General features: G+C 44.7%; 39 protein-coding genes. 13 read left to right on the top strand and 26 right to left on the bottom strand.

Features of this window, described 5'->3' with window-relative positions:
• Positions 1 to 321 precede the first annotated feature (321 nt).
• The 17 genes from MHN00_RS13500 to MHN00_RS13580 all read right to left on the bottom strand — a co-directional run bounded on the left by MHN00_RS13500 (position 322) and on the right by MHN00_RS13580 (position 21824).
• Entirely contained in the window at positions 322 to 1026 is a 705-nt protein-coding gene (locus MHN00_RS13500) for a YIP1 family protein (RefSeq protein WP_202940920.1), read from the bottom strand.
• Between the two features lie 275 nt (positions 1027 to 1301).
• Positions 1302 to 3026 carry an SLC13 family permease gene (locus MHN00_RS13505; RefSeq protein ID WP_239301451.1) on the bottom strand — a complete coding sequence of 575 codons (1725 nt, stop codon included), beginning with the start codon at positions 3024 to 3026 and terminating at the stop codon, positions 1302 to 1304.
• Between the two features lie 16 nt (positions 3027 to 3042).
• A complete protein-coding gene (cysN, locus tag MHN00_RS13510; protein WP_239301452.1) occupies positions 3043 to 4458 on the bottom strand; it encodes a sulfate adenylyltransferase subunit CysN in 1416 nt (471 codons plus the stop codon).
• A 1-nt stretch (position 4459) separates the two neighbouring features.
• The gene (gene cysQ / locus MHN00_RS13515) at positions 4460 to 5251 is read right to left on the bottom strand and encodes a 3'(2'),5'-bisphosphate nucleotidase CysQ (protein ID WP_239301453.1); all 792 of its coding nucleotides are present in this window, start codon (positions 5249 to 5251) and stop codon (positions 4460 to 4462) included.
• On the bottom strand, positions 5251 to 5847 hold the full coding sequence (gene cysC / locus MHN00_RS13520) for an adenylyl-sulfate kinase (protein WP_014948796.1): 597 nt from the start codon (positions 5845 to 5847) through the stop codon (positions 5251 to 5253). Before cysC ends, cysQ begins: the two co-directional genes overlap by 1 nt.
• A complete protein-coding gene (cysD, locus tag MHN00_RS13525) occupies positions 5847 to 6761 on the bottom strand; it encodes a sulfate adenylyltransferase subunit CysD (RefSeq protein ID WP_014948797.1) in 915 nt (304 codons plus the stop codon). The genes cysC and cysD overlap by 1 nt, the downstream gene beginning before the upstream one ends.
• A 265-nt stretch (positions 6762 to 7026) precedes the next feature.
• Positions 7027 to 8532, bottom strand: a complete 1506-nt coding sequence (gene putP / locus MHN00_RS13530; protein WP_239301454.1) for a sodium/proline symporter PutP — start codon at positions 8530 to 8532, stop codon at positions 7027 to 7029.
• A 116-nt stretch (positions 8533 to 8648) separates the two neighbouring features.
• Positions 8649 to 10397, bottom strand: coding sequence for a GGDEF domain-containing protein (locus MHN00_RS13535; RefSeq protein ID WP_239301455.1), 1749 nt, complete (start codon positions 10395 to 10397; stop codon positions 8649 to 8651).
• Positions 10398 to 10826: 429 nt separating this feature from the next.
• The gene (locus MHN00_RS13540; RefSeq protein ID WP_014948800.1) at positions 10827 to 11531 is read right to left on the bottom strand and encodes a DUF3379 family protein; all 705 of its coding nucleotides are present in this window, start codon (positions 11529 to 11531) and stop codon (positions 10827 to 10829) included.
• Positions 11524 to 12081, bottom strand: coding sequence for a sigma-70 family RNA polymerase sigma factor (locus MHN00_RS13545; protein WP_014976004.1), 558 nt, complete (start codon positions 12079 to 12081; stop codon positions 11524 to 11526). The genes MHN00_RS13540 and MHN00_RS13545 overlap by 8 nt, the downstream gene beginning before the upstream one ends.
• Positions 12082 to 12197: 116 nt before the next feature.
• On the bottom strand, positions 12198 to 14051 hold the full coding sequence (locus MHN00_RS13550; protein WP_239301456.1) for a DUF885 domain-containing protein: 1854 nt from the start codon (positions 14049 to 14051) through the stop codon (positions 12198 to 12200).
• 205 nt (positions 14052 to 14256) lie between these two features.
• Positions 14257 to 16077, bottom strand: a complete 1821-nt coding sequence (locus tag MHN00_RS13555) for a BatD family protein (protein WP_239301457.1) — start codon at positions 16075 to 16077, stop codon at positions 14257 to 14259.
• Positions 16078 to 18159: a VWA domain-containing protein gene (locus MHN00_RS13560; protein ID WP_239301458.1), complete on the bottom strand. Its 2082-nt coding sequence runs from the start codon at positions 18157 to 18159 to the stop codon at positions 16078 to 16080.
• Entirely contained in the window at positions 18159 to 19235 is a 1077-nt protein-coding gene (locus tag MHN00_RS13565; RefSeq protein ID WP_239301459.1) for a VWA domain-containing protein, read from the bottom strand. Before MHN00_RS13565 ends, MHN00_RS13560 begins: the two co-directional genes overlap by 1 nt.
• Positions 19228 to 19890 (bottom strand): DUF4381 domain-containing protein, encoded by a 663-nt coding sequence (locus MHN00_RS13570; protein ID WP_239301461.1) that lies wholly within the window; start codon positions 19888 to 19890, stop codon positions 19228 to 19230. Before MHN00_RS13570 ends, MHN00_RS13565 begins: the two co-directional genes overlap by 8 nt.
• A complete protein-coding gene (locus MHN00_RS13575) occupies positions 19890 to 20864 on the bottom strand; it encodes a DUF58 domain-containing protein (RefSeq protein WP_239301462.1) in 975 nt (324 codons plus the stop codon). The genes MHN00_RS13570 and MHN00_RS13575 overlap by 1 nt, the downstream gene beginning before the upstream one ends.
• A gap of 3 nt (positions 20865 to 20867) precedes the next feature.
• Entirely contained in the window at positions 20868 to 21824 is a 957-nt protein-coding gene (locus tag MHN00_RS13580; RefSeq protein ID WP_014948808.1) for a MoxR family ATPase, read from the bottom strand.
• A 429-nt stretch (positions 21825 to 22253) separates the two neighbouring features.
• On the opposite strand from MHN00_RS13580, the gene fadI reads away from it, so the two are divergent.
• From fadI to MHN00_RS13595, 3 genes are all read left to right on the top strand, one after another.
• Positions 22254 to 23564 (top strand): acetyl-CoA C-acyltransferase FadI, encoded by a 1311-nt coding sequence (fadI, locus tag MHN00_RS13585; RefSeq protein ID WP_014948809.1) that lies wholly within the window; start codon positions 22254 to 22256, stop codon positions 23562 to 23564.
• A 19-nt stretch (positions 23565 to 23583) separates the two neighbouring features.
• Complete coding sequence (gene fadJ, locus MHN00_RS13590; protein ID WP_239301463.1) at positions 23584 to 25725, top strand: fatty acid oxidation complex subunit alpha FadJ; 2142 nt, start codon at positions 23584 to 23586, stop codon at positions 25723 to 25725.
• Positions 25726 to 25932: 207 nt separating this feature from the next.
• Complete coding sequence (locus MHN00_RS13595) at positions 25933 to 26130, top strand: hypothetical protein (protein WP_014948811.1); 198 nt, start codon at positions 25933 to 25935, stop codon at positions 26128 to 26130.
• A 101-nt stretch (positions 26131 to 26231) separates the two neighbouring features.
• Here MHN00_RS13595 and MHN00_RS13600 read toward each other — a convergent pair whose 3' ends face one another.
• From MHN00_RS13600 to MHN00_RS13610, 3 genes are all read right to left on the bottom strand, one after another.
• Entirely contained in the window at positions 26232 to 26399 is a 168-nt protein-coding gene (locus tag MHN00_RS13600; protein WP_239245616.1) for a hypothetical protein, read from the bottom strand.
• 300 nt (positions 26400 to 26699) lie between these two features.
• Positions 26700 to 31253 (bottom strand): EAL domain-containing protein, encoded by a 4554-nt coding sequence (locus MHN00_RS13605; protein ID WP_239301464.1) that lies wholly within the window; start codon positions 31251 to 31253, stop codon positions 26700 to 26702.
• Positions 31254 to 31478: 225 nt separating this feature from the next.
• A complete protein-coding gene (locus MHN00_RS13610) occupies positions 31479 to 34226 on the bottom strand; it encodes an insulinase family protein (RefSeq protein WP_156078090.1) in 2748 nt (915 codons plus the stop codon).
• Between the two features lie 171 nt (positions 34227 to 34397).
• Here MHN00_RS13610 and sixA point away from each other — a divergent pair, with 171 nt between their 5' ends.
• Both sixA and MHN00_RS13620 read left to right on the top strand, forming a co-directional pair.
• Entirely contained in the window at positions 34398 to 34913 is a 516-nt protein-coding gene (sixA, locus tag MHN00_RS13615) for a phosphohistidine phosphatase SixA (RefSeq protein ID WP_014976012.1), read from the top strand.
• Between the two features lie 121 nt (positions 34914 to 35034).
• Positions 35035 to 35229 (top strand): hypothetical protein, encoded by a 195-nt coding sequence (locus MHN00_RS13620; RefSeq protein WP_014978722.1) that lies wholly within the window; start codon positions 35035 to 35037, stop codon positions 35227 to 35229.
• A gap of 37 nt (positions 35230 to 35266) precedes the next feature.
• Here the strand turns inward: MHN00_RS13620 and MHN00_RS13625 are convergent, their stop codons facing one another.
• Both MHN00_RS13625 and ccsA read right to left on the bottom strand, forming a co-directional pair.
• On the bottom strand, positions 35267 to 36562 hold the full coding sequence (locus tag MHN00_RS13625) for an HlyC/CorC family transporter (RefSeq protein WP_014948817.1): 1296 nt from the start codon (positions 36560 to 36562) through the stop codon (positions 35267 to 35269).
• 175 nt (positions 36563 to 36737) lie between these two features.
• Positions 36738 to 37529: a cytochrome c biogenesis protein CcsA gene (gene ccsA, locus MHN00_RS13630; protein WP_014948818.1), complete on the bottom strand. Its 792-nt coding sequence runs from the start codon at positions 37527 to 37529 to the stop codon at positions 36738 to 36740.
• Positions 37530 to 37827: 298 nt separating this feature from the next.
• On the opposite strand from ccsA, the gene ffh reads away from it, so the two are divergent.
• From ffh to MHN00_RS13665, 7 genes are all read left to right on the top strand, one after another.
• Positions 37828 to 39267, top strand: a complete 1440-nt coding sequence (gene ffh / locus MHN00_RS13635) for a signal recognition particle protein (protein WP_014948819.1) — start codon at positions 37828 to 37830, stop codon at positions 39265 to 39267.
• A 188-nt stretch (positions 39268 to 39455) separates the two neighbouring features.
• Positions 39456 to 41522: a hypothetical protein gene (locus MHN00_RS13640; RefSeq protein ID WP_239301465.1), complete on the top strand. Its 2067-nt coding sequence runs from the start codon at positions 39456 to 39458 to the stop codon at positions 41520 to 41522.
• Between the two features lie 351 nt (positions 41523 to 41873).
• The gene (locus MHN00_RS13645) at positions 41874 to 45596 is read left to right on the top strand and encodes an ATP-binding protein (protein ID WP_239301466.1); all 3723 of its coding nucleotides are present in this window, start codon (positions 41874 to 41876) and stop codon (positions 45594 to 45596) included.
• The gene (locus tag MHN00_RS13650) at positions 45593 to 46228 is read left to right on the top strand and encodes a hypothetical protein (protein ID WP_239301467.1); all 636 of its coding nucleotides are present in this window, start codon (positions 45593 to 45595) and stop codon (positions 46226 to 46228) included. Before MHN00_RS13645 ends, MHN00_RS13650 begins: the two co-directional genes overlap by 4 nt.
• Complete coding sequence (locus MHN00_RS13655; RefSeq protein WP_110287768.1) at positions 46225 to 47442, top strand: phosphoenolpyruvate carboxylase; 1218 nt, start codon at positions 46225 to 46227, stop codon at positions 47440 to 47442. Before MHN00_RS13650 ends, MHN00_RS13655 begins: the two co-directional genes overlap by 4 nt.
• A gap of 468 nt (positions 47443 to 47910) precedes the next feature.
• On the top strand, positions 47911 to 48303 hold the full coding sequence (locus MHN00_RS13660) for a TerB family tellurite resistance protein (RefSeq protein WP_156078094.1): 393 nt from the start codon (positions 47911 to 47913) through the stop codon (positions 48301 to 48303).
• A 34-nt stretch (positions 48304 to 48337) separates the two neighbouring features.
• Positions 48338 to 49594 (top strand): alpha/beta fold hydrolase, encoded by a 1257-nt coding sequence (locus tag MHN00_RS13665; protein ID WP_239301468.1) that lies wholly within the window; start codon positions 48338 to 48340, stop codon positions 49592 to 49594.
• 206 nt (positions 49595 to 49800) lie between these two features.
• Here MHN00_RS13665 and MHN00_RS13670 read toward each other — a convergent pair whose 3' ends face one another.
• The 3 genes from MHN00_RS13670 to MHN00_RS13680 form a co-directional block, all read right to left on the bottom strand.
• Positions 49801 to 52917 (bottom strand): efflux RND transporter permease subunit, encoded by a 3117-nt coding sequence (locus tag MHN00_RS13670; RefSeq protein ID WP_049585860.1) that lies wholly within the window; start codon positions 52915 to 52917, stop codon positions 49801 to 49803.
• Complete coding sequence (locus MHN00_RS13675; protein ID WP_014948828.1) at positions 52910 to 53968, bottom strand: efflux RND transporter periplasmic adaptor subunit; 1059 nt, start codon at positions 53966 to 53968, stop codon at positions 52910 to 52912. Before MHN00_RS13675 ends, MHN00_RS13670 begins: the two co-directional genes overlap by 8 nt.
• 131 nt (positions 53969 to 54099) lie before the next feature.
• On the bottom strand, positions 54100 to 55908 hold the full coding sequence (locus MHN00_RS13680; protein WP_239301469.1) for an ABC transporter transmembrane domain-containing protein: 1809 nt from the start codon (positions 55906 to 55908) through the stop codon (positions 54100 to 54102).
• A gap of 191 nt (positions 55909 to 56099) precedes the next feature.
• Here MHN00_RS13680 and MHN00_RS13685 point away from each other — a divergent pair, with 191 nt between their 5' ends.
• Positions 56100 to 56774, top strand: coding sequence for a DsbA family protein (locus MHN00_RS13685; protein WP_239301470.1), 675 nt, complete (start codon positions 56100 to 56102; stop codon positions 56772 to 56774).
• A 25-nt stretch (positions 56775 to 56799) separates the two neighbouring features.
• Here MHN00_RS13685 and MHN00_RS13690 read toward each other — a convergent pair whose 3' ends face one another.
• Complete coding sequence (locus MHN00_RS13690) at positions 56800 to 57294, bottom strand: hypothetical protein (RefSeq protein ID WP_014948831.1); 495 nt, start codon at positions 57292 to 57294, stop codon at positions 56800 to 56802.
• Positions 57295 to 57671 lie beyond the last annotated feature (377 nt).

The following is a 57671-nucleotide window of genomic DNA, read 5'->3' on the forward strand; positions in this document are numbered from 1 at the left end:
CCCGAAGGGCGAGTTTAAAATGTCCGTACTCTTTGTTGTGTCACCTTGATGTAGAACCACTATACCTGCGGTAACACGCCGCGATTACGAACATTTTAACTCTCGCTGAGTGGGTAATGATCTATGCGGATTGGTATAATGATACTTCGTGTGACGACAAAAGCGGCAATGATGCTATTCATGGGTAGTGAAAGAAATGAAAGGGGGCGTCTTTTTAAAGTGAGGCTGCGCGGCCAGATTATAGAAGCGCTGTACTAAAATACTGTATTAATAGCACAGCGCACTTTTCGTATAGTGGGCGCGTTACATTCGCAAGGTTAATTAGAACAAGGCGAGGGCAATCAACCAGATGCCGTAGATAACAATATAAGGTGCACTTGCAATTAATGCCGCCTTTTTAAGAGAAAAGGCGGTCCATTGAGTAATACCTACGGTGGCTAAATAAATGCCCCAGAATAGCTCTACCCTTAACGCCTGGCCGAAAGCGTACCAAGGCGAGTCCATCGGGATATTCGCAATATACCCAAGGGACGCTGGCGATAAAATTGATGGCGCGACTTGATGGTCGCCTGCGAACAACAGCAAAGCAACACCCACTAAACCAGTAAGCACATAAGGCATTGAAAGCCACCAAGCGAAACCATACCAGTCAGTAAAGCCATACACATGGCTGTCGTCAGAACGGGTCATTAAATTCACGTACACGGCGTAAATGGCGTTTACGATAATAGGAACAAAAAAGGCACCTATAACCGATGACCAAAGCAAAGCATCCCTGGTGAAGAAGGCCTTCATTTGCTCTTCTTCTGCCGGACTCATATCCCCTTGCGCGGCAATATTCATCTGAGCGAACCATTCAATGTCAACGAAGTTTACATACAAGTACTGGGAAACAAGAGAAATAGCCATGAACAAAATAAATGGCATCCAGCTCCAATTGTTGTTTTCACCTACTGCTTTAAATACGCCATTAGGCTTGAAGAAAATATCGTTACACGCTTGAAAGGGGTTCGTTACATTGTGCATCCCTTGCTCCTATTTCGTTTTCTTATTACTCTGTCTCTGGATAAAGCCATGAGTCATTGTTAGCTTGCCAACAGGCAGGCAATAAATTGAGTTATAGATTACTGTTGGCTACAGGTGTTGTACAGCACAACATCTTGATATTTGTAAGAGAAAATGAATGTATTGAAAGGTTATAAATCAAAAAGGGAAGCGCTTGCTTCCCTTTACGTAATGCTGCTGATTGCTGCTCTATCTTTGGTGATTTTCAGTGTACTCTCAAAACACGCCGCAAGACCTTACAAATAAGTAATATTAAGCAGTGTCAAAACTATGGTGCTGTACAACAGCGAAATAGGCAGTCCAATTTTCATAAAATGCGAAAACTTATAATTCGCCGCATTATAAACAAGCAAGTTGGTTTGATAGCCGAACGGTGAAATAAAACTGGCACTTGCTGCAAATGCTACCGCTAATGCAAATGGCACTAGCGGTGCGCCAATGATTTGCACTAACCCGTAGACAAACGGGAACATTAATGCCGCAGCAGCGTTGTTGGTAACGAACTCTGTTAAAACCAGTGTTAGCAAGTAGATGACTAACAATGCTATGAACCAGTCAGTACCCGACAACACCGGCATAAGTGCCTCGGTGGTTATATTTATAACTCCTGAATTTTCTAATGCGGTTGCCAGGCTTAGCGCGCCGACGATCACAACAATCAAATTCAACGGTAAGTTTCGTTTCATTTCGCCGTTTGACGTGACCCTAACGCCAATTAGCACAGCAGCTAAAAACAGCAGACCAATAGCCAGTGAAATGACATTAGTTGCAGCTAATAACACCGTGGAAAGGAAGCCGCCAAGGGTAATCCACTCTTGCTTGTTAGTTAGTGGTCGGGCAATTTTTTGCTCTGACAAAATAAAAAAGTTTTTATTTAAATTTTGACGAGTTGCAAAGTCTGGGCCTGTAGCTAAAAGTAAGAAGTCACCTGCTTGAAGCTTTATTTCTCCTAATTTGCCAGACAGCTGCTCTCCATCGCGGCGAATGGCTACAACGGCCGCATCAAACAGGGCTCTAAAGCCAAGTTTTTTAATGGTTTGCCCAATAACTTGAGCGCGATTGGCAACAACTACCTCGGTTAAGCTCTCACGCAATACCCCATCGGTCTCAGCAAACATGCTTAGTCCCTTTATGTGGCTAAGGTTGTCAAGCTTTTGAACGTTGCCAGAGAAGATCAGTTTGTCGTTTTCTAGAATGACCAGGTCAGGCCCAACAGGCGATATCAGGTTGCCATTGCGCACCACTTCTACCAAAAAGAGTTCTGGTAAGTTACGTAAATGGTTTTGTTCTACGGTTTTGCCTATGAGTTCTGAACCAGACTCCACTTCGGCTTCAACCATATACTCGTGATAGTTATTACTTTTATTGCCAATATGAGGTAGCAAAGGAAGTAATAAAAACATGAGTAGACCACAGCTTAAACCCGCTACGGTGCCATAAAGTGTGAAGTCAAAAAAGTTAAAGCCTGGATGCCCATGCTCTTGCAAAAAGCTGTCTACGATCAGGTTGGTAGACGTACCGATTAAGGTGACCGTACCGCCTAAAATAGCTGCGTATGAGAGCGGGATTAGCAATCGAGAAGCAGGATGATATTGGTTTTGCTTAATTGGACCAATAAGGCTTGCCACAATAGCCGTATTGTTCAAAAGCGCAGACGATATAAAGGTCAGTGAAAACAAGCGCCAATAGGATTGAGTAAAGTTAGCACTTACTAGTTTCCTACCTAGGCGTTTTATTAGCGCTGTTTTATCAATTGCACTGCTTACCAAAAGCAACAAAACAAGGGTAATAAGACCCTTGTTTGTTAAATTTAGCAAGATGTCATCAAGAGATAACTGCTGGGTAACCAGTAAAGCTAACACTGCACCAGAAAATACAGTGGAAGGGCGCTGATTGGTAAATATCAGCGCGCATATCGTACTGGCAAATACTGCCAGTACGATGAACTGGGTCACATCCATATTGCTCCAGTCCTGCTTAAAGTTTACTGATATCCACAGAGTTCCAATGCGGGAAGTGCTTGCGTACTAGTGCATTGAATTCAAGCTCGAACTCAGAGAAGTTTGGCGATGTATGCTGTGCGTCACCCGCAATTTCGTCAATGATCATACCAGCACCAACAGTGCCGTTGGTCAAGCGATCGATAACGATGAATGAACCGGTAGGGCGGTTGCGCTTGTACGGGTCACATGCAACGGGCTGAGTAAACTTAACGTCTACTACACCAATCTCGTTAAGATTTAAGTGCATAGCATCCGTTTCTTCCAACGTGTTCACATCAATTTGATTATCGATATGAGCAACTACCCCTGGCGTTGATTTAGTCGCGAACTTAAACAAGTATTGCTTGTTTGGCATTAGCGGCTCTTCAGACATCCACACAAGGTGAGTTTTAAATTGCGTGTTAAGCAGTGGCAAGTTGTCTGATTTTACAATCATATCGCCACGAGAGATGTCAATTTCATCTTCAAGCGTTAGCGTTACCGCTTGTGGTACATAAGCGCGCTCTTGGTCGCCTTCAAACGTAACGACTTGCTTCACCTTTGATTTCTTACCAGAAGGAAGTGCCGTTACTTCATCACCTGGTGCAACTTGGCCAGATACCACGGTACCCGCAAAGCCACGGAAATCTAGGTTAGGGCGGTTAACGTATTGTACCGGAAAGCGGAAATCTTCATGGTTGTCGTCTTCACCGATTTCAATGTTTTCCAGCATTTCCATAAGTGGCGTGCCGTCAAACCATGGTGTCTTTTCGCTCTTGCCTACTACGTTGTCGCCTTCAAGTGCTGAAATAGGTACGAACTGAATGTCAGGAATATCAAGCTGCTCAGCAAACTTCAGGTAGTCTTCCTGAATTTGCTTGTACACTTCTTCTGAATAGTCCATCAAGTCCATTTTGTTGATAGCAACAATAACGTGTTTTATACCTAGAAGAGAAACCAGGAACGAGTGACGTTTCGTTTGTACCTTAACGCCGCCGCGAGCATCAACAAGAATAATAGCAAGGTCGCACGTTGACGCACCGGTTACCATGTTACGGGTATACTGCTCGTGCCCAGGAGTATCTGCGATAATAAACTTACGCTTGTCAGTAGAGAAGTAGCGGTATGCTACGTCGATAGTAATCCCTTGCTCACGCTCAGACTGAAGACCGTCTACAAGAAGGGCAAGGTCAACTTTCTCGCCGGTAGTGCCCACTTTTTTACTGTCTTTAGTGATAGCTGCAAGTTGGTCTTCATAAATCATTTTAGAATCGTGAAGCAAGCGACCAATTAGGGTACTTTTACCGTCGTCTACGCTACCGCAGGTAAGGAAACGTAGCATGTCTTTCTTTTCGTGTTGTTCTAGGTAAGACAGAATGTCCTGTCTTAATAATTCGTTTTCATTGTTCATGTTATGCGCTCACAAGGAAAAAGGGGTTTAACACAGACTCTTTTTGGTTGTACGTAAGAGCGTCAGCGTTGTCATCTAATGGGTTTTCAGGGTCTAGTACGGTTACGTTTGCGCCTGCCGCTAGTGCGACTGCGTGCGCTGCACCTGTATCCCATTCAGATGTTGGGCCTAATCGAGGGTAAAGATGTGCTTCGCCCTCAGCCACCAAGCAAAGCTTCAGTGAGCTACCCATCGCCACAAGCTCGGTTTCACCTTTAAGCTGTGCCAATAAATTCTGAATTTCTGGGCTTTGGTGAGAACGACTACCTACCACTTTCCACACTTCGGCACCATCGTGCTTACGCGCAGAAATAGCGGTAAATTCGCCATTTACTTCAGTCCACGCACCTTCACCAACAATACCTACATAGCTTTTGTTTAGTGCTGGCGCGTAAACCACACCCATGGTCGGTTTACCGTTTTCGATAAGTGCAATATTTACCGTAAACTCACCGTTTTTCTTAATAAACTCTTTAGTGCCGTCTAGCGGGTCTACCAGCCAGTATGACGACCACGTTTTGCGCTCATCCCATGAAATATCTGCTGACTCTTCAGAAAGAATCGGCAGGTCAGATTCAGCTTCAAGGGCGTTTACGATTACGTTATGTGCGGCAAGGTCAGCTTCTGTTAGCGGGCTGGTATCCTGCTTTTCATAAATGGCGAAGTCTTTCTCGTAAATGGCCATTATCTTATCGCCAGCTTCTTTGGCGATAGCTAGCACTTTTTGTGCAAGACTATTTAAAGGCTGTGTCATTACACCAATCCCTTTTCTTGAAGCAAAGCATACAATCGCTCAGCGGTTTGCTCTGCTGGTTCATCCTGATAGGTTAAGTGTACTTCTGGCGCTTCAGGTGCTTCATAGGCTGAATCAATACCTGTGAAGTCCTTAATTTCACCGCTACGCGCTTTCTTGTATAGCCCTTTCGGGTCGCGTTTTTCACACACTTCAAGAGGTGTATCGATAAACACTTCTACAAACTCTCCGTCTTCCATTAAGCTGCGGCAATAATCGCGGTCGGCTTTGAAAGGCGAGATAAAAGCGGTAAGCACAATGGTACCGGCATCGACAAAAAGTTTAGCGACTTCGCTAATGCGGCGAATGTTTTCAACGCGATCTTTATCGCTGAAACCTAAATCGCCACACAGACCGTGGCGCACGTTGTCGCCGTCAAGCAGATAGGTGTGCTTATTCTGCTCGTGAAGCTTTTTCTCAAGCAGGTTGGCTAATGTCGATTTACCAGAGCCGCTTAAACCCGTTAGCCAGAATACACGAGGCGTTTGACCAAGCTTTTCAGAGCGGGTGGTCTTGTTTACTTCGTGTTTATGCCAAACAACGTTGTCGGTGGCCATTAGAAGTACCCTTCCATTTTCTTCTTCTCCATAGAGCCTGCGCTGTCATGGTCGATAACTCGGCCCTGACGTTCAGACGTCTTGGTAAGCAGCATTTCTTGGATAACTTCAGGTAGGGTAGCTGCTTCTGATTCTACCGCACCGGTAAGTGGGTAACAGCCAAGAGTACGGAAACGCACAGAGCGCATCTCTGGTACTTCACCTTCTTCTAGCGGCATACGGTCGTCGTCAACCATAATAAGAACGCCGTCGCGCTCAACGACAGGGCGAGGCTTAGATAGGTAAAGTTGCGGAATATCGATGTTTTCTAGGTAGATGTATTGCCAGATATCTAGCTCAGTCCAGTTAGACATTGGGAATACACGAATGCTTTCGCCTTTATTAACCTGAGAGTTATAAATATTCCAAAGCTCTGGACGCTGGTTTTTTGGGTCCCAGCGGTGGTTGCTGTCGCGGAATGAGTAAACACGTTCTTTGGCACGTGATTTTTCCTCGTCGCGTCGAGCGCCACCAAATGCAGCATCGAACTTATATTTGTTCAGTGCTTGTTTAAGTGCTTGGGTTTTCATGATGTCAGTATGTTTTGCTGAACCGTGGCTAAATGGGCCAACACCAGCTTCAACACCTTCTTCATTGATGTGAACAAGCAAATCAAAACCGTGCTTCTTAGCTTGTTCGTCACGGAACTTAATCATTTCACCAAACTTCCACGTGGTATCTACGTGTAATAGTGGGAAAGGAATTTTGCCGGGCGCGAACGCTTTACGGGCAAGGTGAAGCAGTACAGAAGAGTCTTTTCCTACAGAGTAAAGCATAACTGGGTTTTCAAACTCAGCAGCAACCTCACGGAAAATCTGGATACTCTCGGCTTCGAGTTGTTTCAAATGCGTTACAGACGGGATACTAGCAGTCATTTTGAAGTCCGAATTTTATGTTATATACAAAAAAGTTATATATGGGTTATTTTTCTGCATAGAACGATAACATATTTAATTTCAAAAGTAGTATGCGATTTTGCTATTTAAAATAGCTATCTTATTCCATTAAATAAAACTGTCATGCAATTGAAGCATAAGCCACTTTTTTCAAGGCCTATAAAAAGAAAAAAGCCCTGTTTAGTAATATAAACAGGGCTTGTTATTCACTTTCGTTGCGAATGACTTATTTCGTATCGTTCGCTTACCTTTCACTCAATTTGGTCTGGAAAGCGTCGAACGTATCAACCACACCTTCTCTTGGCGAGCCAGATTTACTTAAAATCATGATGGTTAAGCTAGATAAGATAAACCCAGGGACAATTTCGTACATCCAGTCACCAAGCTTTTGGCCGCCGATTTCAATAGGAAGATAAATCCACAGTAACACCGTCACTGCACCAACGATCATACCACCTAATGCAGCACGGCGAGTCATTTCACGCTTAAACAGGCTAAATAGTACAAGCGGTCCGAAGGCTGCACCAAAGCCAGCCCAAGCATTACTTACAAGCGTTAAAATGGTGCTGTCTTTATCATAAGCTAGATAGATTGCTACAAGCGCGACAACTACTACGCTGACTCGACCAGCAATGACGAGCTCGCCATCTGACGCATCACGTCTTAGGAAGGCTTGATAAAAGTCACTGGTTAGTGAACTTGAGGTTACCAACAGCTGAGAAGAAATAGTACTCATGATCGCCGCTAAAATTGCAGCGAGCAGGAAGCCACCGATGAGCGGGTGGAATAGAATTTGAGATAAGTAGATGAAGACGGTTTCTGGATCGATTTCGTTTCCGTTACCTGTTACATAGGCAAGGCCGAAAAGCCCCGTCATTAACGCACCAATAATCGACACAATCATCCAACTCATACCGATATTGCGCGCAGTTGGTATATCTTTAACAGAACGTATCGCCATAAAACGCACAATGATATGAGGCTGACCAAAATAACCTAGGCCCCATGACATCAGTGAAACAATGCCTATTACGCTTAGTGCTTCATTGGTAGACGCATCCATGAATGCATCGAAAAGCGCCGGATTAATGGTATCTAAGGCGTCAATTGACGCGCCGATTCCACCCAACTCGCTAATAACAACGGCAGGTACCATAATGAGAGATACAAACATGATGCACCCCTGAACGAAGTCGGTCATGCTTACTGCCATGAAACCGCCTACGAGGGTATAAGCTACGACGACACCCGCGGTGACGTATAAGCCGGTCTCATAAGTTAATCCAAATGATGTCTCAAAGAGCTTTCCGCCAGCTACCACACCAGAAGAGGTGTAAAGCGTAAAGAAGACAACGATAACCACAGAGGCTATAACGCGCAATAAACGCGTGTTGTCAGCGAAGCGATTTTCAAAATAGTCGGGGAGGGTAATGGAATTGTTGGCTACTTCAGTGTAAACGCGAAGGCGTGGAGCAACTAACATATAATTTGCCAGAGCACCGAGTGTCAAACCAACGGCAATCCAGCCAGCAGATAAGCCTGATACATACATTGCACCGGGTAAGCCCATGAGCATCCATCCGCTCATATCCGATGCACCTGCTGAAAGCGCGGTTACCGCGGGGCCTAGTTGGCGGCCGCCAAGCATATAGCCTTCTACGTTGGTGTCTGTCTGCCGATAAGCGAAAAGGCCTATCCCTAACATTACAACAAAATACAAACCCAACGAGATTATCGTGCCAGTAGCCATATAAATTCCCTATGTTTTTTCTTTCATGCTAACACCTATGACATAGAGTCTCTATGTCAGTCAGCGACCTTGCATGTTTTCTATACGGTAATTCGTAAATAAAGTTTGGCGAAAGATTAAATTGGTAAAGATGCAACACGCGCTCGACCTTCTCTTTTGGCTCTGTAGAGAAGCTCATCGCACATCTTGATAATGGTGTCTAGGTTGGTTTCTCCGTTGACGTCTAACAGACCCGAAGAAAAACTCACGGAAAACATTTCTTTTGTATTGCTCCAGTGTTTCTGGCGAGAAAGCGCGAAATTCAGCTCGTCCAGAATTCGCTTAGCAGACCTTTGGTCGGAGTCGGAAAAGTAAATCAAAAACTCTTCGCCGCCATATCGGCAGAGCTTGTCTGACTTACGAATACGGTTTTTGATAATCTGCGTAAAGGTAGTCAACACTTCATCACCGACAACGTGGCCGTATTTGTCATTAATCTTTTTAAAGTTGTCGACATCAAGTAGAGCAATACAGGACGCTTTATTGCCTTTCAGTGCTTTTTTCAAACTGTTTAGCATAGCTCGTCGCGTGAGAGCGCCGGTAAGTGAGTCACGCTCAGCTAGCAAGTCGCTCTGTCGTTTTGAAATCCATAGCCATAGTGCAAGAATGATGAGAATTGTGATAATCAACGCAAAAATGGTGGTTTTCATTGCTTCTTTGTCGGTAGAAAGGCCATCTTTTTCACTTCTGAGCACAGTGAGTTCTTTTTGTCGATATCGCGCTAACTCGATATCTTTCGCAATACCGTCGGTAAACGAAGAATTTGACAACTTGAATTGCTCAGTGTTTTTTTCAACAAGAAGCCTATTGTAGGTTTTCGAATGCTCATATGCTTTTTCGTAGTCACCCGAAGCATCGTAAAGCCTAGAAAGCTCCCGCTCTAACCTAAGCTTGATTTTTTCTTTAAAACCCGAATTTGGAATAGTAGCCAGAACGATATTGCGGTAACGCTGAAGGGAGTCTTGAAATTTAGCATCATCGTTCAATACCGCTGCGTAAAGTGCATCTGCGTAAGCTGAAAGCTCCTCAGTTCTTTGTTTTACCTCTGTGGTATCAAGCTGCCTGATTTGCGTCATGACTTCTTGCGCTAGCAGTTCATATCCTTCGCTTTTTTGAAACACTACTACACGAAGTCTTTGGACATACGTCAACAACTTTTCGTGCACTGACGTTACTGTGGACAAATGCTCTATTGCGTCGTTTGACATAGCCAATGCTTCTTCAAACTTATTTTGAATTAACAATGAATCGATGGCCGAGAAGTAGGCCCAAGTTTTTACCATGGTGTTGTTATCTTGCGTTTTACTTTCAATGATCTCTTTTGAGTGGAAAAATGCTCTGCTTGGAACGAAGAGTTCCAGATAAGCACCTCTCAGCCAATCATGTGCAATTACGTTTGATAACGCATTTTCTAAGCTTTTGTCTGATGAGTATCGAGGAAGGTGCGGTAACGCATATTCGATTTCATTAATTGCTTGTATTGGGTTCGCAAGGGTGAGTTCCATCGCTAACCATATGCTAGCTATAGCAGTGGCTCGTCGACTCCCAGTTTCTAGCGCTTCTCGCTGCAAACGGCGCAGTTCAGGAACAGAAAAATTTACTCTATGGTCAGAGCCTTTAAAATCATTTACCGCTCTAGCATAAATGTAATATGCCTTCGCAGCAGCGAAAAGCTCAGGCTTAATTGTCTTAAGCTCTTGCCAATGCTTATCTAATAGAGGCTCTTTAACGAAAAGTGGGATTCTCGGCGAGTCAGCATCATTCGCAGTATAAGTGGCCAACAAGTGTCTAAATATCACGCCTTCACTTTGCGTGTCATTCTGCAAACCGGCGCTCGTTAACATAGCAATGATATTCTCATTGCTCACCTCGCTAGGTGTATTCCAATGATAAATTGCCGTTGCAGCTATATGACTATAATTATCAAGTTTTTTTAGTCTAAGTGCGTTGGGAATATCTATACTTTGAGCAAAGACAGTGAAACAAGCTATTGCAGGAATCAAAAGGCAAATCATTAGCCTTGTAAAACGAAACCAAGCGCTCATTGTGATGGAGACCTCTTTACTGCGGGTAAGTGAATGAAGTGATTAACTGAAATTAAAACGGACGTTTTAACCTTTAAGTCGGAGTATAAGTTTTATTGAACAGGGTTTCATCTTAATTTTGGGCAAAAAAAATCGGCCCATAGGGGCCGACGAAGGGAAGTGCTAAAGATACGCACTTTTTTGGAACACTTTACAGTTACTTAACGTGTGTTAAGCAGAGAATTGAATCCTTTCTGACACCGCCTTTTTCATATCGCTTAAATCAGCATCTTTATCGCCAACAATCATTACATTGGCATGCTTCATTTTAATGCTCTCTCCATGGTACTGACCATCGGCAAACTCGCTTGGTACGGAGACATCTCCACGTTCAGGTACTACGAATACCGACATCTTGCCTTGTGGCGTATTCACAATCAGGTGAAGGCTTCTAACTGTGCTCAAATGGCAATAGTTTGCGACCTCTACACCGTCGAGCATTTCGCTAAAGCTGCCACCAAAGCTTGCTAGCTTTGCGTTAACCATGTTCAAATCAACAGGAAGCAACGAATGAGCGTGTTCCATTTCTGCGTACTGCATATGGGCAAGTGCTTGTCCGCCAATACTAAGCGGTTGGTGGTACCACATGGTAAGTCCGATACCTACAGTGAAAGCAACCGATGCAGCCATGGCTAAATACCAGCGACTTCTGCGTTTATAACGGGTGAATTCGTCTGCAGACTGCTGCCATATTAGCTTGCTTGCGAGATCCTCTGGTACATCGACTTTCAATGCTTGCTTTAATTGCTTATCTAACTGCTTTTGTTCATTCCAGAAACTGCGTTTACTTTCATCCGCTTTTGCCGCTTCTACAACATCACTGTCAGTCGTTTCTGGATCGGCGTAGATACGACGCCTAAATTCTAACTCATCCATTTACACGACCTCTCTGTTCATTTTGCTTCTCTAATGCCTCTTTTAGCTGATTCCTCGCTCTGAAAAGGCGAGTCATTACCGTGTTTTTGTTAAGCCCTAACTGGTTGGCGATCTCTTCGCCACTAAAACCGAAAATCAACTGGAGTATTAAGGGTTCACGATACTCCACACTCAATCCACCTAATAGTCGCTGAAGCTCTCTATCTTTCAAGTCCCCATCAGCATGCTGTGTGTCATCTTGAATATGGCAATCATCAATATCTACTGTGTCGAACTGTTTGCGTTCAAACCGACGGGCGTTTTCGCGGCGAAGAATGGTAATTAACCATGACTTTGCTGCTTTTTCATCATTTAGGGCGTCTAATGAGCGCCAAGCACGTAAAAAGGTTTCCTGAACAACATCTTCAGCAATGCTCTGGTCTTTGATAAGCCAAAATGCATAGCGGTAGATGTCGGCGTGAAATGCCTTTACTAATGCTTCATATCTTTGGTGTTTTGCTTTCATACCCGATAAGACCTGAGCACTATCGGATTTATTTCGCCCAAACATAAAAAAATCCAAAAACTTAATTTTTTCTCACTATGGCATAAAAAACGCGCCATTTCGTTAGCCGAAAGGCGCGTTTTCATTTTATTTCCAGTGATCAGAGCACCTAGTTCGAAAAACTAGGTACGTTTTTGGGAAGTAATCCAAGCATTAATGTTTTCTTCTAAAATAGAAAGTGGGACTGGACCGTACTTCAATACCTCGTCATGGAAGCCTTTCCAATCAAACTTGTCACCAAGTTCAGCTTGGGCATGCTCTCTAAGTTCCATAATTTTCAGTTTACCAATCATATAGGCCGTAGCCTGACCTGGCATAGCAATGTAGCGCTCAATGGCTTTTTGCGCGTCGTATTTAGGGTTTGGCGTATTTTCAACAAGGTAATCTACGGCTTCTTCACGCGTCCATTTTTTCGCATGAATACCCGTATCAACCACAAGTCTGCAAGCGCGCCAAAGTTCCATGGCTAGACGACCGAAATCAGAATAAGGGTCTTTATAAAAGCCCATATCTTTTGCAAGTTCTTCGGTATATAGGCCCCAACCTTCTGTGTATGCGGTAAAGCTCAAGAATTTCTGGAATTGAGGTACACCTTCTAGCTCTTGTGCAATAGCGCGCTGCATGTGGTGACCTGGGATGCCTTCGTGATACGCCAGCGCCTCTAACTGATAAGTAGGCATTGCTTTCATGTCATAAAGGTTTGCGTAATAAATACCTGGGCGGCTGCCATCTTGCGCTGGGCTTTGATAAAACGCCTTGCCCGCAGACTGTTCGCGGAACGCTTCAACACGTTTAACAATCATTGGCGCTTCTGGAAGAATACCAAAGTATTCAGGAATCGCCTCTCGCATGTCGTCTATGGCGGTTTTCGCCATATCAAGGTATTGCTGTCTACCTTCATCTGTTGAAGGTAGATAGAATTGCTCGTCTTCACGCATGAAAACGAAAAACTCTTGAAGGGTGCTTTCAAATTTCACTTGTTTCATAATGTCGCGCATTGCATCGTGTATGCGCTCTACATTGTCTAAGCCAATTTGATGGACTTCTTCAGCGGTTAGGTCTGTAGTGGTAAACCAGTTTAGACGATTCTGATACCATTGATCACCATTGGGTAAGCGCCACACACCATCGCCTTCAGGCGTGATTTCCCTTTGATGGGCGAGTTCTTCGATAAACTTCTCGTATGACGGCATGACTGACGTTACCAAAGCGGCTTTCGCTTCACCTAATAACGTCGTTTTTTCCGCCTCTGTAATATCCAGGCTATTTACTTTATTTTGAAAATCTTCCCAGATAGTTGAAGGTATTTCGCTAGAATCAAACGGTGCGCCGGTAATCACGTTTTTTGACGCATCAATCATTTGATCGTAGGCCCATGCTGGGGGGAATACTCCGGCTTTTTCGCGAACTTTCATTTGTTCGATAACTTGATCAAAGTACGTACGTACATTGTCTAGTCGTCCAATGTAGGCCTTAGCGTCCTCTTTACTCTTTACGCTGTGAATGTTGATAAGGAAGCTAGGCACTTGTGTATGCGCGGCGCGGAACTGATGTACAATGTAACGGTGATGTCGAAATTCGTCGTTAGCTAAATCGCGCTCAATACCCAGTTCATACAGGCGCAAGCTTAGCTGTTCCTGTTCACTTAACTTACTGGTGTCAAAACTATTAAGCTTTTCTAGTCGGTTTTTGGCGATGGCAATGCGAGCATCAGCTTCTTCGTCACTGATGTCATCCCATTTGTCATAGTCCCATTTTTTACCCAAGTAACTTTGAAATAATGGCGAACGCTTAAGATCTTCTTCAAAAGTACGTTCGAAGAACGCATTAAGGCGCTCTGATTCAGACTGCCCGGCTGGCTGTTCTGTTTTAATAGGTTCTGGCGCTGTTTTAGCGGTTTCACTTGCAGGAGAGCAAGCCGTAAGCGTGGTAATGGCCAAGGCAATTGGCGTTAGCTTTACTAGTGTTTTCTTCATTATATTCCCCGTCGCGTTTAATTGATTATTTTTATGAGCTAAAGCTTCAAAGATTAATAAGCCTTAAAGAGGACAATAAGGCTCAAAGGCTCGACTGTTTCTCAAACGCAAACATTTCTTTTACGAAGCCCTTGCCACTGAGATTTAGCTAGTTGCAAGGGCTTTCATTACGCAAATTATAGTGTATTGGCAAATGAAATGCGTTTTATGAAGCAGGATATAAGGCAGATAGCGTGTTATTGTTCCCTTCACTTTTTTGTTTCCATTCGCTGCGGGCAAGCTTAGCTTCATGTGAAAGTTTATCTAAAGCTTTCATGACCTGTTTAGATTGGGTGTTAGCGTCAGCTTTATTGGCTGAAAAGCGCAGTGCATAGAGCTCATTAACACTAGCGTTGATTCTTTCAAACTGCGAAAGTTGCGCTTTACCCGAAGTTAACGCGTTTATCCACTGCTTAAGAGCAGGCGTAAGTAAACGTGTGTCCTTTGCCTTTATTACTGACATTAGGTTTTGAAACTGTGCTTTTTCATCCCACTGAGCATAAGAGTGGAGGCGCTGTGCAGAACCGGTTTTGTTAGTGATCCCAGGTCCCATAAACTGAGCCTGTTTAAGCTTTCTGTAGGTAACTAACCATCCTGTAAGCGCTATGATGAACAGCAAAAGTAATACACAAGTTACCATCCAATTAAGCTGGGTACTTTCGTCAGTACTGACGTCACCTGAAGCGCTGTCTAATGGTTTATTCTCATTGCTAGCACTAGCGTTAGGCTGTTTTGCAGTTGACGGTATATCATTTTGAATATCTTCATTGCTTGCACTACTGATTGATGAAGTGTCTAAGCTATTCGGAGTATTGGCATTATTTGCGCCAGACGCTGGCGCTACCGTAATTGAACGGGCGGGAATAGTGGCATACTCTGTTTGCTGAGTAAGCGTATTAAACCAAGGAATAGTAATTTCAGGTAAGACAAAATTACCTGGCTGCGTTGGAATGATCGCCAGCGACGTTTGGCGCTGTGAAATTAAGCTCTGGTCTTTTTCGACTGTCGTAGTATTAGATTGATCAGGGTACAGCTTAAAGTTTGGCGGATAAAACTCAGGAATATCAGGAAGCTGCTCTTCTACTACGCCCAATGCGGTTAGCGTAACAATACGAGTGACTGGTTCACCTGCTACAAAACTATCACCTTGTGGCCATTCTTCATCCACTCGCACCATTTCAGAAGGCAACCAAGGGTAATCTATCCCCTGAGGAATGGGCTTAATGTTCACCGTAATGTCGGGCCCAACCCGATTGATTTGCTGGGTGCGGTTGAAGAAGCCAAAACGTTGGTTAGTATTGGCAGCCATAACTTCGCCAGTGAAAATAGGGCCTCTTAGCGTAAATTCACCGGATGCTTGAGGCACAACAGCAAATTGACGCTCTATAATCTGATACCGTCTTCCATTTACTATATCTGTATACTGTTTATCTTCTCCTAGCTGGGTGATTTCCGCATTTTGCATTTCTGGCGCTTGTAGGCTGCCGCGCTCAATATTGCTAGAAAGAAACAGCTTAACCGTGTAAAGCAGCTGTTGATTTAAATAGGCCTCTTTCACGTCGATGTCAGTGGTAACAAAATAGTCTCGTGCGACATTACTTTGTTCTTGAACTGGTATTACTTTAACTTGAATAGGCTTGGTTGATTTGCCTTCAATGGTTAGTGAAGGAATGGTGAACGTGCCTTCCTTACGAGGAAATAACGTAGTGGTCCAAACGGTGGTACGCTTGGTGTCGAAATTAACAATTGAGGTTTGGCTACTTACCGATGTTCTTCCGACCACAAAGTCTTTAAGCAGGGGAGAGCTGTCGAATGCATCTCTGTCCGCGCTGCCGTCTGCGGTAACCGTTAAGCGAATGGCTTCATCCAACATGACAGGGTTTCTATCAATGGTGGCTTCCAGCGAATTTACATCGGCATAAGCCGCCGTACTTAAGAGTAGGGTTAATAAAAAAACTATAAGTGTAGATTGTAATAAGGCTCTCATCTACCAATCACTCCGGTTTGAAGGCATACGTTGACGCTGACGTTTTTGTGCTTCTAATTGCATTTTTCGTTTTAGTAGGAATGCAGGGTCGTCTGGCACGCGGCGCATTAAACTCTCCATTCGCTGCAGCTCTTCTTTTTCTGCGTCGGTAAGCTCGGTCTCTTGACCTTGCATTGCCTGTGCTTCCTGCTCTGCTTGTTGTTCGTTTTTTTGTTCTTGCGCGCTGTCACCTTGATCAGACTCTTCTTGTTCTGCATTTTGCTGCTGAGAGTCTGATGATTCGTTCTGACTGTTCATCTCGGAATCATCAGGCTGTTGTGAGTTATCTCCGCCACTTTGCTGTTCATCGTTAGCTTGGCTTTGGTCAGACTGTTGACCCTCATTATCGTCTTGCTGACCATTCTGCTCGTTTGAACCTTCCTGATTGTTCTGGTCCCCTGATTGCTGTTTGCTATTGGGGCTATCAGAGTTATCAGAGCTATCTTGGCCATTATCCTGCGAGTCACTCTGTTCGCCATCATCGCCATTTTCGTTCTGGTTTTGCTCCTGAGTCTGCTGTTGCTGCTGTTTCAGCAAATCCTCGACAATCTTTTTGTTGGTTCTTGCATCGTCGAAATCGGGGGCTTCGCTTAACGCCTGATCATATTTCTTAATAGCGTCTTCAAGCTTACCGAGTTTTGCCAGTGCATTGCCTTGATTGTAAAGACTCTCGGGACCAGGAATGTTTTTGAAGGCATTTAATGCATCTTCGTAGTCACCTGATTTATAAAGTGATGATGCTTTCCAAGTGTCGTCATTAAACTGATTAACGGCGTCTTTGTACTTGCCTCTTTGATAGCTGTTTAATGCTTCTTGGTTGTCATTCATAAATGGCGTTTGCCACCATGAGAGTGAATCAGGTTGATTTGCCATCTCTAGAGAATCTTCTGGTGCGCCTATGCCTTGTGACATGCCTATGCCTTGTGACATGCCTATGCCTTGTGATGTGCCAGCAATTTCTGAGGCTTGGTCACGTTGCAGAGCATGGGCGTTTTTAATCATAGAGGGGCTAAGTAAACCCACTAACACGATGAAAACTAACCCGCGTTTGAATGCAAAGGCGGCAAACGGTAGAAGTATAAGCAGCAAGTAAGGGCCAACTTCTTTCCACTGGTCTCCTTGCAAATTACTCTCTTCTTCGTTCTCTTCGCTGTCGCTTTTATCAAGCAGAGATACCGAGGCGAGGGCATCAATGTCGGTGTCGTTTGATGTAAAGGATTCAAAGCGTCCGCCGCTCGTTTTAACCACGCCTTTCACTGCGCCTTCGTTTAACTTGGGTATAACGATGCTGCCGGTGAAGTCTTTTAATAGCTCGCCGCTTTGCTGGCGGATAGGCGCGCCTTCAGATGTCCCAACGGTAAGTGCATTTACTGTAAAAGGAATAGAAGCCACATACTCTTGAAGCTCTTGTTGTTGTTCTAACTCTATTCCGTCAGTAATCCAGTAGATCATGCCTGAGTTATATCCGGCATTCGTGAGAAGCTCTGACGCACTCTCTATACCTAGGAGAGGGTCGCTGCCCGGAACGGGCATAATTTCCGGTGACAGGCTAGGGATTAGGGTTGTGATATTTCCTGCGTCTTCGGTTAAGGGGCTAATGACAAACGCATCGCCAGCGTAAGCAACCAAGCCCATTTCACCTTCACCAATAGCGTTGACTAGGTCTATCGCTTTATATTTAGCGCGAGTTAGCCTGTCTGGCGTCATATCGGTAGCGCGCATTGAAAGCGACATATCTATGACTATAACGTGTCCCATTTTCAACTGGTAAACCGGCTGCGGCAGGCGCTCCCATGTTGGGCCAGCGAGTGCTATCACACTTATAATCCACACAAGAGCAAGCATCCACATTGGAGGTTTTGCGCCCATTTCGTTTTTTCCAATCACCATGTATTGATATAGGTGAGAAGGGATCACAGATTGCCAGCCAGATTGCTTAGCCGTGGTTTTTCTAATTAAAAACACAAGCAGCATCAAGGGAGCGAGCGCGATAAACCATTCGGGGCGTAAAAAATGAAATTGGTTTAAGAAGTCGAATTCCATTACTTCGTCTCCCTATTTGTTTGTGCTGCTCGTATTGAATCAACTGAATTCGGGTGTGGCTGGGACGAGATAATTCGTCTTTGTGCGAACCAACGAAATGTTGATAAAAGAACCGTCAAGAATGCCCATAGTGCTGACAGTAATATTGCCGCACCAAGGGGATAGTAAAACAGAGCGCTCAATGGACGCATCTTACGCGTTTCACCTCCAATAGGCTCAAGCGCGTCAAGTTGTTGATAAATAGCTTGAAGTTCCTGGGCATTTCGAGCCCTAAAATATTGGCCGCCAGTGCTAGTCGCAATGTCGGTTAACATGCCTTCATCAAGTTCTTGCGACGGGTTTATTTGTCGGCTGCCGAAAAAGCTCTGGATCAGCATTTTATCTGCGCCCACACCAATAGTGTAAACCTTCACACCCTTACTAATCGCCAACTCTTTCGCCTGCTCAGGTGTAATATTCCCTGCAGTATTTTGCCCATCGGTAAGAAGAATTAATACGTTATTAGACTCTTCCCGTTCGTCAAAGCGCTTCACCGCTAAACCTATCGCATCGCCAATAGCCGTCTGTTCGCCAACCAACCCAATGACAGCTTCACTCAGAAGTGTAGAAACGGTATCTCTGTCATAGGTAAGCGGCGCTTGAACGTACGCGGTATCGGCAAATAAGATAAGGCCAATTCTGTCGCCAACGCGACGCTGAATAAATTCATAAACCACCGACTTAGTCATGGTTAAACGGTTAACTTGTCGGCCATTTAGCTGCATGTCATCTATCTTCATACTGCCAGATAAATCCACCGCTAACATCATTTCTCGACCTTCATTCGGTATGCTGACAGGCTCTCCTAACCATTGAGGGCGTGCGGCAGCCGTCACTAGCAGCAGCCATATCAAGCTACTTACCAACAGCGGTATTTTGGTTTGTTTCAACTGGGTTTGCTCTGACACATCGCCAGGTCGCAAATTAGGAACCCGCAATGCAGCCATAGGCATGTCTTGTGCTTTTTTAGAAAGCAGGCGTACGATAATAGGCAAGGGGAGTACAAAAAAGACCCACCACCAAGCAAAATTAAGCATGATGCGGCTCCTTGGTTTGCTTATCATGAGCGCTACCATCGTTTAGACCGCCATCATTCACACCGCCGTAAGCCCCCTTGTTTTTTGGCAGTTTGGCTTTTAAAAGCCAGTTTTTTACTGCTCCTTTGCAGGTTTCAAAATCACTAGGGTTGGGGGGGGCTTGATAAACATTACTTACTAACAAACCTAAATCACTTTCAAGTTTACTATCACTACTTTTCAATGCAGAGGTTAAGAACGCTTGCCACTGTTTACCATATAACCCAGCCACTTGCTGAGTTGGGTAATAGCTCATCGCCGTGCGTTTTAGAATTGAGTTTAACGCTACGGGCCAATTGCTTTGTTGTGCTGAAATCGATTCAAGTAAGGCTAAAGCTTGCTTGCGTGCCTTGTTGTGACGTAAGTGGGCAGTGATAGCTTTATATAGGCAAAATAGAGCAATTAAGACTACTGCGATAGCGACCCACCAACCCCAATCTAATGGCCAAATGTCGACCTCTGTAGGTACGTGTATATCGCGCAGTTGAGCTAGTGGGTCTTGCTGCTGAGGGGGCACTGGTATTTGATTTGCCGGCGGCATCGATTGAGCAGCTGATTTTGTGTAACTAGATAGAAAGTTTGATAAAAAATGGGTTGAAAGAATACTACTCTGCATTAATTAAGCTCCAACCTTTGTTCTTGTTGCATACTTTGAAGCTGTTCGTCTAGGGGAAGACCCGCTGAAACACTGAATCGAGCGATATTGTTTTTGCGCAAGGTGCTATAAATCGCGCTGTTGTGTTCACTGCGCCATTTTTGATATTGCTGTTGCTCGGTATTGTCGCCTAACACCCAGCGTTGTTGGTTTCGGCCATCAGAAACGCTGACGGTTTGTAATGAACTGGTTTGTGGCAAGGCGTGTTCTATTGGATCGTTAATTACGATAGCCCTTACTTCACAGTGTCGTGTTAAGTGACTCAAGTGTTGAATAGCTTGGGTACTTAAATGCTGAAAGTCTGACACGAGATAAACTAGACTCCCTGGCCTTGCTAGTCGTCTTGCCCTAGCACACGCATCGGCAAAAGCTTGTTCGTCTTTGTCTTTGTCCGGCTCAGATTGCGCGCTCTGTTCGTGCAATGCCATAAGTTCATGACACACGTGCAACACGGCTTTTTTGCGAGTTAGTGGTTTAATTTCTTTGTGCTGTTGCTGATTAAATACTAGCGCGCCTACCTTATCGCCGCGAGCGGCAGCAGACCAGCTTATTAATGAAGATACATGCGCGGCTTGCACCGCTTTAGTAAGCAGCTGCGTGCCAAATGCCATTGAAGGTAGGTAGTCACAGAATAGAAAAACCGGGCGCTCTCGCTCTTCCCGATACACTTTAGTGTGAGTTTTACCCGTGCGCGCAGTAACGCGCCAATCAATAGCGCGAATATCATCACCGGGCTGATAATGCCGGGCCTCATCAAACTCCATGCCTCGGCCTTTGTGCTTGGTGAGATAACTTCCAGCAAGTTTAGCTTGTGGCATACGTTTAGTCGCCAAACTAAACAGCTTAGCTAACTGCTGGTAGCGTAATAATTCTGCTGTAGACAACGAGACGCCATTACTTTGCAGCTTGTTTAGCTGCGCTTGTACATTCACCATAGCTTAAGGGACTGCGACAGTTGCAACAATCTTATCAAGTACGTCGTTAATCGTTACGCCTTCAGCCTCGGCTTGATATGACAGAATAATACGGTGGCGAAGCACGTTGTGAACCACAGCTTGAATATCATCAGGACCAACAAAGTCTCTGCCGCTAAGCCATGCGTGAGCGCGTGCACAGCGATCTAGACTGATGGTTGCTCGAGGGCTTGTTCCCATCGCTATCCACTGGCCTAATTCCGCGTCAAAATTTGCAGGCTGACGTGTGGCCATAATCAATTGAACTAAATACTGTTCTAACTCAGGCGCCATATACAAAGACAACGCTTCTTTACGCGACGTAAAAATATCGTCTTGAGTTAGCGTTGGTGGCGTAACAGGCGGTTCTGAGAGGGCTTCACCTCGCGTTAAACGCAATATCTCTAATTCTGTCTCGGCGCCAGGATAATCGATGTCCACGTGCATTAAGAATCGGTCTAGCTGTGCTTCAGGTAGTGGATAAGTTCCTTCCTGTTCTAGCGGGTTTTGCGTTGCCATTACTAAAAATAGCGGAGGAAGAGGGTAGGTTTTACTGCCTACCGTAATTTGACGTTCCGCCATGGCCTCAAGTAAAGCCGATTGCACTTTTGCTGGTGCGCGGTTGATTTCGTCGGCTAGCACTAAGTTATGAAAAAGCGGCCCTTTTTGAAAAACAAACTCACCGGTTTCGGGACGGTATATGTCTGTACCGGTTAAGTCGGCAGGCAAAAGGTCTGGGGTAAATTGTACGCGATGAAAGTCGCCGTCAATACCATTAGCAAGTGCATTGATTGCGCGTGTTTTTGCAAGCCCTGGAGGACCTTCTACCAGAAGGTGGCCGTCGGCCAAAAGAGCGATTAGAAGGCTTTTGGTTAACGCATGCTGACCGATAATCTGTTGGTCTAAATAAGCGTGTAACTGTTGAAATTGCGCTGCTGCCATAATGCAAAATTTCCGTTTGAGTTCTCGTTATCAGGAAGTGTCATTTGAACGATAGATTTATTAAATATCTTATAAAGTGATCGCTTAGCTAAAAAGTAAATTACATATTAATTTAGATAGCTCTAGCCCGTCACAATGACACAAAACAGACTTTCATTTCCATATAAGGTTCATTCTATCTTTCTTCAAGTCGTCAAACAGTAATAAAAATGCGATATGCGGTTGGATGCAAAGCAAGCTTTTTAAATTTCGATAGCATAAAACGGTCAAAATTTGTAAACAGGGCAAACTTTAGTTTCATTTATGTTGCCCTTAACCCTGCATTATTTGCTATTTTGTTCATTGTTTGTAAAAATCGGGTTTATTACAGGTCAGACCACTTTGGGGCGATAAGCTCAAACGGAAGTCGGTCATTAATTTAGGTGCATTATGGCAACAAAACAATCAGTTACTACCCGAGAGGGTGATCGCATCGCCATTGTCGCGGGGTTGCGTACTCCGTTTGCGAAAATGGCTACATATTTCCACGGTGTTCCGGCTGTTGATCTAGGTAAAATGGTCGTAAACGAACTTCTCGTTCGCCATGGTGTTCAAAAAGAGTGGGTTGACCAGGTTGTCTACGGTCAAGTAGTACAAATGCCTGAAGCGCCTAACATTGCGCGCGAAATCGTGCTTGGCACAGGCATGAATATTCATACCGACGCTTACAGCGTATCTCGCGCATGTGCGACGAGTTTTCAATCTACGGTAAACATCGCAGAAAGCATGATGGCTGGTACAGTACAGGTAGGTATTGCTGGCGGTGCTGATTCAACGTCGGTATCACCTATTGGGGTTTCTAAGAATCTTGCGCGTGCGCTGGTTGATTTACAGAAAACCAAGACCCTTGGCCAAAAGCTAAACATCTTCAAGCGTTTAAGCTTAAAAGACCTAGCGCCTGTTCCTCCTGCGGTAGCAGAGTACTCAACAGGTCTGTCGATGGGACAAACGGCAGAGCAAATGGCGAAAACGCATCAAATTTCTCGTGAAGAGCAAGACAAGCTTGCACATCGCTCGCACAGCCTAGCCGCTGAAAGCTGGGAAGCAGGCAAGCTCTCTAGCGAAGTGATGACCGCTTATGCTGAACCTTATAAAGGTGCTCTTGAGCGCGATAACAACGTACGTTTCGATTCTAAGCTTGAAGGCTACGCGAAACTTCGCCCAGTATTCGATAAAAAGTACGGCTCGGTAACTGCGGCAAACGCTACACCGCTTACTGACGGTGCTTCTGCAGTACTTATGATGACAGAGAGCCGAGCGAAAGAGCTAGGCTACACGCCGCTAGGTTATATAAAGAGCTACGCGTTCTCGGCAATTGATGTGTGGGAAGACATGCTAATGGGGCCGTCGTACGCGACACCTATTGCGCTAGACCGCGCAGGTATGACGCTAAACGACCTAACCTTGATTGAAATGCACGAAGCGTTCGCAGCGCAAACCTTGGCAAACGTTAAAATGTTCGCAAGTGACAAGTTCGCTAAAGAGAAACTTGGCCGCGACAAAGCGACGGGCGAAATTGATATGGACAAATTCAACGTAATGGGTAGTTCAATTGCTTATGGTCACCCGTTTGCTGCAACCGGTACACGTATGATTACGCAAATGCTTAACGAACTAAATCGCCGTGGCGGTGGTACAGGCCTTCTTACTGCATGTGCTGCGGGTGGTCTTGGTGCCGCAATGATTGTGGAGACAGAATAATATGAGTCAGGAACAAGAAATGACAAATGAAGTTCAGCCAACATCAGGAGCATTTACGTTAACCAAGCAAGATAATGGCGTTGCTATTCTTAGCATGGACGTACCTGGCGAGAGCATGAATACGCTTAAAGCTGAGTTTGGCGATGAGATATCTGCCATGCTTGATGATATTGAACGCGACAGCAGCATTAAAGGTGTGGTGTTAACAAGCGGCAAGCCAAGCTCATTCGTAGCAGGTGCCGATATCACCATGCTAGCAGCGTGTAAAACCGCGGAAGATGCCACAACCATAGCCGCTGGCGGTCAGGCCATTTTCGATAGAATTGAGAACATGAAGGCTACCTTTGTTGCGGCTATTCACGGCCCAGCGTTAGGCGGTGGTTTAGAGCTAGCATTAGCGTGTCACTACCGTGTATGTACCGATTCACCTAGCACTCAGGTAGGTCTACCGGAAGTGCAGCTAGGCTTGTTGCCAGGCAGTGGTGGTACTCAGCGCCTTCCTCGCCTAATTGGCATTCAGCAAGCGATGAAAATGATGCTTACTGGGTCTCCTGCACGCGCTAAGCAAGCTAAAAAGTACGGTATTGTAGATGATGTTGTACCTCACAGTGTTTTGTTGAAGGTAGCTGAACAGTTTGCGCTTAAACGCAAACCAGAAAGGGAAGCGCCGCAAAAGAGTGTGATGGACAAAGTGTTAGAGAAGACCGGCCCGGGTCGTAACATGATGTTCAAAAAAGCGCGCGAAGCGACATTTGCCAAAACCAAAGGTAATTATCCAGCGCCAGGTTACATTATTGATGTAATTGAAACGGGCATGAACGAAGGGATGAAAGCGGGGCTTAAAGCCGAGGCTGAAGCCTTTGGTAAGCTTGTTATGACGCCGGAATCTTTCCAATTACGTCAGATCTTCTTTGCTACGACAGAAATGAAGAAAGAAAACGGCGTTGAAGGTGTTAAACCTGAAAAAATGAAGAAAGTCGGTGTGCTTGGCGGTGGTTTAATGGGTGGTGGTATCGCCTATGTAACGTCGACCAAAGCCGGTGTACCTGTCCGTATCAAAGATGTGCGTGCTGAAGGCATTGCCAATGCAATGAAATATAGCTATGACATCTTAAATAAAAAGGTGAAGAAGCGTTTCATGCGCAATAGTGAAATGCAGAAACAGTTAGCGCTTCTTACCGGTACGCTAGATTATAGCGGCTACCAAGATGCTGATATCGTGGTTGAGGCGGTTTTCGAAGATCTAGACCTTAAGCAGAAAATGGTGGCGGATATTGAAGAGAACTGCAAAGAAAGCACGATCTTCGCGTCCAATACATCGTCTATTCCTATTACACAAATTGCAGCTAAGGCAGCACGTCCTGAAAACGTGATTGGTCTGCATTACTTCTCTCCAGTAGACAAAATGCCTTTGGCCGAAGTAATTGCTCACGATAGAACGTCTGACCAAGTCATTTCATCTACGGTAGAGTTTGCTAAAAAGCAAGGCAAAACGCCGGTAGTTGTTAAAGACGGTGCGGGTTTCTACGTAAACCGTATTTTAGCGCCGTACATGAATGAAGCGGCAAACCTCATTCTTGACGGTGAGCCTATTGAGCACATCGATAAGTCATTGGTTAAGTTTGGCTTCCCTGTAGGCCCTGTGAAACTACTTGATGAAGTGGGCATTGATGTTGGTACTAAGATTATCCCATTCCTTGTAGAGGCGTTCGGCGAGCGCTTCACTGCGCCAAGTGCTTTCGATAAAGTGCTTGCAGACGGCAGAAAGGGTAAGAAAAACCAAAAAGGGTTTTATTCTTATGAAGGCAAAAAACCAGGTAAAGAAGTGGACGAGTCAATCTACGAACTACTGGGTCTTTCACCTTCTGCTAAGTTAAGCGAAAAAGAAGTAGCGGAACGCTGCGTATTAATGATGCTTAACGAGGCGGCACGCTGTTTGGATGAGGGCGTTATCCGCAGTGCCCGTGACGGCGATATCGGTGCTATCTTTGGTATTGGTTTCCCTCCATTCTTAGGTGGCCCATTCCGCTATATGGATACACTGGGAATTAAACACGTTGTTGCTCGTTTAAACCATTATGCTACTGCTGTAGGTGATAAATTTGCACCTGCTGAAGTGTTAGTAAAAATGGCAGAAAACGATCAAAAGTTTTACAGCTAAGTTTATAAAATGTTAAAAGCCGGGCATTGCCCGGTTTTTTTATGTCTAATGGGTATTTTTGCTGGTTTATTGTTCTATTTTGGGTAGAATTCCTGCGGTTAAAAAATGAACGTGTCAAATTGTTGGCGTAAATTATCAGTAAGTTAAATTGAATAATTGATGGGGATAAGTAAACCCACGTAACTAGGTCAAACAGGCGGAGGCAGTGTGATTTCACTCGTAGTATTAAGCGTTATATTTTCTCTGTATTTTTATGTAGAAGCGTTTAAATGGGGAATGAGCGCGAAGAAGTGGGCGATAGCGGGTTTTGTGTTAGGTCCAATCTTACTGCCCATGTTCTCAATCTCTCGCCATATACATTGGCGCAATGCGGTAGGGTTTAACAACCTTTATATTTCTGCGTAGTCTTTCCTAGCGGTCTGCTGAAATAAGTAAGTGGGGCGTAAAATACAGGTATAAAAAAAGAGAGCGTTGCTCTCTTTTTTTTGGAAATTCTAAGATATCTCTTAAAGACCAATTCCCATGCCACTTCCACCCGTCTTTGGGCGAACTGTTTGTGGTTGAGTTACGGTCTCTTTCTGTGACTCAGGAGCTTGTTTAGCGCCTTCTTGCTTGTCGGCAGCAACTGGGGTAGCGGTAGAAAGTACTAGTGCAACTGCGTACTCTTTTAACATGTTAATTTCCTCTGATTATTTTGAACGAACAAACAAAACCGATTTTTTATATTTGTCATCGGTATCTAATACTTAGCTAAATGTGTGCCAGAAATAATATTTTTTAAAATTTTCTTTTATATTCATAGACTTAGATTTTGTTTTCGGTGCAGAGGATTGTCGATGTTCATAAGCGCCATTTTAATGGCACTAAAGTCTAATAAACTAAGGTTGAATAGGCATGACTTTGCCTAAAGCTGCAATGAGTGGCATGAGGCAGGGGAAAGTACGCGCCTAAACGCGAATAAAAGGTAAGGGCTATTAAAAGTTAGAGTGGCCAAGCAGTGTATGAAGCTTTTGATTCTCGGTAAGAAGCTTCTCAAAGCGCTCTGCATTTAATGGTCGGCTGTACAAGAAGCCTTGCAACATTTCGCAATCGTAGCGACGTAAAATATCTAGCTGAGCTTCTTCTTCAACGCCTTCCGCTACAACTTTTAAGCCTAGATTGTGGGCGATATTTATAATGGCAGCCGCCATATGACGATCTACATTACTTTTTGCAATATCGTCAATAAATGCTTTGTCAATTTTTAGCGTGTTTAACGGGAAACGCTTTAAGTAGGCTAGAGACGAGTAACCTGTACCGAAATCGTCTAGCGCTAGGTGAATACCTCTTTCGCGAAGGCGAGTCATCATTTGAAGGCCGTTTTCAGGGCTTTCCATTAGCGTACCTTCAGTTATTTCGCACTCTAAATGTAGTGGCGACAAACCAATATCGCTTAAAATCTTGTTTATTCTGTCGTCTAAGTCAGGTAATTCGAACTGCTTCGCAGATATATTCACAGCTACACGACCACTAAACAAACCTTGGTTTACCCAGCGTTTGGTATCTGCACAAGCCTTTCTTAGCACTTGTTCACCAATTTCTATAATTTGGCCCGTTTGTTCTGCCAGAGGGATAAATTGCCCAGGGCTTACTATGCCCTTTTGTGGGTGTTCAAAGCGCACCAAAGCTTCCATGCTGACTAGCTTACCTGAGGCTATATCAACTTTCGGCTGGTAGTAAACCGTAAACAAGTCATCTTTAATACCTTGTCTTATAAGGTTTTCAATTTGCAGTTGCCTAACGGCGTTTTGATTCATCTCTCCGCTAAAGAATTGATAGCTGTTGCCGCCATTGTTTTTAGCGAAATACATGGCTGTGTCGGCGTTTTTCAGCATTTCTTGAGGAGAAGTGCCGTCGTCAGGGAAGAACGCGATGCCAATACTGGCACCCAATACAAACTCTTGCTTATTAATGATAAAGGGGCGAGATAGTGTGTCTAATAGATTCTGTGCGTAATGCGTTACCGTGTGGATATCGGCATTGTCTTCCATTAACACACTAAATTCATCACCACCTAAACGATAGCAGGTCGCACTCTTACCCGTAATTCTCTGTAAGCGCTTTGCTATTTGTTTAATTAATATATCGCCCGTTTGGTGGCCTAAAGAATCGTTTATTTTCTTAAAGTTATCCATATCCAAACAGAGAAGGGTATGTTGTGCCCCTTTCCGCACCAAGTTCTGGTGGCTAGCTTGGAAGAACGAACGATTAGGAAGCTCCGTGAGCGGGTCGGTATTAGCTAGTTTCAATAGCTCTTTTTCAGTACTTTTTCTTGACGTTATATCACTAAATACGCCTACAAAATGGCTTATTTTTCCGTCATCGTCATGGACGGCGTCTATGTTTAATTCCATTTCATAACGCTCACCGTTCACTCGCACACTTTCTACTTCACCTGACCAGTTACCTTTCGCTTTTAGCGTTTTCTTGATTTCTTCGGTAAAAGCGTCTGGATATAGATGGAAGTGCATATAGCTTGCTAACGCTTGATCGCGGGTCTCGCCGGTGTAACCGCAATATGCATTGTTTACACTTATGAATTTAAATTGGGTATTAGTTATGAATACACCTTCAGAAATATTCTCAATTGAACGCTTAAATAGATTCAGCTGCTCTTCAGCTTCTTTTAAGTGATGAATATTCTTAAGCGTACCAGTCATTCTTACCGGCTGAGCATTGTGGTCTCTTTCAACCACTTTTCCGCGGTCAAGTATCCAAATCCACTGATTCTTAAATGTCTTTGCGCGGTATGCGAGCTCGTAGAAGTCGCTATTACCTTCAAGATGGTCTCTTAGGGCAGTTTTAACACGGCTTACGTCGTTAGGATGAATGTTTGCATCGTAAGCGCCTGTGGTGCGTATATCATCTTGAGGGAAGTCGAGTGTGCCCCACGTATTTGCACGGTAAACTTGGCCTCTGTATACGTCCCAGTCCCACAGCTCATCTCCAGAACTCCATAGCGTCAGTTTAAGGCGTTCTTCCGACTCTTTAATGGCAAGCTGGTTTGCCTTCCTTATCTGATATTGGCGAACGATGAATGCAAAAATAGCGAATGCGACAATACAGTAAAAAACAATAGCAACAGTATGAAGCCAAGGTGGTCTTGCGATTTGAACTGAAAGATTTCTGCTGTCAGACCACAACCTTCCAGGCGCTTTTGCTTGTACCTCGAAAACGTAGTTTCCAAAGCTTATATTATTAAATTGAGCAACTCTGTCGTCTCCATTATCAATCCAGTTGTCGTCAAAACCAAGCAACCGATATCGGTAAACCACGTGCTGCGGGTAAACAGCGTTGAGTAAATTGAAAGATATGCTGAATCTAGACTCGTTATGCTCAAGATAAATAGAATCTTTATAGTTGATATTTTGAGCGGATGAAAAGTAACTTTTTTCAGTTCCATATTCTCGTTGCACAATATTTGACTTATTATTTGAAACGCCAAAGATTTTCAGCTCAGAAACCTCAGGTGTGAGAGTTTTTGACAAGCTTTTCACAGTTTTCAGGTGATTTCTATTTACGACGTTGTACCCGGTCATTCCACCAAAGTAAATACTGGAGTCAGATGATACAAAAATTGAACTTTCACCCAGTGAATTAAAATTCAATTCTGAGTTAGGTATCGTTATTAACTCCGTTAAATCTGGTAGGTGGATCTGGTGAACACCTGCAGTATCTGCATACCAGATTCTGTCACCCACGCCTATTGAAGATATAATCTGGCCAGAGTTTTCCTGACGACTTTGCCTCTGAGTTATCTCCCAGGTATTTTTGTTTACACCGATTATTCCTTTGGATCTGGTTGTGAGCCAATAGGTATCGTTTGCTTCGAAAACTCGGTAAACTTGGGAGTCGAAACCATTGGATTGTTCAAGAGAATATACCTGTCGTTTCTCTGTTAATGAATAAATGCTAACTCCAGACTCACTTCTTAGCCAAAGCCTATTATTTGAATCTTTGAAAATAGGAACAAGAAGTGAGTAATCTATTTTAACGTCTATTTTCTCTACTAAAACTTGATTTGATTTAGGATCAAAAGTTAATTTATGTGGCCCTTTCGTATCAACCCACACCCATATTTCATCATCGTCTCGGTAGAAAAAGTCGATAAAAACTCCTTCAAAAAAATGATTAGTAATTTTCAGCGTATTATTTGCCTTATCAAGTACATAAATGCCATTTGATGAGGCAAGCCAAATTTTTTCATACGGGTCTATTTCCAAGTCCCAGTATGTTATGGACTTAGGCAATTTACTAAGAGTCTCAAAAAATTCGACTTCACCTGAGCTTGAATCGAGTTTTCCTAGTCCTCTCTGCTGAGCAACAACAAAAATATCTTGGTTCTTATCTTCTGCAAATCCCCATATTGCCGAGTAATCATCTTCAGCAGCATTTGGTGAATTAAATACAGACTTATACCTTGTAGTCGCATATTCAGGATGAAATCTGAATGCGCCGCTTTTTATAGTTGTGACCCATACACCCCCAAGTCTATCGGCCACCAGATTCATGATAGTTGCTGTAGGCAGCCCTGTTAACTCTTGGTTGTCGTGAGCCAAAAATAAAGTTTGCGGATTAAAATTGGAATCTATATCAGTAATAGCAGCTTCGCTGAAAATGAAAAGACCTGCTTGGGTTCCAACCCAAATATCATCTTCCTTTTCGAAGATTGAAAGCGTATTTAATGCTTCATTAGACTCAGAAGTAAATTCATCTTTTAGATGCTGTAATATCTTGCCGGAGGCCGACATTACGTAGATGCCTTCATTCGTTGCAAGCCAGTAATTTCCATTTATCACTTTGACATCGTGAATCGAGCGAACATCCAGATTTATTCCCCAAGGGTTAACCTTGGTTGCGGAGTAGAGGGACTCGTCAGATTTATCAATAAGCGAAAGACCAAATTCGTTTGAGCCCAACCAAGTGCGGTTCGCTTCATCATAAATGACCTTGATAAAGCTCTGGTCTCTGTGTATTTGTTTTACGACTTCGATTTGATGTGTATCTTTAGATAACTTGTAAAGAAATTTTAAGTCAGCAAATAGAATATCGCCTTCATATGACTCTCCAATTCCAGTAATAAAATCAACTTTAATTACGCTATTTTGTCGATTAAATATTTTAAAATTGTCGCTTTCTGGTTGATATTTCGCGAGTCCTGCTTGCGTACCTATCCACAAATCTCCCTTGGAGTCTAAGAACAAATTCTGTATGTAACCAGTTGGGAGCGAGTAAGGATCGACATCTGAAGGGTGATATTGCTTTACTTCATATCCGGAATAACGGTTGAGTCCATTGGAGGTCGCGAGCCAAATGTAACCATTGTTATCTTCTACAATGTCCAATACCGCAGTGTCAGAGAGTCCTTGCTGCTTATTTAGCTCTGTAAAATGAAGATCAGAAACCTCTATCGCCTTTGCAGAAGAAAAAAGAATTCCTGACAAAGCCAACAAAAGAAGAGAAATTGAATAAATTAGGGTTGAGCGCACCTACACACCTTTGGCATACGCCATTTATTATTTTTTTATTTCACTGGCGGCATCCCTAACAGCCAGAATAATAAATATGCCGAATTAACTAAGCCTCTACAAGGACTTTTTAGTAATAACAAGAATGATGGTTTACTTATTAACCAACCTTGTCTGCGAATACCACTGGGTATCGGCAGATTGATTAAAATCTTAACGACCGTGGCACGTGCCTACAATGCAGCGTTAGTAGTAAGGAATTTCTTTTTTGAATTCAGAAATACTGTTAATCGTTCGTTTTTCTTGCGTGGGAATACTCTCAAATTTTCCACGAGAGAACAGCACCAATTCCCCGCAGCGCTCTCGTTTAGCGAGTTGATGCGCGAAGTCTTGAATCTCTTCGAAACTCAAGCCTTTGATCCTTTCAGCAAGCTTTGCATTTCTATTAAACTCTAAATCTTGCGTACCCAAACTTACCCATAAACGCTGTGACTTCATCGAAAGAGTAAGGTCTCTCTCTTCTAACTGCTTAATAAGGTTTTGTTGGATAGTCGGCCAATAAAAACGATAGAACTCTATTTCATTGAGTTGCTGGAACAAAAAGGCGGTCATTGCATCTAGCAACTGCTTTGGACTGCATTGCGGGCTTTGTATATAAAATGCCATTCCGGGGTGTTGATTATGTGGCACATAGCCTGTACCGACTATGTATCCCAATTGCTGTTCTGTTCTTAACGAATTGAAGAACGGTGCTGCCAGCATCTGTTCAAGAACCATACATAATGCGGTGTCGGTGAGGCTAGGAGAAGGTGCTTGTAAATAAAGTACGACCGCTGAGTCATCGTGATTACACAACACCTCGTGATAAAGAGTTCCGCCCACAGGCAGCTTAGATACGGCACGAGAAAGGGGAGCTCCCCCTGCATTTTTGCAATGGCTATGAAGCGACGTCGAAAATGCCTTTGCTTCTTCGCTTGCCCAGTTGCCATGCATAAATGCCTCTACAAAATAATGCTCAAAGGCTGCACTGCGACAGCCTAGCATCTCGTTATAAGAGATGTTTTCTATCACGTCTAACAATTCAACTGGCGCTTGCGTGTTGCGTTGAATAAGAACACTTAAACGAGAGAATAAACGGTTAGTCGGCTTATTTAACAGTGAATTATGAAGGCTTTGAATTTGAAGTGCTTTGTGATGTTCAAAGGCTCTTTCGTCAGGAATAAAACCGAGAACGGCGTCAAGAAGTTGACTTGCTAATAATGTCTGCTGATTCGTAAAACCACGGGTGTGTAGGGTAAATCCAGCTTGATGCCCATAAATCCGATAGTGAAGTCCTGCTATTTCAGCTCGGTAGTATTTAGCTTGGAGATGATCGTTAAGTGCGCCGAGCCAAATTCGCTTGGCCGCAACAGAGGTCAAAGAGTCTGAAAACTGAGCTGCGTCGAAAGAGATATAAATATCGCCTTTAGGGCTATGGAATTGTTGGTCTTGAGCGAACCAAAATCGATAGCCACCATTATCTACCAACCTATTTGGAACATTAAACCCCGTTTCAGGGAGGATAAGCGTGTATTCGCTCGCCAAATAAGGGTTGGGTGGGGGAAGACACAATTCTGGAATTTTCTTTGCGCTTTCAAGTGAATGTATTAGCGCATCGTCGATGTCTTCAACGCTATATTCAGCCTCATAAAATGCGCAAACCTGAGTGGTTTTAACATCTTTTGATATAACCTTTAAACGAAGGTTCTTGGGCGTGAAAAAAGACAGTGCATGCTCAATTATGCTTCTGTCATAACTACCAATAGTAGAGCGAAGTCTATTTAATTCGTCAGGTTCGAATATAAATTGATGCTGTGCATACTCAGTTATGATCCCAAGCGGCTTCACATTTTCTTCGTACTCTAAAGCCAGCGCGTTTAGCTGCGACTTTTCGTGAAAGCGCCACTCTTCAGTCGATGCTTCTCTAATTAATTCGATGTAGCTAAATAGTGCCTCTAACACCTGCGCTTTGTGTTTAAGGCCTTCCTGGGTAAGCTGAAAGCTCACGTTAAAATCTTTAAATTTATCGCCTTCTATGCCAGAGCCTGCTATCAGGTTTAACGCCCAATCTTTTTCTTTTAAATAGGCAAGTAGGCTTCCTTCACCTTCGTCACCAATCAAATGGCTGATGTAGTTCAGCGGTTTGGTTTTGTAGTCGTTCTGTAAAGCGGGGAGGGCAAATGTCACTATCATACGTCTAGCAGATTGCAGCGGATGAATGTTGATTTGAATGCCCAGTTCATTTTCTGTGTAAAGCGAAGGCCAGTCGTCAGAGGCTAACTGTCCACTTGGCAATGTCCCAAAACACTGATTCACTAACGCCTCTAGTTGACGTATTGGCATAGGACTGGCTATGCACAAGCGCATATTAAGCGCACAGTAATACGATTGGTGCAGTGCCTTTAGGCGCCGTTTAAGCTCTGTACATTCGTGTTGAGAAAAGGTATCGCAATTGCCTACAGAAAATTTTGCAAAAGGATGTTCTGGATTACATGTCTCTTTATGAATTTGATAAAGGCGGCGAAGGTCGTCTTTTTTCTTAAACTCAAATTCAGCATGAATGTTCTTTATTTCGTTGGTTAGTGCGTCTTCTTCAAATAAGGGTTGCCTAAGCATATCTGCAAATGCAGGCAATGTTTGCGCAATAGCGTCACCGCTGCAATTAAAATGGTAATTTGTGTACTCGGTACCTGTCCACGCGTTGATTGTGCCGCCGTGTTGCTCAATGAATCCATTTATAGCATTGGGTTTGGGCAAATGACGGCTACCCATAAAAAGCATGTGTTCAAGAAGATGGGCTAACCCTTGGCAATCGTTTGGGTCATAAAAGTGTCCGGCTCTTACCGCCATTGAAACAAAAGATTCACTCGCTTCTGGCGTGTGACATAACATGGCACGCAACCCATTAGGTAAAGTAACGTGATGTGCGTTTTCTAAATTTATGGTGTTGTTCACATTGTCTCGTTTTTGGTCAAGAGCACCTTACTGCTGGAGCGTCTATAAAGAGAAACTTCACAAAACGTTAAATAATGTACGAAAATTCTCACTATTCGCGGTTTAGCGCTAGGCGTAGTATCAGCTCTCTGATATCGTTAGCATACTTTCATTAATACTATGCGCAATGTTATGTCAGGTCAAAGTAGCAACGACGACATTTATCTTTTCATTATGCGTCACGGTGAAGCAGAAGCGCCCAGACTCGATGATAAAAGCAGGCAACTTACACCATTAGGTAGAGAGCAAGCCAAAACAGCAGCTTTATGGTTAAAAGACCAATATTGCCAGAAAGGCATTGTGGACTTAGCGCTTGTGAGCCCTTATCGTCGAGCCAAACAGACCCATGATATGGTATCGCTTGATATCATTGCGAACAAAGTTGAAAATAATGAAGATATTGTTCCGGAAGGCTCGCCAAGACTGGTGAGTGATTATATTGATGGACTTCTTCACGCCGCGGTCAATTCCAAAAAACCAATCAAAAAACTTCTTGTTGTTAGTCACATGCCGCTAGTTAGCTATCTCGTTGATGAACTGTGCCAGTCTTACACCACAAGTTTGTTTTCTACGGCCTCAATTGCTGTTATCAAGTACTCTTTAAAAGAGCACAAAGGCACGCTGGTAACGCATTATCAAGGACTGTAAACGCCTTGCTCCTTCTTGGCGATTAATTTCGGAAATTGAACAATTAATCGTTAAGTATATTCCCACATGGTCGATAGACTCTTTGAGAGTGTCAAAGTTTATTCTATTGAAGGGTTGGGAAATGGACAGCAAATCTATTCCTGAGCTCCTTAAACGTTCATTGCAATCGCATATGGCGGAGGCAGATTTACGTGAAGATAAGGAGACGCAGGATATTATTGCCAAACTATCTGAATTGTCAGATAAGGTCGCTGCTGCGAAAGCTAGAGCGCTGGCAAATAGAGCACAGCGTCTAGCTGACGAATCAAAAGGTTAGCTGATAAGGCCGAAAGGCAGGTTAACCACCGAAACGCTTAGTGGTCATTATTCGACTCTTTAGGTGCAACATAGTATTCCGGCATGATTCTGACGGTTTTTATCATGCTTTCTGAAATGTCTACAATTTCTAACGGATAACCCGCCAAACGCACGCTTACTTTGTTCTCAGGAATATCTTCAAGATACTCAAGTAATAAACCATTAAGGGTTTTAGGGCCTTCCGTAGGCAGGTTCCAATCCATTTCTCTGTTCAATTCTCGGACGTTGGCACTACCATCAACCAATACTGAACCATCCTGTTGTACGTGTGCTTCCTTACTGTGGTCTGGAACCATACTGGTGGTAAAGTCACCGATAATCTCTTCAAGAATATCTTCAAGAGTGACTAGACCCATAATGTCGCCATACTCATCAACAACCAGAGCAATGCGCTCTTTTTCGGCTTGAAACTTATACATCAGCGTGTGCAGCGGGGTAGATTCAGGCGTGTAGTAAATCTCACGAACAGCGCGAAGCAAGCTCGATTTAGTAAACTGGTCTTTTGATAGTAGGCGCAGGGCGTCACGCACATGCACAAAGCCTACCGCATCGTCGACACTGTCTCGGTATAATAAAACACGGGTATGTTGAGCATGGGTTAAGGCTTTTTGAATTTTCTTCCAATCGTCGTTAATGTCGATAGCAAAAATTTCAGCACGTGGCACCATGATATCTTCGGCCGTTACGCTTTCTAAGTCCAAAATACTCACCAACATATCTTGGTGTCGCTTAGGGATCATGGCACCAGCTTCGAAAACCACGGTTCTTAGCTCTTCTCGACTTAAAGAGTCGTCGCTTCCACTTGCAGGGCTAATTCTTAGCAAAGCTAGAATGCCGTTTGTGATACCGTTAATCGCTGCCACAAAAGGGTACAGCAAGGTAAGTAGTGGAAGCAGAATAATAGAGCTCGGAAATGCCACTTTTTCTGGATACAGCGCAGCTAGTGTTTTCGGCGTTACTTCTGCAAAAATAAGTAGGACCAGCGTTAAGCCAAAGGTAGCAGCAAACAGCCCCCAATAGTCACCGAATAAACGAATACAAAGTATGGTTGCAAGCGAGGATGCTGCAATATTAACTAAGTTGTTTCCGATGAGAATAAGGCCGATAAGGCGATCAGGTCGTTCTAGAAGTTTAGCAACACGTATAGCTGAGCGGTTGCCTTCTCCTTGCAAATGCTTGAGTCGATAACGATTAATCGACATCATGCCAGTTTCTGAACTAGAGAAATACGCAGATAGTAATATGAGTACGCCGAGCGCGATAAACAGCGTACTCGTTGATATGTCGTCCAATTAATGGGTTCCTGTCTTAACTTAGGCTTCAAATGTATTGATTTGAGGTGCGAGTTTCAAGGGAAAATTGTTGATATGCCCCTAATTAACTAGATAACACCAAAAAGTGACAAGCGCCGCCGAGCCGCCTAAAAAGCAAGCTCGGCAGCGAGCTCAGTAATAAATACAGGGAGTTTTAAAGAAGAAATTCGCGAACTAATTTGCTACCAAAATAGGCAAGGGACAGTAGCGTCACACCCAAGACTGTCATCACAATAACTTGTCGCCCGCGCCAACCTCGAAGTTTCTGGCCTATTAAAAGAATGAGAAAAACAACGAGAGCGGCCGCTGATAGCACCGTTTTATGCGCGTAAGTTTTGTTAAACATATCTTCTAAGAAAACAAACCCGCTAATTAGTGAGACGGTTAGTAAACAAGTTCCCGCAAGCAACAGCTTGAACAAAATGTTTTCTACAAGCATTAAAGGCGGTAGTGATGAATGTAGTAGCGCAGCACCTTTTTGCTTTAACCGGTAGGTAATGTAGGACATTTGCAGTGCGTATAAGAATGCAATGACCAAAGTGCAGTAAGCAAACAATGACAAACTAATATGGATAACTAAGCCCGGCTGCAGCTCTATGTGCATGATGTACGACACGGGAATAAACTGTGAGGCGAGTACCGTAAGACTTGCAAAGCCGAATACAACAGGAAGTAAAATAAGATTAGGAATGGCGCGGGCAAATATAAGCATGGACACGGTGATTATCCACGACACTAATGAAAGCACGTTGGTTACACTCATGTCTTGCCCAGGCGCGACAATAATAACGTTGGTGAGAAAAGCGATATGTGCAATTGCCCCAACACTAGCGATGGATAGCCCTAATCGCTTATTCGGGCCGTCTTGGTGTACGAATTTGCCAATAAGTACTGCCGCAGCTAATGCGTAGAGTAAAGCAGCAGAAATGGCGAAAAGGGTGTTCATGATGCGTCCTGTAATAGGTAGGTGACGTCTTCACCGACTGAGTCGGTATTGATACTGCAACTTGCAAGTAAATTCAACCATCTCCTTGATTTTGTTTGTTTCACACCCACTTTTAGTGTGGGTATAGGATCATGGAAGGACAATTTTTACTCCATATCGACTTCGAAATTCGTACATCAAATTTCGACAACCCTCGACGCAAAAGTTTAAAAATTTAACCGCAATTGTGGGTACGTTACCGTTCGCTTTTACGTTACAATGCGGGCATTACGTCTGAAATAAAAAGAAGTTTCATACTATGTTTGAGAATTTATCAGAACGCTTAGGCCAGACATTACGAAATGTCAGCGGTAAAGGGCGTCTTACTGAAGACAATATTAAAGAAACGCTACGCGAAGTGCGTATGGCGCTACTTGAAGCCGACGTTGCGCTACCCGTAGTAAAAGCGTTTGTTGCACAGGTAAAAGAACGTGCAGTTGGTACCGAAGTAACCAAAAGCCTCAAGCCTGGCCAAGTATTTATTAAAATCGTTCAGTCTGAACTAGAGTCGGTGATGGGGGAGGCGAACGAAAAGCTTAACCTCGCAACTCAACCTCCGGCTGTTGTGCTTATGGCGGGCTTACAAGGTGCGGGTAAAACTACGTCTGTAGGTAAACTTGCGAAATACCTAACTGAGCGCGAGAAAAAGAAAGTGATGGTAGTGAGTGCCGACGTTTATCGTCCGGCCGCTATCAAGCAGCTTGAAACCCTTGCCGGTGAAGTGAATGTAGCTTTTCACCCGTCAACGATTTTACAAAAGCCCATTGATATCGTTAACGATGCCATTGTTGAAGCGAAGAAGAATTTCTTCGATGTACTACTAGTGGATACAGCAGGTCGTTTGCATGTCGACAACGACATGATGGACGAAATTAAAGAGCTTCACGCTGCTGTTAAGCCAATTGAAACTCTGTTCGTGGTTGATGCCATGACCGGTCAGGATGCTGCGAATACGGCAAAGGCGTTTAACGACGCGCTACCGCTAACCGGTGTAATACTGACCAAAGCAGATGGTGATGCACGAGGTGGTGCTGCACTGTCGGTTCGTCACATCACGGGTAAACCTATCAAGTTTATCGGTATGGGCGAAAAGGTTGATGCACTTGAGCCTTTCCACCCTGAGCGTATTGCGTCTCGTATCTTGGGCATGGGCGACGTACTTAGCCTTATCGAAGAGGTTGAGCGTAAAGTCGATAAGTCGAAAGCGGAAAAGCTGGCCAAGAAGGTACAGAAAGGAAAAGGCTTCGACCTGCAAGACTTTAAAGATCAGCTTGAGCAAATGAAGAACATGGGCGGCATGATGGGAATGCTTGATAAGCTTCCTGGCATGGGCGGTATGTCTGACAAAATTAAAGATCAGGCAAACGACAAGCAGTTCAACCAAATGGAAGCCATCATTAATTCAATGACCCCGGCTGAACGCGCACGTCCAGATATGATTAAAGGGTCGCGTAAGCGCCGTATTGCGGCAGGCTCAGGTACGCAAATTCAAGACGTAAACCGTTTGCTTAAACAGTTTACGCAAATGCAGAAAATGATGAAAAAGATGTCTGGCGGCGGCATGAAGAAGATGATGCGCCAGATGAAAGGTATGATGCCTCCGGGTGGCGGTTTTGGAGGCCCTGGTGGTCCAGGCGGCCCGGGTGGATTCGGCGGTCCTGGCGGGTTTGGCGGAGGCGGTGGCTTCCCACCACGTTAAAAGACTATCGCATTACTTAACAATGCTTAAAAACCTCAATCGCAGCAATGCATTGAGGTTTTTTTATTTTTTTTGCATCCAGTTTCACTCATCAATCGTTTGGCTTGTTGAACAGGACGTGAGCAGTACTTATCGCATCGCGCGTTTAAGTGACGTCTCTTCACGAATCAACAAGTACGGAGATGAAGATGGAATTCAATAAAACATCACAGCAAAAATTAAAACTGTCACTGTTGGCGACGGCAATGGTTCTCGCGCTAAGTGCCTGCGACGGTGACGACGGAACAGATGGTGTCGATGGGACTGATGGCGCGCCTGGCCAAGATGGTGCACCCGGTCAAGATGGAACCCCAGGCTTCGCGTCTGCGACATTCTTGGTCGCAAATAATGGCGATGACAACCGCAATACGGTTACTTCGATTGACCAAAACACAAATGTTTTATCTACGGTAACCACTGGAGCGAATGAGGGGATTGTATTCACGCAAAGCGGAAGCTTGGTACAAGCTGGCGACAGTGATTTACCGTTATTAAGAACGCTTTGTAATTTTGAAGCTCAAGCCGACTACATGATGAGTACAGGGCATGAGATAACGGGCGCAACTACGGGCCTTGTTAATCCGAAAGGTATTGCCTTTGCTGAAAATGCAGGTTTAGTTATGGTGGCAGACTTTAACGGTCAAAAGGTTAGCGTATTCGGTGGCCAAGCAGCAGGCAATGTTGCACCGATTGCAGAAATAATGACCTCAGCAAAACCATGGGATGTGGCCTATGACGAACAAAGCGATAGATTGTTTGTTGCACTGACCGATGGGACACTCGCGGTTTACGATAATGTCGCTGGTTCTGATTTTGCGCCCACAGTTATGCGTTCAGTGGTGCCTTCAGATGCAGACGGAAATCAAATATCGATTAATTTGCACGGTATCGCTTACGAGCCTATGTCCAATCGTATGGTATTGTCAGACGTTGGCGATGCTGCAATTGCTGATGATGGTCAAATTTTTGTTTTAGAAAATGCCTCTACGGCTGATGGAGCTGTGGTACCAAGCAGAGTGATTGGCGGCGCATCTACCCAGCTTGGTAATCCAGTAGACATTGTTTTAACCGGTTCTGATCTTCGCGTGGCGGAAAAATCCAATGACGCCATTTTGGTGTTCTCAAACATATTCAACGGTACTAGTGGCGACGTTGCACCAACGCTATCAACGCCTTCAGTAAAACCAGAGTCGTTGGCCGAGTTAACTCAGCTGAACGAGATGAAAGACGCATCGGACGATGGCATAACTACCATGCCTATTATGGGCCTTTCGGTATCAAGTAACCCTGCAAGCGAAGGTGCAACCACGGGGCAAGTAGCGCAATACAGCGCTGTACTTTCCAGTGAGCTAAGCACTTTTGACGCTGGTATGAGCATTGAGAGTGCCGCTTTCACGGCTAGCGGTGATGGCGTCATTACTTTCGATGATGTTGAAACCTCAACGGGTGGTTTACTCGTGATTAATCGCCTCAAAACCATGCGAGACGGTATGATGTATAGCGATAGTTTCGACCACATGATTGCGGGTAGCGATACAGGCTTGATTGCACCTAAAGGGTTAGACATTGCCTCAGAAGCAGGTGTGGTATTTGTGGCAGATGTTAACGAAGCTACTCCTGCCGTTCGCGTATTTTCGCCTTGTGCATCAGGCAATGTTGCGCCTCTATTAACACTTGAAGCTGCCAACGGGGCGCGCCCTTGGGATGTGGATTACGACCCATCAACTGATAGCGCGTATCTGGCGTTAACTAACGGTTCGGTTGCCGTGTTTGAAGAAGTGATGCGCAAAATAGAAAGCGGTGAAACCGTAATTACGGGTGAAGACAGGCTGATTGTCCCTGCAAGTGGTGGGACAGCATTTGCCGCGCCAACTAACATCCATGGCATAGACTATGATAGCCAAAGCGATAGTTTGGTCATTTCTGATGTAGGCAGCGCAGCGGATGCTGCTGACGGTAAATTGTACGTGATTCCTGGCGCAGGCAGTGCCGATGGCATAACGGATGTATCCGTCAATATTGCAGGACCGAGTTCAATGTTGGGTAATCCGGTAGACTTGATGCTCAGCAATGGTCATGTATATGTTGCTGAAAAATCAAATGGCATGATCCTGCGCTTTGACAATATTCTAAATGCAGCCTCGGGTGATGTTACGCCCAGTTTTAGCATGATGTATCCCGCACCAGAGTCGGTAAATGTATTGTCAGTGAAGTAAAACAACTGATGAACAGCCTTGTAGAAACAGTTCATTTCATCGCTGTTCTATGAAAGCTCAATGCTTTCGCTAAAGCGGCACGTACCTAATCAGTACGTGCCGCTTTATATTTATTTGGCGTTATTGGGATATTCAAAAGCTTTGCCAACTAACTTTTAAACAATAGCATGCTTTATAACCAACAAATCACCGCGCATCTGTGCAAATTCGTGAATTCATAATACACTGACGGGCTACATCGTGCGCATGTGCTCGCTTTCTTTCAGGTATGCAACTTTTACCCTATCAAAGCAGGTACAGTTTTGTGCTGTGTGAGCGTTCACGCGGCAGAGTTATTGATACAGGAACACTATGGCAGGCTTAAAACGTATTATTCTTATCGACACGCATTTACCAGGCGTGGTCGAGCTAAAGCTTGATGGACACACCAATATTTGTGGTACCAATGCGTCGGGTAAAACCACGCTTCAACGACTTATTCCCGTGTTTTACGGTGAATATCCTAGCCGCGTGGTACCGGCAACCCGTGACAGCTTTGAACGCTGGTATTTGCCTCGTTTATCTAGCTTTATTATTTATGAATACACGCGTGCCGAAGGTGACCTGTGCCAAGCAGTGTTAAGCTCAAATGGAACTGGCGTCAATTATCGTTTAATTGGCAAGCCATTTGAAATCAGTGATTATCTGATAGAGCAAAAGAACGGCAAACACGCCAGTGTAAGCAGCGCCGAGCTTGCACGTGCCATGAAGCGTAACAACATATTGGTTACGAGCTTACTTAATACGAAAGACTTCCGCGCAATCATCCAAAACGATCACGGTGTGCTCAACCAGAGTAACAATGCCCGTGAGTTATTAGGCTACGCTAAAATCTTTAGCCTTTGCGAACCGTCGAAACACATGCGCCACATTGAGAAGTTGGCTAAAGCGGTTCACTCTAAAGAAGGCAAGATGGAAACTATCAAGGCCATGATTGCCGCCATTTTAGAAGAGGATGGCGTTACGCCACCTACTTCAGGCCTAAGCCGCCACCGCGTCGATGACTGGATTAAAGAATGTCATTTAATTAAACAATTCGACAAAATTCGCCCTGAATTTTCTAAACTCGAACAAGCTGACATGGCGCTAACCACAACAGAGCAAGTGCTTGCTAACCTTAAGCATAGCTTCGAGCTTGATAAGACCTACTTGGCTGCGCGCGTTGAAACAACAAAGAATGAACTGGATGAGAATAGCTTCCAGCGCAAACAAACGGACAGCGAGTGGGGTGATACCCGCGATCACCTAAATCAGGTTATTTCATCTGCTCGCGCTGATGTTGAGAAGTTCACCAGTGAACTTGATACGGTAGAGCGTGAATTCGATAAGTGGCAAGACCAAAATATTGAGCAGCTTAAAGAAGACGTCGCAAATTTGTCGCAGTGGCAAAATGAAAAGGCCATGGCCGACAGTCGCTATGTGCTGCTTACTGAAAAACACCAAGATATTGAGTCGGCCTACAACAAGCGCTTGGCTGAGCTAGGTGAAAAGCTGTCAATTACCCTGGAGGAAATGTCAGCCGCACGCCAAGAAGCCGCAGAGAATAAAGCTGAGCAGCAGCAGAGCGAGCGTGAAGCATTAAGTCGCATTCAGAGCGACTACAATAGCCAGCTAAGCGCGCTTCAGAACGACTACCAAAATAGTTTGAATGAGCTAAAAGTTGCTGAAGCTGAACTTAAAGCGTCACTTAGCAATGCAGGCTACAACGAGTTTGAACAATCTCAGCTAGATATCCTTGATGCGGCCATTAAAGAAGCATCTATCAACGAAGATGCAGCGCGCGGAGAACTGCGACAAGCGCAGCAGGCGCATAATAAATCAGTTGAGTTTCGCAAAGAGTGCTCAAATGCCTTAGATAAGGCGCGCAACGCCTTTCAACAAGAAGAAAAAGCGGTTAACAAAATTAATGCGCTTCTTTACCCTGGCGAAGGCTCGCTACTTGAGTTCTTGCGTGCCAACGTTGATGACTGGGAGTTGTCCTTAGGTAAAGTTATTCGCCCCGAGCTACTAGAGCGCACTGATTTAGCACCTTCGATGGCAAAGGATGCACAAGGCGACAGCCATACCTTTATGGGCGTTAAGTTAGCGCTTACTGAACTTGATACCCCAGACTATGCTTTTACCGAACAAGCGCTTAAGCAGCAACTGCAAGAAGCTGAAATTCGTCAAGCCGCTGCCCTAGCCGCGCAAAACGAATGCGAACAGCGCCTAGCGAAAGCGAACGAAGATGTGCGCAACGCCGAACTTGTGGTTACTCAAAAAGACAACGCCGTTAAAAGTGCCGAAGCCAGCCGTAAACGCGCACAGCAAGACCGCGATACGGTACTTAGCGAATATCAGCAGGCGCTTTCTGCACGTAAGCAAAAAGCCAAAACTAAGCTTGAAGCGAATCAACAGTCGCAAAAGCAAGCGAAGGCACAATTTGAGCTTAGTCGTGACGAAATCAAAGATCAGCAGCGCGAAGCGGAAACCGAACACAAATTCCATTGGCAGCAGCTTATCGCTGATAGTGAAGCACGTATATCTCAGCTTGATAGCGACATGCGTAAGGCGAAAGACAACGCTGCACAAGACCGCAAAGATATGCAGAGCTGGCTAGAAAGCGAATTGAGCAATCGCGGTGTAGATGTTGACGAAATAGGTCAGCTTAAAAAGCAAATCAATAAGCTTAAAGAAGACATTACGCGCACTGAAACCCACCGACATAAAGTAGCCGACTACGAGCGTTGGTACACTAACGTGTTTACTAAGCAAAAAGTGGTATGGCAGGAAGGCTTGTCTAAGTCGCGTAAGTTATTGGGCGAATCTGAGCGTAACTTAGCAAGTAAACAAGCAACCTATAAAGCTAACCGCGAACAGCTTCAAGAGCAGCACGGTCAGCTTGAAACTACGCTTAAAACTGCCAGTGAGCACCTGGAACAGGTTAAAACCTTAAGTAAATCTCTCGCCAAGCTTACGCTTCAAGCGGGTGATGAAACGGCTGAAATTAAGCATGACGATGTAAGTATTGGTCAGCGTATCTCAGAAGTGCAAAGCCAGCTTCAAGAGCGCGAAAACTTACTAAGCGATATTCGCGCCTATGTAGAACGGTTCGACCAGCTTATTGCCGCGCAAGCGGGCACAGGTTTGTCGGATACCTGGGAGCGCGCCCGTGAAGAGTGCGCAACGTTGAACGTTCACGGCGTGAAGAGCTTTGATCACCGCCGTATGGTGTCGCATTTGGCACAGCTTCTGAACGTGATCGTTCCGCAGAAGCTTCAGGGCTTGCGTGAGCAAGGCCGTATCTTTGGTGCCGATCTTTCGCAATACTATTTTGTACTTGCCGATATCGACAAACGCATTGTGTCGCAAAGCCGCCGTATTACCCAAGAGGTCGACGGCGACCTTTCTCTTGATGGTGTATCAGACTCGGCTGTTAAAATTCGCTCACGTATTAGTGAACTTGAATTCTGGCCTGAACTTGAGCAATTCAGAAAGCTTTATGAACACTGGATGGAAGAGGGGGCTAACGAGTTACCAGAGGAAGAGTACGGTCAAAGTATGCGCCGGGTTCTAGATATTCTTGGCCGTGCAGCGCTTACGGGCGGCATTAGCAAGCTACTTGATATCGAGCTACACCTTCGTGAGGGTAAAAGTGACCTTGTTATTCGTACCGACCGTCAGCTTAACGAGTCATCAAGCCACGGTATGGCCTACCTAATTTTGTGTAAATTCTTACTCGCTTTCACCCGTCTTCTGCGCGGCGATGCCGACGCCACAGTGCATTGGCCTATCGATGAACTCGGTACACTTCACCAAAACAACGTGAAGAAAATCTTTGAAGCGTGTCAAAACAATAACATTAGTGTAGTCGGCGCATTCCCTAACCCAGAATCGGAAGTACTGACATTGTTTGAAAACCGCTATTTGATAGATAAGGTAACCCGTCAACTGCAGGTGGTTCAGCCCAAAGCAAGTTCTATAGGGGCGCGCATTAAACAGAAAAAAGAAGCAGAAAAGAACGGTGAAGTAGCAGGTGAGGAGGCATCAGCATGATGACAGAACAAGGCCGTGTACTAAGTGCACTTCTACAAGGCGCGTTTATTTGTCAGGTGACCGATGAAGAGGCATGGCGTTTTCTTAAATCAAGAGACAACGCTGCGCAGTTAGAACCTCATTTAGCGTTATTAAATCGTACATTATCGACCACCGCTGAGGGCGACGTATTCTTTGCCAGCTTCCTCACTATTGGTGAGAGCGAGCGCAAAGTGCTTACACAGCAGTTCCAAGATACAGCATCTAACCTAGTGCCTCTGGTAGAGTGGTTGCTGCTAGTTCAGCAAGCCAATGAATCTGATATGCCCATTACCATGGGTAGCGCTATTCGACTAAACGAGCTGCAAACTACCATTGAAGACACCCCCGCCTATGCTGAGCAGTTAGAGAAAATATCGCGCTATCGCATGTTTGGTTCTACCAGTGTGAATTTGGATGGTCAGCTAAAGCAGGTGTTTAAACGCTTAACCGAAATGGGTTATCTGATTAAGCCAAACCCAGATAAACAGATTTATCTGGGCACTGGCAAAATTGAACACCTTTACGAAATGCTACGTTTCATTGATGAAACTGAAGCGCTGAGTTTATCAGAGCAGGCGGAGGCCGCTATTTCGCAAGGTAGCTTGATATGAGCCAGGTGTTAATTCAGGCAGGGACTAAACTATTAAACGCATTGGGTCGTCACAGCGACCTTATCATGCAGGCGTACATTAATGGTTCGGTCAAAGAGCGCGATCACAGTCCAAAGGTATTAGAACAGCTTGTTCAACTAGGCGTGTTGTGGCGCCCAGAAGCGCAAAGCGAACTGCGTTTGAAAAGCGCGGTGAGAACCCTTTTAGAGGGCAGCTTACAAGACGAGCGCAACCGAACTATCAACGCCAATATTGGTGCGTCGCTGGCAAGCCTTAAAACCCTAACCGAGCACTATAAAGAAGCCCTTCATTACAACAAGTACAATGAAGCGGCAGCCCACATGGGCGATTTAACCGAGCATGTCTATCAACTTTCAGAATCATTGAGTAATAGCGTACGTGTCATGTTTGGCCGTATTAACAATGAGTTTGGCTACGTGTCTTCGGTTGAAGCTAAAATTCGCGAAAATGAGCTAGCGCAAGGACAGGTAACCGACTTACTTGCCCAGCTTGAGTGTTTCCGCTTCGATGAGTTAAGTGAACTGGCGGGTTCTAACCGTGAACTTCGTCACTTGCTGGTGGTGTCGCTACAGCAGCGCTTTGCCAAAGCCGCACAGGAGTTATCAGTAGTACAAGCACGCTTATTAGACTTGTTGGGTCGATTCAGAGAATTCCAAGGTCGCACACGCTTGCTTAAAGGTTTCTTGCTACATATGGAGCAGCAGCCTGATTTTGCGCCAGGAAACTACGCTAACCTGACTAATGTACCTGTGTTGTTTAACCAATCGGACGCGATTATTGCTAACGCAGCACCAGACGTGAACAACGTTGAGCATGAAGCCGATTATCAAAATATTGTGGCGTCGTTAACCCACGTACACAAACGTCAGACTAAGCACGAAGACACGAAGCCAGTCGATATTGATGTGACTGAGCAATCAACTTTGTCGCTTGAAAAAGATCCACTGCAGCAAGCGGTAGAAGCGTATTTCTGTGAAGTCATCGATTCCGGTCAGCCTAAAACGGCGCTGGATTACTTTGAAGAACAGGCTTTAGACTTTGACCCTGAAGTGTGGATTTATCAGGTAATTGGTGGATATCAAGCCCTGAACGATGAAGATAAGCAGTTTTTTGCATTAGAATCCCATGGTAATAACGATAAAGTCTATACGGGCAATTTCTATATTAACGACATCACGTTGGGCTTGCGTTAACGTCATTTCTTAATTTTACCCATCGCCTATCAAGGTAAAGTCTGGCCCACGTTTATCAAGGGTGTGCCAGACTTTCATACAACGTCAACGGTTCAAATTTAAACGTAAGTTAACAATGTTGATTAACTTCGTTCTTTTCTTTTTCACGCCAGTTTTTGCGATGTGTGACACTTGGAACCTGTCAAAAAACACCTATAATGCAATAGGTATTTACACTTATTTAACATTGTGAACTAAAAGCTTCATCGCGGCGTAACACTATCGTCAATTCAGCGGTCTACATTATTAGCCCTGTTAAACCTTGGAACCAAGTTAAAGGTTTATAGGTCCTATCGTAGTTCAACAACGACGCGTTATTGATGCTTTGGGTGTTAAATAGCTCGGTGTAGACACAAAAAATTATCGCTACTGCTAGGACGCAGAGCATGTTGTGGTACTGCCGCGTACAGTACGAAGAGGAAGAGTGTTATGCAATTATCAGAAGAACAAAGTTTTAACCAAGCCCTTATCAAGCTTTCAGTATTACTTTATCAAGTCGACGGAATGGTCACACTGTCGGAACAAGACTACCTGAATGCAATGGTTGAGTCTTTAGACTGGCAAAGCCCAATCTGTCGCGAAGCATTTCTAAACGACACGATATACCAAACGCGAAAGGCCATTGACACCGGTGATGCCATAACGTTTTTACGCAGTTTGAAGCACGACCTATCGTTTGATGCCGAGAAAACGTTAGAGGTTGCAATGGCGATCACGGGCGTTGATGGCGAGCGAAGCGAGGAAGAAACCGAACTTCTATCATTACTTACCCATAAATTACTCGCCAAAGCTTTAGTTTCGGGTAAAGATACACTGCAATAATCGCTTTTTATTGCCACAGACCTAAACGTTAACAATGCCAAATTTTACCGTTAAAGCAGCACACGCATGTGCTGCTTCTCTCGCGCTGTTCTTATTGAGCGGCTGCCATTCGTCGCACAGTTCTCAGTTCAGCGCCAGTGCACAGGCCTTCCCGGTTGGTGTGCAGCCTTTCGATAATTACCTAAATGAAGTTGAACGTTACTTGCTTGAACATAGGGCATTTATTTCTGACGACAAAGCACAAGAAATGTCCATGAATATGCCATTTGAATGCGGCACACAATACCGTAATATTGGCGTCTTGTTAGTTCATGGATTAGGCGATTCACCTTACTTTTTTCGTGATGTCGCCAACGCCATGTGCAGTGAGGGCATTCACGTTAGAACCATCTTGTTGCCGGGACACGGCTCAAAACCCGGAGACATGCTAAATGTTAGCTATCAGCAGTGGCAGACAGAAACTAATCATCACATACGACTATTTTCCGAAGAAGTCGACAACCTCTACATTGGTGGCTTTTCGACAGGCGCTAATTTAACCACAATAGCGAGTTTTTCGATGGCTGAAGAGCTTGATATAAAAGGGCTAATGCATTTTTCACCAGCCTTTAAATCACGCTTCTTTGTGTCCCGTTTAGCGCCTTATATTGACTCATTATTTCCCTGGCCTAATGTTGAAGAAGAAGATAACCCAAGCCGCTATAACTCCACTGCAATGCCAGGGTTCGCTGCCTATCAAGAAAGCGTAAATGTGCTTCAAGATTTATTCTCTAAATCGGAAAAAGAAAAGCGTGCGTTGAATTTACCTGTGCTTATGGTGGTGGCAGAAAAAGACAGTGTGGTTGACACAAAAAAAGTAGCTGCGCAGTTCAGAGATAATTTTACTCATCCCCATAAGTGTTTACTGTGGCAGGGTGAGGATGCACCTGATGTGCCTGAAAATACGCTCATCATGCAAACCATGAATGTTCCCGAACAGCGAATTAGCGCAGCCTCTCATATGAGTACACTTTTTTCAGATAAGAACCCGCTATATGGTACTGCGAGTGACTTTCGCATATGTGACAACGGTCAAGGTAGTGACGCTGAAGCGCGCTGCAAAGCCGGCGAAGAAGTGTGGTATGGGCCGTGGGGATTTGAGCCCGATAACGCTGATGAAGAGTTAGCAACTAATAAGAAAGACAAGGTGTATGCAAGGCTAACCTACAACCCTTACTTTGATAGAATGGTCGATCAACTACTCGCCTTTACAGGTAAAGCCAAAGTCAAAGCGTTCTGTAAAACCTACTAGGGCAGTAGGTTCGTAGTCCATTTGAAAGCTCTAGCATCAGCCGTTTTTTAATAAAAAAACGCCCAAGCCTTAACGCGGGAAGTAACACTTGTTGTTACAACACACGTAGCTTGGGCGTCTCTCTTAATTCTCAAAGCAAACCTAGCGCACAGTAGCCGTTTAGATGCCGCTTAAATAGGCATAGCGCCTACTTAAGCGGGAAAATCCTAGGAATGCTGTGCGTTGGCTTCTTCCATTTCCTTCTCAAGCTTAGCGCTTTCGTCTGCACGTGGCTTGGTAAATCTGGCAAGTGCAAGATACAAAACCGGTGTCAGGTAAAGGGTAAATACTACGGCAATACCCAATCCACCAAATACGACCCAGCCAATAGCATTACGAGCTTCTGCGCCAGCGCCTGTGGACAGAATGAGCGGCAGGCCACCTAGGATAGTTGAAACCAGCGTCATCATAATAGGGCGTAATCGCACTCTACCAGCCTCAACGATAGCATCGTAAATATCATAACCCTTATCGCGAAGCTGGTCGGCAAATTCAATCAAAAGAATCGCGTTTTTGGCGAGAAGACCTATCAACATTACCAAGCCAATTTGCGAGTAAATATTAATGCTGGTGCCGGTTAAAAACAGGGCATAGACCGCGGCTGCAATACCAAAAGGAACGGTAAGCATAACCACAACCGCACTGTTCACACTTTCAAATTGTGCAGCCAATACAAGCAGTACAATAACAAAAGCCAACACATAGGTAAGCGCTACTTGCTTAGACGTTTCTTCATAAGTTTGTGCTTCGCCAAGAAACACAAGTCCGATACCGTTCGGTAATGATTCTGCCGCTAGATTACGAATATTTTCCACTACATTGCTAAGCGCTACGTCTTCGGGCAATTCCATTTCCAGCTTAATTGCGCGGCGCTGTGCCTGACGCTCTAATTCAGCGGCAACACCTTCTTCACTGATGAAAGCTACGCTAGAAAGAGGCACCAAGTTTCCGTCGGTACTTTTCACATATAAGCTAGTAAGCTCAGATGGATCTAATGTACTGCGGTTATTAGTTTGCAGCATGATAGGGATAGATTGGTCGCCCACATTCAAATCTGCGATATCATCGCCGTTCACAGCGGCGCGCAGGGTACTTGCTATATCGGTAAGCGGCACGCCCAGTTCTTCAGCACGGCGTCTGTCAATATTTACTCTCATCTGAGGTTGGGTAGGGTCGTAGCTTATTCTCGGTCTACCTAGTTCGGGTAGTGCATCTTCAATCTGACGAGAGAACGCTTGTGAAGCTTCGAAAATGTTTTCATAAGTGTCGCCAGTTAATGCTATTTCAAGCCCGCCGCTTTGACCGCGAAGGTTCAAACTATTGCCGCCAAAGGCACTGCCTGGCGCACCAGGAATTTGCTGAAGCTTAGGGCGTATTTCATTTACTACTTCTTGCAGAGATTTGTCTCGGTCATCCCAATGCTTCAAAGGCGCTGTGATAAAGACGATGTTGGGATCCCACGAACCGACTACCGTGTAAATGGAATCTATGGTGCCGTTATCCACATAGGGAAGCAGCAGTTCTTCCATCTTTTCAGCTTGTCTGTCCATAAAGTTTAGGCCAGCACCGTCTGGACCTCGTGCAAAAATACGAATTGTGCCTCTGTCTTCGCTTGGCAGTAATTCATTATCGATATTTTGCGATAAAATATAAGCGCCACCGCCTGCTGCTAAGCTTAACACACCAACTACCCAGCCATATTTGAGCGCTTTTAATAATGACGCCTGATATAGGCGCAAACAAGCGTTGCCAAAACGGCCAAAGGTCTTGCTAAACAAACCGCTTTCTTTCGCTTCTTTCACCTTCAGTCGGGCGGTAAGTGCAGGAACCAAGGAAAGAGCGACGAAAGATGAGATTATAACAGCGCCAGCCAATACGCCTCCAAACTCCCTGAATAAAAGCCCTGCAGTAGAAGGAAGGAATGCGATGGGAATAAATACTGAGGCGAGTACAGCGGTTGTTGCTACCACTGCGAAGAAGACTTCTCGTGTGCCCACCACGGCAGCCGCACGGGCACCTAGACCCATACTTCTACGACGCTGTATATTTTCAGAAACCACAATAGCGTCGTCTACTATCATGCCCGTGGCCAATACAAGAGCGAGGAGGGTAAGAATATTAATGGAAAAGCCCATGCCCCAAATGATAGCCAGTGCACCCGCTAGCGAAACGGGTATCGAAAGGGCTGGGACGATGGTGGCACGCCATGAACCAATAAACACTAAGAGTGTGACTACGACTAACGCCACGGTCAGGCTGAGAGAGACGACCACTTCTTTAACCGAGTCGCGGATAAACTCTGCATCATCGGACGTTACTACGATATGCATATCGGTAAAACGCTTGTCGAGGTCTGCGACCATGGCCAGCACTTCATCTGAAATCTCGATCGTATTAGAGCTTGCTTGACGTATTACGCCAACGCCTATGACTGGAGTTCCATCCAAACGAACTACGCTGGTGGTGTCGGCAGGGCCGAAGTACACACTGGCAACATCATTAATGCGAATGTCACCGCTTACAACAATGTTACCCACATCTTCTGCCGATACCGAAGTTGCATCAGCTCGCACGATTAACGCTTGTTCGGCAGATTGAATACTGCCAGCGGGTACATCAAAAGGCGCAAGCGATAGTGCATTAGCAATGTCACTCATCGATAGGCCAAAACTGGTTAATCGTAGAGGATCCACAGAAACGCGCAGCACACGCTCTCTTTCTCCATCTAACATAACGTCGGCAACGCCAGGAATGCTTAAAAACAATGGTGCTACATCGGTGTCAACACGTTCGGTGAGCGTCTCCATATCCAAGGTATCACTTGAAATAGCAAGGCTTACAACTGCCTGAGCGTCGCTGTCGGCCCGAATGATCGATACTTGTTCGACATCTTCCGGAAGCTGTCGCTGAATTCGACTGACCGACTCACGTACTTCGTTGGCCGCGTCTTCCAAGTTAACGCCGGGACGAAACTCAACCCGAACACGGGCAGAGTTTTCTTCACTTTGCGCATAGATGTCTTTGACGCCACTCACACGCGCAACCGCACCTTCAAGGCGACCAGTTACTTCGGCATCTACTGTTTCAGGAGATGCGCCGGGAAATTCTGCTGTAACGGTTACCTGAGGTGTATCTACATCGGGCAGTTCCCGCACTTCAAGACCGCTCAGTGCAGCAAACCCAGCGATAGCAATAAGTAGATTTAGTACAACAATAAGAACCGGGCGTCGAATAGATAGCGATGGTAAGTCGCTAACTGACGAAGATAGGTTTGGATCACTCACCTTGAGGCCCTCCGGCCAGTTCGGTAGTAATCTCTTGTCCGGTACGTAAGCGTTGTACACCTTCAGAAATTAGTGTGTCACCTTCTTCAATGTCGCCCGAAACAAGGATAGTTCCTCTAAGACGCTGATGAACACTCACGTCAACACGTTTAGCCTTACCGTCTTCAGCAAGCCATATGTAAGCGCCAGTAGCTCCCCACAAAAGTGCGGCTTCTGGAATGGCAGCAAAGCGATCGCCTTCAATGCTTAAATTAACCCGAAAGCTCATGCCAGGGCGAAATTGATCAGAAGAGTTGTCGAGTAATGCTCTAGCGCGAAGCGTTCTATCTGCCTCATTGATACGAGAATCAACCTGAGCTATTTCGGCTCTTACTAGTTTCTCTCTGTCACTCCATGGCTCAAGCGTTACGTTTGGCGCATTCAGTAAAACGGGCAATGCTGCTTCAGGCGCTCTGAAGTTAATAAAGAGTTTGCTTCTGTTATCCAGTGTAGTGATCACAGTCTGCTCGTTAATGCGATCGCCTACTTCAACGTCAGTTATGCCCACAACACCGTCAAAAGGCGCTACGATGTGTCTGTCTTGTAAATCGGCTTGAGCTTCTTCCAATGCAACTTCTGCAAGGTCACGTTGAGTGCGTGCTAAGTCCAATTCACTGACCGGTACAGCGCCTTGCTTATAGCTTGATGCTAATCGTTCTACGGTGCGCTGTGCGTCTTCCAAAGTGAGTTTGGCGCGTTTTAATGCCGTTTGCTGACGTCTATCATCAAGACGAACAAGCACCTTTCCTTTTTCTACTGTTTGCCCAGGGACAAAGTTAATCTCTGTTACTTCATCAGCGACGGCAGGATACAACACAATTGAACGAACGGCTTCAGCACTACCTACTGCTTCCACTTTTCGCGTTTCGTTCATAAATTCAATGGGCTTGGTTACTACAAGCTTTGCTTGCCTGTCTCCCATAAACTGCGCATTTGCAGTTGGCACCATCATTAAAAAAAGAGCGCAAAGACCTGTCCATGTCTTCATTGCACCATAGAATGAATTTTTCATTTTAAACCCGTAGCGTTATTGGAACCTGTGCAGAAAAAGCTGCTGGCCCTTTATTTTTGTATTACCAAAACGTATGTTTTGTAGTCGATTGGTCGACCTCGTTGTTTGTACCGTATAGCACCACAGGCGGTTCAGCTAAGCAATTGCAGTTCGGCGTATTCCCTGTACAGGGTATCGCTTTTCATTAACGATGCATGGTCGCCGCTTCCTACGACCTGACCTTTATCCATAACTAATATGCGATCGGCGTGCTGCACCGTCGCAAGTCGGTGAGCAATCACGATGCTGGTTTTACCTACCATTAATCTATCTATCGCTTGTTGAACCATACGCTCACTCATCGCATCAAGCGCACTTGTTGCTTCATCGAGGAGTAAAATTGGGCGGTCGGCCAAAATAGCGCGAGCAATAGCAATACGTTGTTTTTGACCGCCAGAAAGTTTTACGCCTCGTTCGCCTAACTGTGTGTTGTAGCGCTCATCTAGGTTATCGATAAATTCGTGGGCAAATGCCTGCTTCGCTGCATTTATCACGGCGTCGTCACTTGCATGTGGGCTGCCGTAGCGAATATTTTCCAACACGGTATCAGCAAAGACGACGGGCTCTTGGGTAACTATCGCAATATGTTGGCGCAGAACGTCTACAGGCATTTTGTTGATAGGCGCACCATTGAACAGTATTTGTCCGGCACTTGGGTCGTAGAAGCGCATTAATAATTGAAATAGCGTTGTTTTGCCTGCGCCACTTGCTCCTACCAGAGCAAGACGTTCTCCTGCTTGAATGTTAATGTTTAAATTATCAAACAAAGGTTTGCTGTTGGGGTAAGCAAAGCTGACATTTTCCAATTCTATTTTTGGTGCCGCTTTGGAGATTATCGGTTTAGCGCTTGCTCCTTTTAATGCTGAGTACGTTGAAGAAGCAGAGGCTTCAGCTGTGTCACCATTCAAAGATCGAATAGAAGGCTCAGTGGTAAATAGCTCGTACAAACGCTCACTTGCACCAACACCTCGCTGTACTTCACCAATGACTTCGCTGATTGTGGCCACACTGCCGCCAGCCATTACGGCATAGAAAAGGAAAGCGGAGAGTTCACCTACGGTCATAGTGCCGTCTAATACTTGTCTTGCCCCCACCCAAGCAATAAAGATGATGGCCGTCATACTGATACACATGATGCAGCCAATAAGTAGTGAGCGATAGTGAATACGCTTTTTAGCTACGTCCATGGCAAGCTCTACCTTTTTAGAGAAATGCATTCGTTCGGCATTTTCAGCGGTATAGGCCTGTACGGTCATAATTTCATGGAGACTTTCATCAATGCGTGCACCCAAGTCTGCCACTTTGTCCTGGCTTTCTTTGGCATAACGGCGCACTTGAGGCGCCAGTACCTTGATAGGAACCAGCACAGCGGGTACTGCAACAATTACACAGAAGGTAAGAAGGGGACTAGAAAACGTCATAAGTGTCAATGCACCAACGAAAGTCACGACCGAGCGAAGGGTCATCGACAAACTCATTCCCACTACAGTCTGGATAATTGTAGTGTCGCTGGTAAATCGAGAAATGACCTCGCCAGTTCTAAGTTCTGCAAAAAATGAAGGCGGAAGAGACAGCAAGTGCGCATATACCTGGTTTCTGATATCAGCACTAACCCGCTCGCCAAGCCAAGTCATTAAGTAAAAGCGCGCATATGTCGCTAAACAGGCCACGATAGTAATGGCTAGCACCAATACTGTGGCTTTGTTTAACGTATCCGCTGCGTTTTCTATGAAGCCGCTGTCGATAGCGTACTTAATGCCTTGCCCAAGTAAAAGCCATGCAACTGCGGCCGTGAAAAGTGCTATAACTGCACCTACAACGCGCGCTTTGTAGCGAAGTAAATGTGAGCCAATCCACTGTAAGACTTGTTTGGTTGATACACTAGCGAGTGGTGTTGTCAAAATTACCTCTTCATGCGCATAACTAATTCATAGCGTTGATTTCGCTACGCTTATTAAAATTCATTATTTGGATTATACGGCAAAGCATGTACATTGGACGTAGGCAATGCGATTACAGCGGCAGTATTTACGCTGGGATGAAAGTTAACGTCGCAGAAGCAAAGCAAAATAGTTAAAACGGGAAAATAACGATGAGTGAAACACGTACTTTGTATTATGTTCATGATCCAATGTGCAGTTGGTGTTGGGCATTCGTTCCTACTTGGGAGCAAATACAGCGTGAGTTACCCAACGACATTGAGGTTGTCTACTTGCTTGGCGGGCTCGCACCGGATAGTGATTTACCTATGCCGGAACAAATGAAACTTACTATTGCAGGCTATTGGCAAACTATTCAAGATCGTGTGCCTGGAACACAATTCAACTATGATTTTTGGACAAAGTGTCAGCCTCGTCGTTCGACCTATCCTTCGTGTCGAGCAGTTCTTGCTGCAAAAGCGCAGGCTAGAGATAGCGATGAAGCAAAAGCATTAGAGAAGGCAATGATCAAGGCAATTCAAGAAGGGTATTACCTGAATGCGAAAAACCCGTCGGATTTTGATACCTTGATAGCATTTGCTGAAGAAATAGGGCTTGATGTCGAGCGCTTTGAAATAGCACTCAATAGTGAAAGTACAATTGAGAAATTAAACGAAGAAATGCATATGGCGCGTTGTATAGGCGCCCAAGGCTTTCCCAGCTTAATACTCAAATCAAACAAATTTGCCGAGGCAGAAGAGACAAAATCACAAGCGCTTAAAAAGCCACAGTGGCAAAACGTTCCCTACGACTATAACGACGCAAGTGTAACCCTGCGTCATCTATAATCGTTATTGAAAGAAGCGAGTACTTTTAAACTGTACCTTCCTTGCATTGTTCAAGGCGTAAATCTCCCACCGATTTTGGGTATTCAACACGGGTTGTAACGATGTCAGAAACAGGGACGCCAGAATCCGTTTCTTGGAGCCATACTTTCATATCGTGATGGTCACGAGATTGGTTGAGCGAGTAACGCTTGCCGCCTTCTAAGTTTACATCTAGCCTAACTATCGCCTCGCGAGTGGTACCATCAGGCAGGTCAGTGTTTACGACACTGGCTTGAACAAATAGAACATGCTCTCCCGGCTCAACATCCCGAAGAACTAACGCACCGTTAGGGCGTTGGTTAAAACACATCAACTTTACGTACTCTCGCTTATTGTCAAAGGCTTCTCCGCGGTTAGCGAAAAAGTCTATACGAGCTTCATTGGGTTGGACTTCTGCTTGTTGTGTGACCATATCTGTAGCGGATGAACACGCGAAAAGTGGAGCAATTGATGTAGCGAGTATGAGTGATGATAATTTCATTCGAATAATCCTTCTTCGTGATCCATTTACTGAAGCCTTTGATTAACAAATGCGCCAGAGAAAAACTAAAATCCAGTTAACTGCCATCCTTTAAACTGCATATGGCTTAAGTTTTTTATCCACACTAAATCCTAGTGCTACGTTAACAATACACCACCAGATGATATTTTAAAGAAATTTACGAAAGATCATGCATGTGTATTTGCGTTCTTAGGCCACCACCTACTTACGGGAGCGATATTGAACTAAACAAAGGATAAATCAGGTTTTTACTTGCATTGAGTGGTGATATCCGTATAATTCGGCGGCCTTCTAATTGGTGTCTAATTTTTAGGCGTTGGTTGAAGGCTTAAGTTAACGGTAACGCTACAACGAGT

It is taken from the genome of Alteromonas sp. Cnat2-8, from assembly GCF_022348355.1.
Classification (GTDB): Bacteria; Pseudomonadota; Gammaproteobacteria; order Enterobacterales; family Alteromonadaceae; genus Alteromonas; species Alteromonas macleodii.

What these genes read in the sequence shown, in the direction of transcription:
- MHN00_RS13500 (WP_202940920.1), bottom strand. Translation starts at nt 1,026, where the DNA reads ATGCACAATGTAACGAACCCCTTTCAAGCGTGTAACGATATTTTCTTC.
- MHN00_RS13505 (WP_239301451.1), bottom strand. Translation starts at nt 3,026, where the DNA reads ATGGATGTGACCCAGTTCATCGTACTGGCAGTATTTGCCAGTACGATA.
- cysN (WP_239301452.1), bottom strand. Translation starts at nt 4,458, where the DNA reads ATGAACAATGAAAACGAATTATTAAGACAGGACATTCTGTCTTACCTA.
- cysQ (WP_239301453.1), bottom strand. Translation starts at nt 5,251, where the DNA reads ATGACACAGCCTTTAAATAGTCTTGCACAAAAAGTGCTAGCTATCGCC.
- cysC (WP_014948796.1), bottom strand. Translation starts at nt 5,847, where the DNA reads ATGGCCACCGACAACGTTGTTTGGCATAAACACGAAGTAAACAAGACC.
- cysD (WP_014948797.1), bottom strand. Translation starts at nt 6,761, where the DNA reads ATGACTGCTAGTATCCCGTCTGTAACGCATTTGAAACAACTCGAAGCC.
- putP (WP_239301454.1), bottom strand. Translation starts at nt 8,532, where the DNA reads ATGGCTACTGGCACGATAATCTCGTTGGGTTTGTATTTTGTTGTAATG.
- MHN00_RS13540 (WP_014948800.1), bottom strand. Translation starts at nt 11,531, where the DNA reads ATGGATGAGTTAGAATTTAGGCGTCGTATCTACGCCGATCCAGAAACG.
- MHN00_RS13545 (WP_014976004.1), bottom strand. Translation starts at nt 12,081, where the DNA reads ATGTTTGGGCGAAATAAATCCGATAGTGCTCAGGTCTTATCGGGTATG.
- MHN00_RS13550 (WP_239301456.1), bottom strand. Translation starts at nt 14,051, where the DNA reads ATGAAGAAAACACTAGTAAAGCTAACGCCAATTGCCTTGGCCATTACC.
- MHN00_RS13555 (WP_239301457.1), bottom strand. Translation starts at nt 16,077, where the DNA reads ATGAGAGCCTTATTACAATCTACACTTATAGTTTTTTTATTAACCCTA.
- MHN00_RS13560 (WP_239301458.1), bottom strand. Translation starts at nt 18,159, where the DNA reads ATGGAATTCGACTTCTTAAACCAATTTCATTTTTTACGCCCCGAATGG.
- MHN00_RS13565 (WP_239301459.1), bottom strand. Translation starts at nt 19,235, where the DNA reads ATGCTTAATTTTGCTTGGTGGTGGGTCTTTTTTGTACTCCCCTTGCCT.
- MHN00_RS13570 (WP_239301461.1), bottom strand. Translation starts at nt 19,890, where the DNA reads ATGCAGAGTAGTATTCTTTCAACCCATTTTTTATCAAACTTTCTATCT.
- MHN00_RS13575 (WP_239301462.1), bottom strand. Translation starts at nt 20,864, where the DNA reads ATGGTGAATGTACAAGCGCAGCTAAACAAGCTGCAAAGTAATGGCGTC.
- MHN00_RS13580 (WP_014948808.1), bottom strand. Translation starts at nt 21,824, where the DNA reads ATGGCAGCAGCGCAATTTCAACAGTTACACGCTTATTTAGACCAACAG.
- fadI (WP_014948809.1), top strand. Translation starts at nt 22,254, where the DNA reads ATGGCAACAAAACAATCAGTTACTACCCGAGAGGGTGATCGCATCGCC.
- fadJ (WP_239301463.1), top strand. Translation starts at nt 23,584, where the DNA reads ATGACAAATGAAGTTCAGCCAACATCAGGAGCATTTACGTTAACCAAG.
- MHN00_RS13600 (WP_239245616.1), bottom strand. Translation starts at nt 26,399, where the DNA reads ATGTTAAAAGAGTACGCAGTTGCACTAGTACTTTCTACCGCTACCCCA.
- sixA (WP_014976012.1), top strand. Translation starts at nt 34,398, where the DNA reads ATGTCAGGTCAAAGTAGCAACGACGACATTTATCTTTTCATTATGCGT.
- MHN00_RS13620 (WP_014978722.1), top strand. Translation starts at nt 35,035, where the DNA reads ATGGACAGCAAATCTATTCCTGAGCTCCTTAAACGTTCATTGCAATCG.
- ccsA (WP_014948818.1), bottom strand. Translation starts at nt 37,529, where the DNA reads ATGAACACCCTTTTCGCCATTTCTGCTGCTTTACTCTACGCATTAGCT.
- ffh (WP_014948819.1), top strand. Translation starts at nt 37,828, where the DNA reads ATGTTTGAGAATTTATCAGAACGCTTAGGCCAGACATTACGAAATGTC.
- MHN00_RS13640 (WP_239301465.1), top strand. Translation starts at nt 39,456, where the DNA reads ATGGAATTCAATAAAACATCACAGCAAAAATTAAAACTGTCACTGTTG.
- MHN00_RS13645 (WP_239301466.1), top strand. Translation starts at nt 41,874, where the DNA reads ATGGCAGGCTTAAAACGTATTATTCTTATCGACACGCATTTACCAGGC.
- MHN00_RS13650 (WP_239301467.1), top strand. Translation starts at nt 45,593, where the DNA reads ATGATGACAGAACAAGGCCGTGTACTAAGTGCACTTCTACAAGGCGCG.
- MHN00_RS13655 (WP_110287768.1), top strand. Translation starts at nt 46,225, where the DNA reads ATGAGCCAGGTGTTAATTCAGGCAGGGACTAAACTATTAAACGCATTG.
- MHN00_RS13660 (WP_156078094.1), top strand. Translation starts at nt 47,911, where the DNA reads ATGCAATTATCAGAAGAACAAAGTTTTAACCAAGCCCTTATCAAGCTT.
- MHN00_RS13665 (WP_239301468.1), top strand. Translation starts at nt 48,338, where the DNA reads ATGCCAAATTTTACCGTTAAAGCAGCACACGCATGTGCTGCTTCTCTC.
- MHN00_RS13675 (WP_014948828.1), bottom strand. Translation starts at nt 53,968, where the DNA reads ATGAAAAATTCATTCTATGGTGCAATGAAGACATGGACAGGTCTTTGC.
- MHN00_RS13685 (WP_239301470.1), top strand. Translation starts at nt 56,100, where the DNA reads ATGAGTGAAACACGTACTTTGTATTATGTTCATGATCCAATGTGCAGT.
- MHN00_RS13690 (WP_014948831.1), bottom strand. Translation starts at nt 57,294, where the DNA reads ATGAAATTATCATCACTCATACTCGCTACATCAATTGCTCCACTTTTC.